We start from the raw sequence: 56428 nt of genomic DNA on the forward strand, positions 1-56428 counted from the left end.
CGTAGCGCGCCCGGTACTCGGCCGGGTCCCCGCGGTGGTCGCCCGCGTCCCGCAGCCACAGCTCGGCGTACTGGGTGATGTCCTGCACCTCGCGCTGCACGATCCACGCGTCGCACCCGCGGGGCACCCACGACCGGAGTCTGTCCTGCCAGTCCTCCCCTTCGACGTGCTGCCAGTTGGCGAGGAACTGCGCGAACCCGCCCTCGTTCAGCCGTTCCCCCGTTTCCTGAACGAGCACCCGGCACAGATCGTCCCCGCCCATCCCGCCGTCGCGGTAGGTGAGCCGCGCCCCCGGCGAGATCACGAACGGCGGGTTGGACACGATCAGGTCGTACGTCTCGTCGTCCCGGACCGGCGTGAAGAGCGACCCCTCGCGCAGGTCGGCGGCCGGAACTCCGGAGAGCGCCAGGGTCAGCGCGGTGATGTGCAGCGCGCGCGGGTTGACGTCGGTGGCCGTCACGCGGGTGGCGTGCCGGGCGGCGTGCAGCGCCTGGATGCCGGAACCGGTGCCGAGGTCGAGCGCGGAGGCCACGGGCGTACGGACGGTGATGCCGGCCAGGGTGGTGGACGCCCCGCCGACGCCGAGCACGACGCCCTCGGCCCGGCTGCCGATGCCCCCGGCGCCTCCGACCGCGCACCCGAGGTCGGACACGATGAACCAGTCCTCGCCGGCCGGCCCGCCGTACGGCCGTACGTCCACGGTCGCGGTGAGCTGGTCCGCGCCCGCGCGCGCCAGCCACCCGCTCTCCAGGCAGACGTCGACGGGCAGGACCTCCGCGGCGCGCGCGTGCGCGACGGGCTGCTGCAGCAGGAACAGCCGCACCAGCAGCTCCAGCGGCGTGTCCCCGCGGGTCACCCGCAGGGCGGGCACGGTCTCGCTGCGGGCCAGGGCCGCGTACGCGGGAGCGCCGAGCAGTTCGAGCAGTCCGTCGGCGGTGAAGGAGGCTCCGAGCAGCGCGTCCCGTAGCCGGGCGGCGGCTTCGGGACGGTCGGACGAGGGCAGGGGCGGCAGGCTGGCGTCACTCACGCCCTCCATTGTGGCCGCCGCCCCCGGCCTGCGCGTCCCGCGGCCGCTGTCGCGGCGTCAGCTCTTGGTGGCCTGCGCCGTCGCGGTGGCCGTCTGGCAGCTGGACTGCCGGGACATCGCCTCGCCGACCTCACCCTCCTCCAGCGCGCTGAGGGCGTCGTTGCCGCTCTTGCTCAGCTTGTCCAGCTCGGAGGCGATGTCCTTGAGGCCGTCGGCGAACTTCGCCTGGTCGTCGGTGTCGAGGCCGTCGACCTGCTTCTTCAGCGAGGCGTAGGAGGCGGAGATGCCGTTGAGCTCCTTGACCGCGTCCGTCTGCTTCTTCTCGCCGTTCTCGACGTCCGGGGCCCCGGCCTTGGTCACGGCGGCACCGATCGCCCTGTAGGCGTCGGACATGTCCTGGAAGGCCTTCGAGTCGGCCTTCTGGACCTCTTCCGGCGTGCTGTTGTCCGAGGTCTCCTTCTGGATCGCGGCGTTGGCCGATCTGATCTTCGCGGCCTGCGGCTGCACCGCGTCGCAGACCTGCTTCGCCCAGGCGTCGAGCTTTTCGTTGGAGTCGTCGCCGCCGCATCCCGTCAGCGCCAGTACCAGTACCGCACCGCCGGACAGTGCGGCCGCGAGCTTCTTGTTCACCGGATTGGTCCCTTCCATGGCTCTCGGCCCCGGAACATACACGCCGGATGGACTACACCCACCCGTCGAACGTCCGTTAAGACACTTTTTAAAGCCATTTGCACCAAGGGAGACAAGGCTCACGGCCAGGGATTTCGCGGGCAGAGAAAGGGCGGGCGGCGCGTCAACACACGCCGCCCGCCCGCACCTTGATCCGGCGTCCGCTGCCCCTCCCTAGGAAACCACCGCCGGGTCGGCCGACTTGGGCTCCGGCTCGGCGTCGTCCTCGTCGCCCACGGCGATGCCGCGCCGCTTGGACACGTACACCGCGCCGACGATCACGACCAGCGCCAGGACCGCGATGAGCACCCGCATCCCGACGCTCTCGTCCGCGCCGTAGGAGAACTTGATGACCGCGGGCGCGATGAGCAGCGCCACCAGGTTCATCACCTTCAGCAGGGGGTTGATCGCGGGTCCGGCGGTGTCCTTGAAGGGGTCGCCGACGGTGTCGCCGATGACGGTCGCCGCATGGGCCTCGCTGCCCTTCCCGCCGTGATGACCGTCCTCGACGAGCTTCTTCGCGTTGTCCCACGCTCCGCCGGAGTTGGCGAGGAAGACCGCCATCAGCGTGCCCGCGCCGATCGCGCCCGCCAGGAAGGCGCCCAGGGCGCCGACGCCGAGCGTGAACCCGATGAAGATGGGCGCCATCACGGCGAGCAGTCCCGGTGTGGCGAGCTCCCGCAGGGCGTCCTTGGTGCAGATGTCGACGACCTTGCCGTACTCCGGTTTCTCGCTGTAGTCCATGATCCCGGGCTTCTCGCGGAACTGCCGCCGCACCTCGAACACCACGGAACCCGCCGACCGCGACACCGCGTTGATCGCCAGCCCCGAGAAGAGGAAGACGACCGCCGCGCCCGCGACCAGACCGACGAGGTTGTTCGGCTGGGAGATGTCCATCATCAGGCTCATCGGCGCGCCCTCACCGCTGAGCTTCTCGCCCACGTCCCGCGCGCCGGTGGTGATGGCGTCCCGGTACGAGCCGAACAGCGCCGCCGCCGCCAGGACGGCCGTGGCGATGGCGATGCCCTTGGTGATGGCCTTGGTGGTGTTGCCGACCGCGTCCAGGTTGGTGAGCACCTGGGCGCCCGCGCCCTGGACGTCACCGGACATCTCGGCGATGCCCTGGGCGTTGTCGGAGACCGGGCCGAAGGTGTCCATGGCGACGATCACGCCGACCGTGGTGAGCAGTCCGGTGCCCGCCAGCGCCACCGCGAACAGCGCCAGCATGATCGACGTACCGCCGAGCAGGAACGCACCGTACACGCCGAGCCCGATCAACAGGGCGGTGTAGACCGCGGATTCGAGCCCGATCGAGATGCCGGCGAGGACGACGGTGGCCGGACCCGTCAGCGAGGTCTTGCCGATGTCCCGCACGGGGCGCCGGGTGGTCTCGGTGAAGTAGCCGGTGAGCTGCTGGATCAGGGCGGCCAGCACGATGCCGATGGCCACGGCGACGAGCGCGAGGATCCGCGGGTCGCCGTCCCTGCCCTGGATCGCCGCGTCGGTGACGCCGTCGAGGTCGGCGTAGGACGACGGCAGGTAGACGAACACCGCGATCGCCACCAGCACGAGCGAGATCACTGCGGAGACGAAGAACCCCCGGTTGATCGCGCTCATGCCGCTGCGGTCGGCCCGCCTCGGGGCCACCGCGAAGATGCCGATCATCGCGGTGAGGACACCGATCGCGGGCACCAGCAGCGGGAACGCCAGCCCCGCGTCGCCGAACGCCGCCGAGCCGAGGATCAGCGCGGCCACCAGGGTCACGGCGTACGACTCGAAGAGGTCGGCCGCCATGCCCGCGCAGTCGCCGACGTTGTCGCCCACGTTGTCGGCGATGGTCGCGGCATTGCGCGGATCGTCCTCCGGAATGCCGTGCTCGACCTTGCCGACCAGGTCGGCGCCGACGTCGGCGGCCTTGGTGAAGATGCCGCCGCCGACCCGCATGAACATCGCGATCAGCGCGGCCCCGAGACCGAACCCCTCGAGCACCTTCGGCGCGTCCGCCGCGTACACCAGCACCACGCAGGAGGCGCCGAGCAGACCGAGGCCCACGGTGAACATGCCGACCACACCGCCCGTACGGAAAGCGATCTTCATCGCTTTGTGCGAGACCGCGGTGAGATCCTTTTCCGGTTCGCCCGCGGCCGGGGTGGCTTCGCGCGCCGCCGCCGCGACCCGCACATTGCTGCGCACGGCGAGCCACATGCCGATATAGCCGGTGGCCGCCGAGAACGCCGCTCCGATCAAGAAGAACACCGACCGTCCGGCACGCTGATTCCAGTCGTCCGCGGGCAGCAGCATGAGCAGGAAGAACACGATCACGGCGAATACGCCGAGGGTGCGCAGCTGGCGGGCCAGATAGGCGTTCGCGCCCTCCTGGACCGCCGCGGCGATCTTCTTCATGCTGTCAGTGCCCTCGCCGGCCGCGAGGACCTGGCGCACCAGGACTCCCGCGACCACCAGCGCCGCCAGCGCCACGACGCCGATGACCACCACGAGCAGGCGGTTGTCGTCGGTCAGCACGGCGGCTGCGAGGGATGTGGGTTGGCCCGACTCATGTGAGATGGAAAGCCCCGCCATTCGTCCTCCTTGACGCTTGGGCTGAGCTCAAGATGTGGACGGGATTGTAGGTACCGGAACCTGATCAAAACAGAGCGCGTGAATTATGAATGGCTGGCAACCACTCTTCTCGAATGATCGCCGGGCAACCGACGACTCGAAATCGGTAATGCTTTTGGAGCATTCACGTGATCGCATTTTCAGGGCCGATCGATCGTGAAGGAATTCACGCGATCAACCGCACGAGACCACTGTAAGCGCGGTGACCGATACCCGCACATGACGAAGGGCCCCACGAGGGGGCCCTTCGGGAAGAACAGTCGCCGTCCGGGTGAACCGGGTCAGCGATTCAGGCGAGCCGGCCGATCCCGGCGAGTCAGCGAGCCGGCCGAGTCAGCGAGCCGGCCGAGTCAGCCGAGCCAGCGAGTCGGCCGAGTGAGGCAAGTCAGGCGATGAGCGTGGCCGGCGGCGCGGTCGGCCACCTCATGCGGATCGACCCGCCGTGCTCCCCCGCGCTGACCTCGACGTCGTCGACGAGGCCGCTGATGACCGCGAGGCCCATCTCGTCCTCCTCGGTCTCCCCGTCGGCGTCGCCGGGCCCGTCTCCGGGCGCCCGCTCACCAGGGGCCGCATGGGGCGCCTCGTCGCCGACCTCGATGGAGAACTGCTTCTCCTCCTCGATCAGCAGCACCTTCACGGGTGCCGAGATGCCGCCGTTCTGATGCAGTCCCACGGCTCGGGAGCACGCCTCGCCGACGGCGAGCCTGACCTCGTCGAGGACGGCCTCGTCCACTCCGGCCCTGCGCGCAACCGCCGCCGCCACGAGACGGGCGGTCCTGACATGCTCGGGCAGCGCGCTGAAGCGGAGTTCAACGGTGGCCATGCATCCCCCTCGCAACTACGGGCGTGCTGTGGAGAGGCCGGGCCGCCGAACGCCCGGCCCGCCTCCTGGTTTCACTTCTGCCGCCCGGGCGCGACCGCCCGGGACCGGGGTGGTCAGTCGGTGGCCGCCACCGCTTCCTCGACCGAGGTGTGGATCGGGAACACCTTGGTGAGGCCGGTAATGCGGAAAATCTTGAGAATGCGCTCCTGGTTGCAGACCAGGCGCAGCGAGCCCTCATGGGCCCGGACGCGCTTCAGGCCGCCGACCAGCACGCCGAGTCCGGTGGAGTCGAGGAAGTCCACACCCTCCATGTCGACGACAAGGTGGAAACTGCCGTCGTTCACCAGCTCGACCAGCTGCTCGCGCAGCTTGGGCGCGGTATATACGTCGATTTCGCCACCGACCCTGACGATCGTGCGATCGCCCATGGTCTCGGTCGACAGGGACAGGTCCACGGATCCTCCAGCACCTAGCTATCGAGCGGTCGCCCTTGGGGCATCTCGGCCAAGCCCCCTGGACGGTTCGCCAGCCGCGATGGCATTCAATCACTTACCGGCAGGCGTGCACGACGCCTTGGCCCCATTGTCCGTCACGCCAGTGACACACTCGGTGCCGATGGCCAAGAATCACCGATCCGATCGACCCTCGACGGACACCCCGTCCAGGCCCTCGCCGGGCACGGTCCTGGACCGGCTCGCGTCCGGGCCGAGCCGGGCTGCGCGCGTCACTCATACGGAGCACTTGCCCCCGCGTGCGGGTCGCCATGCCGTCTGGCCGGACCGGATCCGCACGGAGGTCGTCGCCGCCGTGCGGGCCGCGGGCATCGACCACCCCTGGGTCCACCAGGCACGCGCCGCCGAGCACGCCCTGGACGGCGAGTCCGTCGTGATCGCCACCGGCACCGCGTCCGGGAAGTCCCTGGCGTACCTCGCACCGGTCCTGTCCACGCTCCTGGACGGCGCGGAGGCCCCGAACGGCCGCGGCGCGACCGCCCTCTACCTCGCCCCCACCAAGGCCCTCGCAGCCGACCAGTGCCGGTCGGTGAAGGAACTTTCACAAACACTGGGCCATTCGGTGCGCGCGGCGGCCTACGACGGCGACACTCCGTTCGAGGAACGCGAGTGGATCCGCCAGTACGGCAACTACGTCCTGACCAACCCGGACATGCTGCACCGCGGCATCCTGCCCTCCCACGCCCGGTGGTCCTCCTTCCTGAAGTCGCTGAAGTACGTCGTCATCGACGAGTGCCACACCTACCGGGGCGTGTTCGGCTCGCACGTGGCCCAGGTGCTGCGCCGGCTGCGGCGCCTGTGCGCCCGCTACGGCTCCTCGCCCGTGTTCCTGCTGGCGTCCGCGACCGCCGCCGAACCCGCCGTCGCCGCCGGCCGCCTCACCGGACTGCCGGTGGTGGAGGTGGCCGACGACGCCTCACCACGCGGTGAACTGGTGTTCGCCCTGTGGGAGCCGCCGCTGACCGAGCTGCACGGCGAAAAGGGCGCACCCGTCCGCCGTACGGCCACCGCCGAGGCGGCCGACCTGCTGACCGACCTCACCGTCCAGGGCATGCGCTCGATCACCTTCGTGCGCTCCCGGCGCGGCGCCGAACTGATCTCCGTGATCGCTCAGGAGCGCCTCGCCGAGGTGGACCGCTCGCTCGCCCGGCGGGTCGCGGCCTACCGGGGCGGTTATCTCCCCGAGGAACGCCGCGCCCTCGAACGCGCCCTGCACTCCGGTGAACTCCTCGGCCTCGCCGCGACGAACGCCCTCGAACTCGGCGTGGACATCTCCGGCCTGGACGCGGTGGTCATCGCCGGGTATCCCGGCACCCGGGCCTCCCTGTGGCAGCAGGCCGGCCGCGCGGGACGGTCCGGGCAGGGCGCCCTCGCCGTCCTGGTCGCCCGCGACGACCCCTTGGACACCTTCCTCGTCCACCATCCCGAGGCCCTCTTCGACCGGCCCGTGGAGTCCACCGTCCTCGACCCCGACAACCCCTACGTGCTCGCCCCGCACCTGTGCGCGGCGGCCGAGGAACTGCCCCTGACCGAGGAGGACCTGGACCTCTTCGGCCCGGCCACCGAGGAACTGCTCCCGCAGCTGGAGTCGGCGAAACTGCTGCGGCGGCGGACGAAGGCCTGGCACTGGACCCGCCGGGAACGGGCCGCGGACCTGACCGGCATCCGCGGTGGGGGCGGCCGGCCCGTGCAGGTCGTCGAGACCGGCACGGGCCGGCTGCTGGGCACGGTCGACGCGGGCGCGGCACACGCGAGCGTCCACGAGGGCGCGGTCCACCTGCACCAGGGCCTCACCTATCTCGTCCGCTCCCTCGACCTGGAGGACTCCGTCGCCCTGGTCGAACGGGCGAACCCGACCTACACCACGGTCGCCCGCGACACGACGGCCATCACCGTGCTGGAGACGGACACCGAGATCCCGTGGGGCGACGGCCGCCTGTGCTACGGCTCCGTCGAGGTCACCAACCAAGTGGTCTCCTTCCTGCGCCGGCGGCTCATCACCGGCGAAGTGCTCGGCGAGACGAAACTCGACCTCCCTCCTCGTACGCTGCGCACCCGCGCGGTGTGGTGGACGGTCACCGAGGACCAGCTCGACCGGGCCAGGATCAACCCGGAGATCCTCGGTGGCGCCCTGCACGCCGCCGAGCACGCGTCGATCGGCATGCTGCCGCTCTTCGCGACCTGCGACCGCTGGGACATCGGCGGCGTCTCGATCCCCCTGCACCCCGACACCCTGCTGCCCACGGTCTTCGTCTACGACGGCCATCCCGGCGGCGCGGGCTTCGCGGAACGCGCCTTCCACACCGCCCACGCCTGGCTCACCGCCACCCGTCAGGCCATCGCCTCCTGCGAGTGCGAGGCCGGGTGCCCCTCCTGCATCCAGTCCCCCAAGTGCGGCAACGGCAACGACCCTCTGCACAAGCGGGGCGCGGTCCGGCTGCTCACCGTGCTGCTGGCGGGGGCGCCGGGGGAGGCGCTGGAGGGGTCGGCGGAGGCTGAGCCGTCTGCGGGAGGGGGCGGGGCGGCGCCCGGGCCTGCTCCGGGGGCCTAGCCTGCGCTTGAGGCTGGGCCGGGACCCGAACCCATGGCCGGCGCCGCATCCGGGGCCGTGGGTTCCGCCGGGCCGGCAGGCGCCGCCCGTGCCCTGACCTCCACCGTGAACGGCCCCCGGCCCGACGCCACCGACACGTCCGACACCTCGCCGGTGATCACGCACCGCACGAGCCTCGTCCCCTGCGCGCGAGCCACCCGGTCCGCCCGCGCGCAGGCCTCCGTGCCGCCCCGCGTCCAGTGGTCCGCCGCCGCGAGCGCCGCCAGGTCCGCGCCCCCGGCCGCCCGGTGCCGGACCGCCACGGCGTGCCCCAGGGCCGCGACCACGCCGAAGACGACACACAGCACGGCGATCGCCCCGACACTCCAGACGGTCGCGGACCCACGGTCCGGACAGCCACCGGTCCCACGGCCGCCCAGCGCCACCGGCACCGACCCGAACCGCCGCCTGTGCGACGCGCCTCTCACGCCCCCTCCCCCACGAACTCCTCCGCCGCCGCGACGGCCTCCTCCCTCAGTTCGAAGGGCAGCCCGTGCAGAACCGGCGGCCTGGCCACGACGACCACCCGGACCTGCTCGGCCTCCCGGCTCACCGTGACCGTCGCGCCGGGCGGCGCCACCTCACGGGTCACCTCGACGACCACGTCCGGCGGATCCTGCCGGGCCGCCGCGCGAGCGCCCGTGCGCGCCGCGTCCACGCACTGGATCTGCGCCGCCACCACCAGCAGGCCCCAGACCAGCGCCGTGGCGAACATCACCAGGACGGGCAGCACCATGGCCGACTCCGCCGTCACGAACCCCCGGTCAGCGCGCCGCTCACATCCGGCCATCGAGTGCCTGCTGCACGATGTTCCGCAGCGCCGTGCTGACCGGCCCGCTGGTGACCACCTTGTAGAGCACCACGGAGAACGCCACCGCCGCGACGATTCCCATCGCGTACTCCGAGGTCACCATTCCCGTGTCCCGCCGTACCGCACGCGCCGCACATGCCGTGCGCACCGTGCGCATCAGGGCACGCACTCGCGCCCGCACCACCTGATACATGTCAACCCCCGTGAGAAGACGTCCTGTTGCTTCTGTCGCTCGTTCTGTCATGGGCTCTGTGATTCGTTCCGTGTCGTGTTCCGCGTGTCGTCCTGAGTTGCGTCCGGCGTTCGCTCCGTGATTCGCCGCGCTTCCGCCAGCCGGTCACCGTGTCGCTGCTGCCGCCGGCGACCCGTCACACACCACCCCCTCCCAGCACCCCACCCGCGAGCCCGATCACCACGGGCAGCACGCCGACCGAGATGAAGGCGGGCAGGAAGCACAGGCCCACCGGCGCGCTGATCAGGACCGCCGCCCGCCGGGCCCGTGCCGTCGCCGCGCGGGTCCACCGCGCGCGGGCCTCGGCGGCGAGCCGGGCCACCGGGGCGGCCAGCGGCAGCCCGGCCACATCGGCCCGCTCCAGCAGCCGGGCCAGGGACGCGGCCCCCGGGAGCGAGGCCAGGTCGCGCCAGGCCGCCCCCGGTTCACCGCCCAGCCGCACCTCCGCCGCGCCGCGGGCCAGCGCGTCACCGACCGGTCCGCCCAAGGCCTCTCCGACGGCCTGTGCGGCCAGTACCGGCCCCGCGCCCGCCGCGATGCAGGCGGACAGCAGATCCGCGGCCAGGGGCAGCTGACGTGCCGCCCGGGCGGTGTCCGCTTCCCGTGCCCCCGCGGCGGCCGGCGGCCGCCGCAGGCGCCACCGCCACAGCCCGGCCGCGGCGACCAGCCCCACGGCCACTCCGGCGAGACCGCCCACCAGCACCCACCCGGCACCCGCCACGCCCGCGTACGGCAGCCAACCCCGCAGGGCACTCAGTCGTGTGAGGCGTGAGGCGGTCGCCGTGCGCTCCAGGGCCAGCACCTCGGCCAGTCGTCGCCGCACCCGCCGCTCACGGCGCGTCCGGCTCCACCATCGCGCCAGCCAGGCGAGCACCGAAACGGTCCCCACCACCGCCCCCAGCCTGTGGATGACGTCCCCGCTCATGCCGTCACCTCCTCGGCGCCCCGCATGATCCGCAGGGCCCACCACAGCCCGAGGCCCTCCAGCACCGCGCCGGCCGCCAGGCAGACCAGTCCCGACGGTGTGTGCAGCAGGACGTGCAGCGGGTCCGCGCCGAGCGCCGCACCGAGCGCCAGGCCCACGACCGGCAGCCCGGCGAGCACCACCGCCGTGGCACGGGCACCGGCCAACTGGGCGCGCAGGTCGTCGCGCTGGTCCCGTTCGGCACGCAGCGCCGCCTCCAGCCGGTCGAGGCCGGCCGCCAGTCCTGCACCCTGGTCCACCGCCACCCGCCAGCACGCGGCGAGTCCCCGCAGCCCTTCGCCGCCCGGCTGTCGCGCCGCCGCGGCGAGCGCGTCCGGTACGTCCCCGCCGAACCGCGCTGCGGCCAGCACCGCCGCCTGCATGTCACCGAGCCCGCCGGAGTCCCGCGCGGCCGGCAGCAGCGCCTCCCCCGGCTGCCTCCCGGCGCGCACCTCACCGGCCAGCGCACCGCACAACGCGATCACCGCGTCCCCCCGCTCCTCCCGCACCCGGCGCTCCCCGGCGGCCCTGCGCATCCGCCGCAGCAAGGGCACCCCTGCCGCCCCCGCGACGGCCGGGAGCACCGACGCGCCCAGCACCGCCAGCACCCCGCCGACCGCCAACGACCACCACTCGGCACGCAGCCGCCCGCGGATCCGCTCGACGGCGCGGGCCGACCGGGGCCGGCCCGGTGGCCCGCCTCCCGCCGAACCGCCGCCGGCCAGCAGCAGCCGCGCCCGCCTGGCCCCGGCCTGCCCGCCGCCCAGCAGCCAGGCAGCGGTCCCCAGGCACGCCACGGCCGCGCCCGTCGACACCTCGGTCGTCCCGTTCATCACCCGATCCCCTCTCCCTGCCGTTCGCCGCCCGCGCTCCTGAGCAGCTCCCGCAGCCGCTGCCATCCGCGCTCGCGGGCGAAGGCCGTCGGCCCCCACCGCAGCGCCGGTACCGTCCGCACCAGCCCGGACGGGTCCCGTTCCAGCACGTGCACCTCCGCGATCCGCCGCCTTCCGGTCCGGTCGCGCACCAGGTGCAGCACCACCGAGACGGCGGCCGCCAACTGGCTGTGCAGGGCGAACCGGTCGAGTCCGGCGGCCGTACCGAGCGCCTCCAGCCGGGCCGGTACATCGGCGGCGGCGTTGGCATGGACGGTTCCGGAGCCTTCGTGCCCCGTGTTGAGGGCGGCCAGCAGGTGGACCACCTCCGCGCCGCGCACCTCACCCACGACCAGCCGGTCGGGCCGCATCCGCAGCGCCTGCCGCACCAGGTCCTCCAGGGTGACGAGGCCCGCGCCCTCCTGGTTGGCGGGTCTGGTCTCCAGGCGCACGATGTGCGGGTGATCGGGCCGCAGTTCCGCCGAGTCCTCGGCCAGGACGATGCGTTCGTCCGGCCCCGCGAGTCCCAGCAGCGCACTCAGCAACGTCGTCTTGCCACTGCCGGTCCCGCCGCTGACCAGGAACGACAACCGGGCGTCCAGCAGGGCGCGCAGCACGCGGTCGCCATCCGGTGGCACCGTCCCGGCCGCGATCAGCTCCTCGAGGGTGAAGGCACGGGGCCGGACGACACGCAGGGACAGGCAGGTGCAGCCGACGGCCACCGGGGGCAGCACCGCGTGCAGCCGGGTCCCGTCGGGCAGCCGCGCGTCGACCCAGGGCCGGGCATCGTCCAGGCGCCGGCCGGCCACGGCGGCCAGCCGCTGCGCCAGGCGCCGGACGGCCGTCGCGTCCGGGAAGGAGATGTCGGTGAGCTCCAGTCCCCCGCCGCGGTCCACCCAGACCCGGTCCGGCGCCGACACCAGCACGTCGCTCACCGAGGGATCGGCCAGGAGCCCTTCCAGCGGCCCGCTGCCGACCAGCTCCGACCGCAGCTGGTCGGCCGCCACCAGCACCTCGGAGTCCCCGAGCACCCGCCCCTGGTCCCGCAGTGCCTGCGCCACCCGCGCGGGGGTCGGCTCGGCCCCGCTCTCGGCCAGCCACCGCCGCACCCCGTCGAGCAGGCCGGGAGGCAATCCGGCGCCGGTCACCGTCGCCCTCCTCATGCCGTCCTCGCCTCCACCAGCGCCCGCTCCCAGAACTCCTTGCAGAAGCGGGCCAGCGGGCCCCGGCCGGATGCCCCGGGTGGCCGCCCGGTCTCGTACGGGCGGTGCAGGACGGGCTCGTCGGGGACGGCCCCCGCGAGGGGCAGCCCGAGCAGCCGGGCGACCTCGCGGTCGTCCAGGCCCGGCGCGTACGGTCCGCGCACCACCACGCGCAGGTCGCGCAGGACCATGCCCACGGCGGAGGCGACGCGCCCCGCCGCGGCGACGGCGCGCAGTTCCGCGGGGACCACAAGGAGCCCGAGGTCGAGCTGGGCGAGGGCTTCGGCGACCCCGTCGTCGACACGGCGCGGCAGGTCGACCACGACGGTGCCACCACCACGCCGTGCCGCGGCGAGCACCGCGCGGACCGCCCGGGGCGGCACGGCGAGGCAGTCGCCGCGGTCCCAGCTGAGCACCCGCAGCGAGTGCAGTTCCGGCAGTGACTCCTCCAGGGCGCCGCCGCCGACCCGGCCGCGTGACGCGGCGAACGCGGGCCATCGCAGTCCCTTGGCCGACTCGCCGCCGAGCGCCACGTCGAGTCCGCCGCCCAACGGGTCCGCGTCGACCAGGAGGGTGCGCAGTCCCTCACGGGCGGAGGTGACGGCGAGCGCGCACGCGAGCGTGGACGCTCCGGCGCCGCCCCGGCCGCCGATGACGCCGACGGTCAGGGCGGGCCGTCCGACGCCCTCGGCCACGTCGGCGATGCGGTCGACGAGCCACTGCTCGCCGTCGGGCAGCATCAGCACATGGTCGGCGCCGATCTCGACGGCCCGCCGCCACACCCCGGGATCGTCCTGGTCACGGCCGACCAGCACGACTCCCGGCCTGCGCGCCGCGCCGCGCACCCGTCGGGCGGCGTCGTCGCCGACCAGGACGAGTGGCGCTGCCTCCCAGCTGCCCCTCGGCTCCGGCACTCCGTGCTGGACCTCCGGTGTGGCGCCGGCCGCCGCGCACAGGCGCAGCAGATCGTCGAGGAGTGCGGGATCCTCGGTGACGATCAGCGGTGCCCCGGGCCGGCCTCCTCCGGCGGCGGGTGGCGGATCGTGCGTGATGGTTCCGGCCATGTTCGTCCCCCTTTGCTGTATCTCTCGCGAGCCTCCGCGGCCCCGCGATTCCCAGATGCGGAAGAACCGGCAAGCGGCCTTCCAATGAGCGGCCGCAGGAAACCGGCCGTACGCGACCCGGCAAACGGAAGTGGGCGTGAACTCACGGCGAGCGGGGCGCGCTGGAAACACGGTGCAGCGATCCGGGAAAACTTGTGGATCTTGGTGGATAACTGTGGACGGATCGACGGCTGTGAATATCGCGGTCACTCATACAGGTGAGCCCCGCTCATGTCCTGTACGGGACCCACAGAGCAGCCCATTGGCTACCCAGGGTAACTAGTCATGAGCACGACAATCGCGCATCGCTCGGCACCGGCCGACCGATCAGACCGCGAAAGGAAGCGAGAAAACCCACCCGGACATGCGACGACCCCCGCCGGGGGGGAGAGCGGGGGTCGTCCCCACGGCCGACTCGGGGGGGGAGGAGTCGGACCGGGTTAGCACGGTCGCGAACGATCCGTGACTTCCATGGTGTACCCGAGAGCCATCTCAGGCAAACCCACGCGCCCCACCTTACGCCGAATGGGCTGCGCCTATGCTCAAGGACGTGGAAAACCACTCGTTGCCGCGCACAGCCGCCTTCTTTGACCTGGACAAGACGGTCATTGCGAAGTCGAGCACGCTCACGTTCAGCAAGTCGTTCTACCAAGGCGGCCTGATCAACCGCAGGGCGGTCCTGCGTACCGCATATGCCCAGTTCGTGTTCCTGGCCGGTGGCGCCGACCACGACCAAATGGAGCGGATGCGCAAGTACCTGTCCGCACTGTGCCGCGGCTGGAACGTCCAGCAGGTCAAGGAGATCGTCGCCGAGACGCTGCACGACCTGATCGACCCGATCATCTACGACGAGGCCGCCACCCTCATCGAGCAGCACCACACCGCGGGACGCGACGTCGTGATCGTGTCCACCTCGGGCGCCGAGGTGGTCGAGCCGATCGGCGAACTGCTCGGCGCGGACCGGGTCGTGGCGACCCGCATGGTGGTCGGCGACGACGGGTGCTTCACCGGCGAGGTGGAGTACTACGCGTACGGACCGACCAAGGCCGAGGCGATCAGGGAGCTGGCCGAGTCCGAGGGCTACGACCTGGCCCGTTGCTACGCCTACAGCGACTCGGTGACCGACGTGCCGATGCTGGAGTCCGTGGGCCACCCGCACGCCGTGAACCCGGATCGCGCGCTGCGCCGTGAGGCCCTGGCGCGGGGCTGGCAGATCCTCGACTTCCACCGGCCGGTCCGGCTCAAGCAGCGCTTCCCCACGTTCTCCGTACCGCCGCGTCCCGCATTGGTCGCGGCGGCCGCTATAGGAGCCGCGGCGGCCACCGCGGGCCTGGTCTGGTACGCCAGCCGGCGCCGCACGACAGTGGCCTGACCGCCCCTTCCGCGCGACGCGGCGGCGAACGCCGACCGGACCCACCCCACCGACGCCCGTTCAGCACCTCTTTGAACCCAAAAGTAAAGAAGCAGGGCCAGGACTTCCGCTTACTTCGAACCCGGAGTACAAAGGACTTGACGGCCCGCGAGACCAAGGACATCCGCGAGGATCACCTTCACAACGCATTTGGCCCCACGGACCGAGCATGAACACCGGGAACCCACGCGACGTCGACCCGTCGATTACGGGCCAGCCGCACCAGGGGACGGGCAAAGAACCCGACCTGATGGGCGTACATCGAGGACGCTTGGTAACGCGGTGGACATGCCAGCGGCGGTACGAGCGATCGTACCGCCGCATTTCTGCGCGGCCCCTTGTCCGGGCCCCTGTCCAGCCCTTTTACGCGGCCCCGCGCTGGAGCGCCTCGCACACCGCCGTCGACTCGCGCGCCCCCAGCTCGATCGCGCGGCCGCAGTGGGCGATCCAGGCGGCCACACCCTCAGGAGTGCCGGAGACATAGCCCTCCAGCGCCGCCAGATAGGCCTCCCGCCCCAGCTCGGCATGCCCGACCTCGGCGGGGCAGACCGACTTGGGGTCGAGCCCGCTGCCGATCAGCACGATGCGCTCGGCCGTACGCGCGACCAGGCCGTTGTGGGAGACGAACGGGCGCAGCGCGAGAAGCTCGCCGTGCACGACCGCGGCCGTCACCAGCGCCGGGGCGGAACCGCCCGCGATGACCAGGTCGGCCAGTCCCTCCAGCCGGCCGTGCGTTTCCGCCGCACTCGGCAGCGACAGCCCGACCGGGGGCTCGTCGACCGGCTCGCCCTCCTGCCGCGGCCGCCCGACCTGCTCACCCTTGTCCGCAGCGGCGACCAGGTGCAGCCGGGCCAGCACCCGCAGGGGCGACTGCCGCCAGATGGACAACAACTGACCCGCCTCGGCGGTAAGACGCAGCGCGGCGCCCATCGCGCGGGCCTCGTCGTCACCGCTGAAGTCGCTGCGTCGGCGCACCTCTTCCAGGGCCCAGTCCGCGCCGGCCAGCGCGGCCGAACCACGGGCGCCGCGCAGCGCCGCCTCGGAGGTGATCTCGTTGCTGCGCCGCCGCATGACCCGGTGCCCGTAGACCCGGTCCACGGCCTTGCGCACGGACTCCACGGACTCGGCCACGCCGGGCAGGGAGCCCAGGGCCGCAAGGGGGTCCGCGCCGGCCGAGCTCTTCCGAGGGCCCTGGGGCGAATCGGCGGTCGCGCCTGTCGTACTCATGAGTACGACCCTACGCACCCGCGGCGCCCACCCCACGATGGAGTGGTCTTCTTCACGCCCACCGGACACACACGGCAATCACTCCATTACTCTTGGTGAACATGAAAATTGCTTTCGTGGGGAAGGGCGGCAGCGGAAAGACGACCCTGTCCTCTCTGTTCGTCCGTCATCTCGCCGCATGCGGCGCCCCGGTCGTCGCGGTGGACGCCGACATCAACCAGCACCTCGGGGCCGCGTTGGGTCTGAACGAGGAGGAGGCGGCCGCCCTGCCCGCGATGGGCGCGCACCTTCCGCTGATCAAGGAGTACCTGCGCGGCACCAATCCGCGCATCACGTCCGCCGACACGATGATCAAGACGACTCCGCCCGGCGAGGGCTCCCGGCTGCTGCGCGTGCGGGAGGACAACCCGGTCTACGACGCCTGCGCCCGATCCGTGGAACTCGACGGCGGGGCCGTCCGTTTGATGGTCACCGGCCCCTTCACCGACGCCGACCTGGGGGTCGCCTGCTACCACTCCAAGACCGGAGCGGTGGAGCTGTTCCTGAACCACCTGGTGGACGGCCCCGGCGAGTACGTCGTGGTCGACATGACCGCCGGCTCGGACTCCTTCGCCTCCGGCATGTTCACCCGCTTCGACATCACGTTCCTCGTGGCCGAGCCGACCCGGAAGGGGGTCTCCGTCTATCGCCAGTACAAGGAGTACGCCCGCGACTTCGACGTCACCCTGAAGGTCGTCGGCAACAAGGTGCGGGACCAGGACGACCTCGACTTCCTCCGCGCGGAGGCCGGGGACGACCTGCTGGTGGCCGTGGGGCACTCGGACTGGGTGCGGTCCATGGAGAAGGGCCGGCCGCCCCGGTTCGGCCTTCTGGAGGAGTCCGGCCGGCACGCCCTGAGCCTGCTGCACTCGGCCGCCGACGCGACCTACGAGCGGCGCGACCGGGAGCGGTACACCCGCCAGATGGTGCACTTCCACCTGAAGAACGCCCGGTCGTGGGGGAACGAGCGCACCGGGGCCGACCTGGCGGCTCAGGTCGACCCCGGGTTCGTGCTCGGGGAGAGAGTCACGGCGTCCGCCTGACGCTCACCGCCGGGCCGCCGGGGCTCCGGGCACCCCCTTGGGGGCCGGGGCCGGGTGGTCCGCCGAGAAGGACTTCCAGCCCCGCTTCGGGGCCTCGCCGACGTCCAGCGAGCGCAGTTTCGCCAGGGTCGCCGGGTCCTGGGCGTCCAGCCAGTCCACGAGTTGCCGGAAGGAGACACAGCGCACGTCGGGGGTGTTGCAGACCTTCTCGACGACCTCCTCGACGGCCCGCATGTAGGTGCCGCCGTTCCAGGACTCGAAGTGGTTGCCGATGATCAGGGGCGCGCGGTTGCCCTCGTAGGCCCTCTCGAAGCCCCGGAGGAGACCGTCCCGCATCTGGTCGCCCCACAGCTCGTGCTTGGCGGGGTCGCCCTGGGTGGTGGTGCCGGACTGGTTGACCATGAAGTTGTAGTCCATGGTGAGCTGTTCGAAGGGGTGCCCGGGGAAGGGCACGAGCTGCAGCGGCAGGTCCCACAGTCCTTGCTTCTTCTTCGGCCAGACCTGGTTGCCGATCCCGCTGGTGTCGTAGCGGAAGCCGAGGTCCCGGGCGGCCCTCATGAAGTTCTTCTGCCCTTCCAGGCAGGGCGTGCGGGCTCCGATGAGCTCCTTGTCGTAGTCGAAGGGCAGCGGGGCCGCGTTCTTCATCCCGGCGTTGGTCCTCCAGCTCTTCACGAAGCGTTTGGCCTGGGAGATCTCGTCCTTCCAGTCCGCCACCGACCATTCGCCGACCCCGCCATCGCTGCCGCAGAAGTGGCCGTTGAAGTGGGTGCCGATCTCGTTGCCCTCGAGCCAGGCAAGGCGGAGTTGCTTCACGGTGTCGGCGATGCCCTGCCGGTCGTTGAAGCCGATGTCGGAGCGGCCCGGGGAGTGCTGCGGCGGGCGGTACAGGTCGCGCTTCTCCTCCGGCAGCAGGTACACGCCGCTCAGGAAGTAGGTCATGGTCGCGTTGTTCTCCCTGGCGACCTTGCGGAAGTGGGAGAACAGCTTCTGGCCGTCCTCGCCCGCACCGTCCCAGGAGAAGACGACGAACTGCGGGGGCTTCTCGCCGGGCTTCATCCGCTCGGCACGGGGCAGATGGGGCTGGGCCCCGGTGTACGCGGTGGAGCCGTCGCCGATCAGCCGGACGACGTTCTTCGGCGCGGGCGCCGGTTCGGCCTTGCGCTGGCCCCCTGCCTGCTCGCCGGTGCCGTCGGCGCCGGTCCCGCAGCCGGCGAGCGAGGCGAAGCAGACCGCGACGATCACGGTGCCCGTGACGATCCTGTGGGTGGCGGCCATCCGCCCACCTTCTTCCTTCTCTCGGGCCGAGCTCGATGAGGGCGTTCCGGGTGCTGTGCCGCTCGGGGCCGACAGCGCCGCCAACGTCGCACGGAACGAAGAAGGAATTAGTACGACAAGCCGATGAAATATCCAGATCACTCGCCAGAGTGATTGATTCCTCCATTTGCCCGGAAAGTCTATGCCAGTCCTTTACTCTGAATTACGATCTGTTTACAGATAGTTACCGCATCCCGCCGTTTTGGGGCCGTGCCCCACGGCCGCGACCGCCCCCGCCGCCGAGCGGGGCCCACCCGTTACGCGACCGCGCAGACCCGGAGGAGACGGGAGACCATGTCAGCCTGCGTTCCCGCCCGCGCCGCCGACTCGGACCGCACCGAGCGCACCCACCCACCCCACAGCCCGCCGCCGACCGGACCCCGGCGCTTCCGCATCGCGAGCGCCGATGTGTCGGCTTCGATCGCGGTCTTTCTGATCGCCCTTCCCCTGTCCCTCGGCATCGCACTCGCCACCGGCGCGCCCCTCCAGGCCGGCCTGGTCGCGGCGGCCGTGGGCGGACTGGTCGCCGGACGGATCGGCGGCTCACCCCTCCAGGTCAGCGGCCCGGCCGCCGGACTCACCGTCGTGACCGCCGACCTCATCCAGCACTACGGCTGGCGGACGACCTGCGCCATCACCGTCCTCGCCGGTCTCGCCCAGCTCGGGCTGGGCTGTCTGCGGGTGGCGCGCGGCGCGCTCGCCGTCAGTCCCGCGATCGTGCACGGCATGCTCGCCGGCATCGGCGTCACCATCGCCGTCGCCCAGTTGCACATCGTCCTCGGCGGCACCCCGCAGAGCTCCGTCCCCGACAACGTCCGCGCGCTGCCGGCCCAGTTGGCGAACCTGCACCCCGCGGCCCTGGCGGTGAGCCTGCTGACCCTGTCCCTGCTGCTGCTCTGGCCACGGGTGCCCGGCCGGGCCGGGCGCGTGTGCCGGGCCGTCCCCGCCGCCCTCGTCGCCGTGGCCGGTGCCACCGCCGTCGCCGCCGCGGCCGGCCTCGTCCTGCCCAAGGTGGACCTGCCGTCCTGGCGCAACCACGCCCTGGCCGGGCTGCCCGAGGGCCCCGTGCTCGGCCTCGCCGCCGCCGTGCTCACCACGACCCTGGTGTGCAGCGTGCAGTCGCTGCTCGGCGCGGTGGCCGTGGACAAGCTGGTGTCCAAACGCCCCGGTTCCGGCCACGTCGGACGATCCGACCTGGACCGCGAACTGCTCGGGCAGGGCGCGGCCAACATCGTCTCCGGCTCGCTCGGCGGACTGCCCGTGGCCGGAGTCGCGGTCCGCAGTTCCGCGAACGTCCACGCGGGTGCCGTGAGCCGGAACTCCACGATGCTGCACGGCGTTCTCGTAGTAGCCGCCGCACTCCTGCTGGTCCCGCTCCTGGAGTGCATCCCGCTCGCCTCGCTCGCCGCCCTGGTGATGGCCGTCGGCATCCAGATGGTGTCCCTCAACCACATCCGCACGGTGACCCGCCACCGGGAAGTCCTGGTCTACGCCGTCACCACCCTCGGCGTCGTGTCCCTCGGCGTCCTGGAGGGCGTTGCGCTGGGCATCGCGGTGGCCGTCGGCGTGGCCCTGCACCGGCTCACCCGCACCCGTATCACGCACGACGAGAAGGAAGGAGTCCATCACGTACACGTCCGGGGCCAGTTGACGTTCCTCGCCGTGCCCCGTCTCAGCCGGGCGCTGCACCTCGTGCCTCAGGGCGCGGACGTGGTGGTGGCGCTGGACGGGTCCTTCATGGACCACGCGGCGTACGAGACGCTGCACGACTGGCAGAACACGCACACCGCGCGGGGCGGCACCGTCCACATCACCGGCCGCCGCGCCGGGGTCCGGATCGCCGAACCCGCCGCCCTCACCTCCGCGGACCCCACCGACGGGCCCGAGGAGGCCGGCGCATCCGACGCCGACTGCCGTTGTCGGCCCTGGACGGCCTGGCGCAACCACCAGTGCGACCGCCCGCACTCCCGGCCGGGCGGCCACCGACGGCCCCGGACGGCCGAGGAAGGGAGGGGAACACAAGGAACGGACACAGCAGACGCGGCCACAGCAGACACGGACCGGGACGGCGAGTTGCTGCCGGCCGGCATCGGTGGCCACGAACTGATGCGGGGCATCAGCACGTTCCAGCGCACCACCGCTCCTCTGGTGCGCGGCGAGCTGGCCCGGCTGGCGCGCGAGGGACAGCGCCCCACGCAGCTGTTCCTGACCTGCGCCGATTCACGCGTGGTCACGTCCATGATCACGTCCAGTGGTCCCGGAGACCTGTTCGTGGTGCGCAATGTCGGCAACCTCGTGCCGCCGCCCGGCGCGGAGAGCGGCGACGACTCGGTGGCGGCCGCCATCGAGTACGCCGTGGAGGTGCTGGCGGTGCGGTCGATCACGGTGTGCGGACACTCGGGGTGCAGTGCGATGCAGGCGCTGCTCGACTCCGATCCGGGCGGCGCCCGTACGCCGCTGAGACGGTGGCTGCGGCACGGGCGGCCGAGCCTGGAGCGCCTGCGCACGGACGCGGACGGCGGACGCCGGCCACGGCTGGCCGAGCGGACGCCCGCCGACACCGTCGAGCAGCTCTGCCTGACGAACGTGGTGCAGCAGCTGGAGCATCTGCGCGCCCACGAGGCGGTGGCCCGGGCCCTGGAGAACGGGACCCTGGAGCTGCACGGGCTCTACTTCCACGTGGGTGAGGCCCAGGGCTATCTGCTCGCGGAGCGGGACGAGGAGTGGGTGTTCGACCGGGTGCGGGCCGTGGACCTGGCGATGTGAGGTGACGCGTCCGGGTGTGAGAGGCGTGACACACCTTGAACCGGCTCGCTCCGGAGCCCGTGGGAAGAGGTGACCGACGGGCCATCGGGCCGACGACCCGAAACGGGGCGGCGAACCGGACGGGCCGACGGGCGGAGGACGGACCCGTGACCGTGGACAGCACCACTCAACAGGTCTAAACCAATTTCCCGTCGGCCCTTGTCATCGCACCCCCGGGTCTGATGAGCTGTGGCCTGGGACACAACGGACACCCTGGGAAAGGCAGATGCCGTGAGCAATGAAAGCCTGGCCAACCTTCTGAAGGAGGAGCGTCGCTTCTCGCCCCCCGCCGACCTGGCCGCGAACGCCAACGTCACGGCGGAGGCGTATGAACAGGCCAAGGCTGACAGGCTCGGCTTCTGGGCCGAGCAGGCCCGCCGGCTGACCTGGGCCACGGAGCCCACCGAGACCCTCGACTGGTCGAACCCGCCGTTCGCCAAGTGGTTCAAGGACGGCGAGCTCAACGTCGCCTACAACTGCGTGGACCGGCACGTCGAGGCCGGGCACGGCGACCGCGTCGCCATCCACTTCGAGGGCGAGCCGGGCGACAGCCGCGCCATCACCTACGCCCAGCTCAAGGACGAGGTCTCCAAGGCGGCCAACGCCCTGCTCGAACTGGGCGTCCAGAAGGGCGACCGGGTCGCCGTCTACATGCCGATGATCCCCGAGACGGCGATCGCGATGCTGGCCTGCGCCCGCATCGGTGCCGCGCACTCCGTCGTCTTCGGCGGCTTCTCCGCGGACGCGCTCGCGACCCGCATCCAGGACGCCGACGCCAAGGTCGTCATCACCGCCGACGGCGGCTACCGGCGCGGCAAGCCCTCCGCGCTCAAGCCGGCCGTGGACGACGCGGTCGGACGCGTGGAGAGCGTGCGGCACGTGCTCGTCGTCCGCCGCACCGGCCAGGACGTCGCCTGGGCCGAGGGCCGCGACGTGTGGTGGCACGACGTGGTCGACCGGCAGAGCACCGAGCACACCCCGGAGGCGTTCGAGGCCGAGCAGCCGCTGTTCATCCTCTACACCTCGGGCACCACGGGTAAGCCCAAGGGCATCCTGCACACCTCCGGCGGCTACCTGACCCAGACGGCGTACACCCACCACGCCGTCTTCGACCTCAAGCCCGAGACCGACGTGTACTGGTGCACGGCGGACGTCGGCTGGGTCACCGGACACTCGTACATCGTCTACGGCCCGCTCGCCAACGGCGCCACCCAGGTCATGTACGAGGGCACCCCGGACACCCCGCACCAGGGCCGCTTCTGGGAGATCGTGCAGAAGTACGGCGTCACGATCCTCTACACGGCGCCCACCGCGATCCGGACGTTCATGAAGTGGGGCGACGACATCCCCGCGAAGTTCGACCTGTCCTCGCTGCGGGTGCTGGGTTCCGTCGGAGAGCCGATCAACCCCGAGGCGTGGATCTGGTACCGCAAGAACATCGGCGCGGACCGCACCCCGGTGGTGGACACGTGGTGGCAGACCGAGACCGGCGGCATGATGATCTCGCCGCTGCCTGGCGTGACCGACGCCAAGCCGGGTTCCGCCCAGACCCCGCTGCCCGGCATCTCCGCGACCGTCGTCGACGACGAGGCGAACGAGGTGCCCAACGGCGGCGGTGGCTACCTGGTGCTCACCGAGCCGTGGCCGTCGATGCTGCGCACCATCTGGGGCGACGACCAGCGGTTCATCGACACCTACTGGTCGCGTTTCGAGGGCAAGTACTTCGCCGGTGACGGTGCCAAGAAGGACGACGACGGCGACATCTGGCTGCTCGGCCGGGTCGACGACGTCATGCTCGTCTCCGGGCACAACATCTCCACCACCGAGGTCGAGTCCGCGCTGGTCTCCCACCCGTCGGTCGCCGAGGCGGCCGTGGTGGGCGCGGCGGACGAGACCACCGGCCAGGCGATCGTCGCGTTCGTGATCCTGCGGGGCACGGCGGCCGAGAGCGAGGACCTCGTCGGCGAGCTGCGCAACCACGTGGGCGCCACGCTCGGCCCGATCGCCAAGCCCCAGAGGATCCTGCCGGTGGCGGAGCTGCCGAAGACCCGCTCCGGCAAGATCATGCGGCGTCTGCTGCGCGACGTCGCGGAGAACCGCCAGCTCGGTGACGTCACCACGCTGACGGACAGCACGGTCATGGATCTCATCCAGGCCAAGCTGCCCCAGGCCCCCAGCGAGGACTGAGCGGCCACCGGGCCATCGAGCCACCGGCTGACCACGGACGAGGCCGACGGGGCCTCGGCGCACCCGAGCGCCGGGGCCCCGCCCCGCCGGCCCCCACGCGCCCCATCAGCCCCCCAGGGCGCCCGCCAACCCCCAAGGGCCCCGTCAGCCTCCAGGACGCCCGCCCACCCCCACGGGGCCCCGTCAGCCCCCAGGGCGCCCGTCAGCCCTGGCGGCCCCGGCGGCCCCGGCGGCTCCTGGTGCACTTCCGAGCACGTTAGATAAGCTAAAGACACAAGCTGTCTCATGGAGCGCCGGGAAGTCTGGTCGGCACACGATTCGTGCTGCCCGTCGACCAGAGGAACCTCCCGTGACCGCGTCCCGCACCCCCTCTCCCCGCAAGGCCTTCGGACGGCTCTCCCTGCCCGAGCGGACCTACGTCGCGGACGCGCTGCGCACCGAGACCGTCGGCGGTGTCCTGCTGCTCATCGCCGCCGTCACCGCGCTGGTCTGGGCGAACGTACCCGCCCTGCACGACAGCTACGAGAGCGTCAGCCACTTCCACTTCGGTCCCGAGGCCCTCGGGCTGAACCTCTCCGTGGCGCACTGGGCCGCCGACGGACTGCTCGCGATCTTCTTCTTCGTCGCCGGTATCGAGCTCAAGCGCGAACTCGTCGCCGGTGACCTGCGCGATCCCAGAGCCGCCGCGCTCCCCGTCGTCGCCGCCCTGTGCGGCATGGCCGTACCGGCGCTGGTCTACACGCTGACCAGTGGCGCGGGCGGCGGCTCCCTGGCCGGCTGGGCCGTGCCCACCGCCACGGACATCGCCTTCGCGCTCGCCGTGCTCGCCGTCATCGGCACCTCCCTGCCGAGCGCGCTGCGCGCCTTCCTGCTCACCCTGGCCGTCGTCGACGACCTCTTCGCGATCATGATCATCGCGGTCTTCTTCACCGACGGCCTGAACTTCGCGGCGCTCGGCGGCGCGGTCGCGGGCCTGGTCGTCTTCTGGCTGCTGCTGCGCAAGGGAGTGCGCGGCTGGTACGTGTACGTCCCGCTCGGCCTGGTCGTGTGGGCGCTGATGTACAACAGCGGCATCCACGCCACCATCGCCGGTGTCGCCATGGGCCTGATGCTGCGCTGCCACCACCGCAGCGGCGAGGACCACTCCCCCGGTGAACGCGTCGAGCACCTGGTCCGGCCCCTCTCGGCGGGCCTCGCGGTGCCGCTGTTCGCCCTGTTCAGCGCCGGTGTGACGGTCTCCGGCAGCGCGCTGACGGACGTGTTCACCCAGCCCGAGACGCTGGGCGTGGTGCTCGGCCTCGTCGTCGGCAAGACGCTCGGCATCTTCGGCGGAACGTGGCTGACCGCCCGCTTCACCCGGGCCTCGCTCAGCGACGACCTGGCCTGGGCGGACGTGTTCGCCGTGGCGACCCTCGCCGGGATCGGCTTCACCGTCTCCCTGCTCATCGGGGAGCTCGCCTTCGAGGACGACGCGTCGATGACGGACAGCGTCAAGGCAGCCGTCCTGGCGGGCTCGCTGATCGCCACCGCCCTCGCGACGGTGCTGCTGAAGATCCGGAACGCCAAGTACCGCAGGCTGACCGAGGAGGAGGAGCGCGACGAGGACCTCAACCGCGTCCCCGACGTGTACGAGCAGGACGACCCGGCGTACCACCTGCGCATGGCGGAGATACACGAGCGGAAGGCCGCCGAGCACCGGCGCGTCGCCCGGGAGAAGACCGCGGAGCGGGACGCGCTTGCCGACATGGCGGGCGGGGCAGGCGAGGACCACGACGGTCCGGCATGATCTGACGGGACGGTACAAAAGAGGGGACACCGGCGGTCGGACGCGACCCGTCGGACCCAAACACCCGGACCCGGACCGTCAGACGGCAGACTGAACCGTACGCGCAGGCACGAAGGGCGTACACAGAACGTACGCAGAAGAGGGAGACCGCGATGAGCGCACCCGACGGCAGCCCGGTCGGCGCCGAACGCAGCATCGGCCAGCTGTTCGCCTCGGCGACGGCTGACATGTCGGCGCTGGTGCACGACGAGATCGCGCTGGCGAAGGCGCAGCTCAAGCAGGACGTCAAGCGGGGCGCGACCAGCGGCGGCGCGTTCATGGCGGCCGGCGTGCTGCTCCTGTTCTCCCTGCCGATGCTGAACTTCGCGCTCGCCTACGGCATCCGCACCTGGAGCGACTGGAACCTCGCGGTCTGCTTCCTGCTCTCCTTCGCGGCGAACGTGCTGATCGCGCTGTTCCTCGCCCTCATCGGCGTCGTCTTCGCGAAGAAGGCGAAGAAGGGCCGGGGCCCGCAGAAGGTGGCCGCGTCCATGAAGGAGACCGCGGGCGTACTGCAGAAGGCCAAGCCCCACCCGCGTCCCGAGCTGCCGGAGGACCGGGTCCCCCCGGCCATCGAGGCTGTGGCACGCTCGTCCTCATGACGGAACCCGCCACACCTGCGGCGCAGCCCGCTTCGGCCGTACGCCTCGACATCCCCGGCGGCGCCGGGCTGACGCACCGGGACGTCGCCGCCAACGGCGCCCGCTTCCACATCGCGGAGCTGGGCGACGGACCGCTGGTACTGCTGCTGCACGGCTTCCCCCAGTTCTGGTGGACCTGGCGGCACCAGCTGACGGCGCTCGCCGACGCCGGGTTCCGGGCCGTCGCCATGGACCTGCGGGGCGTCGGCGGCAGCGACCGCACACCGCGCGGTTACGACCCGGCCAACCTCGCGCTCGACATCACCGGGGTCGTCCGTTCCCTCGGCGAACCGGACGCCGCGCTCGTCGGACACGACCTGGGCGGATACCTGGCGTGGACGGCGGCGGCGATGCGCCCCAAGCTCGTACGGCGGCTGGCGGTCGCGTCCATGCCGCATCCGCGGCGCTGGCGGTCGGCGATGCTCGCGGACGCCAGACAGTCCGCCGCCATGTCCCACATCTGGGGGTTCCAGCGGCCGTGGATCCCTGAGCGCCGGCTGACCGCGGACGACGGAGCGCTGGTGGGCAAGCTCATCCAGGACTGGTCCGGGCCCCGCCTGCCGGACGAGGAGGCGCTGGAGAACTACCGGCGGGCCATGTGCATCCCGTCCACGGCGCACTGTTCGATCGAGCCGTACCGCTGGATGGTCCGCTCCCTGGCCCGCCCGGACGGCATCCAGTTCAACCGCAGAATGAAGCGGCCCGTGCGGGTGCCGACGCTGCATCTGCACGGCTCGCTGGACCCCGTGGTGCGCACACGCAGTGCCGCGGGATCCGGGGAGTACGTCGAAGCGCCCTACCGCTGGCGGCTGTTCGACGGTCTCGGGCACTTCCCGCACGAGGAAGACCCGGTCGCCTTCTCGACGGAACTGATCAACTGGCTGAAGGATCCGGAACCGGATCGGTAACCGTCCGGACGCCGCTGGTACCCCTTCTCGTACCCCCCACGTGAACGCTTGTCCGACGAACGCCAATTGCCTGGCGCATAGGCCAATTGGACGCCCCGGAGGCGGTTATCGACCATGGGGTGGGGGCACACGTCGGGGTATGGGCTGGACGCACGACTACAGTGACGCAAGCCGCAATCGCCGCTCGGCGAGCGGTGTGGGTTCCCACCAGCGAGGCGGTGCACCACAAATGGCAGGTACGGATCCCCGGGTGGGTATCCCGCGCATCCTCCGCCGCCGGGCCCGCTGGGTATCCGTCCGGCTGCGTCACCCGCGCGGCTGACGATCCGTACGGCTGCTCCTCCCCCGGCTGGGCGTACGCCCCGACGACCGGCTCGTCCGGCTTCGACGGCCGACTTGGGCGGCTTTGGCGGCCGGCTCGTGCGCCGACGGTCGGCTCACGCGGCTTTGGCGGCCCGGGGCCGCCCGAGTACCCGGGTCTCGTCTAGAGCGCGCAGCTGTCGCTGTCGACCTGCTGGTTCGCGCTGCGGCCCTTGGCGATGTCGTCCTGGATCTCGTCCGCGGTGAGCGCGTATCCCGTCTCGGCGTCGTCCAGCGACTTCGCGAAGATGACGCCGTAGACCTTGCCGTCGGGCGTCAGCAGCGGGCCGCCGGAGTTGCCCTGACGGACCGTCGCGTACAGGGAGTACACGTCGCGGCGGACCGTGCCGCGGTGGTAGATGTCGGGCCCGTTGGCCGTGATGCGTCCGCGCAGGCGGGCGGCCCGGACGTCGTACGCCCCGTTCTCCGGGAAGCCGGCGACGATCGCGCTGTCGCCGCTGCTCGCGTCCTCGGTCGTGAACCGCAGCGCCGGCGCCTTCAGGTCGGGTACGTCGAGGACGGCGATGTCGCGCCTCCAGTCGTAGAGGACGACCGTCGCGTCGTACTTCTTGCCCTCGCCGCCTATCTGCACGGTCGGCTCGTCGACGCCGCCCACGACATGGGCGTTGGTCATGACGCGGCGTTCGCCGAAGACGAAGCCGGTGCCTTCCAGAACCTTTCCGCAGCTCGGAGCGGTGCCCATCACCTTGACGATGGAGCGCTGCGCGCGGACGGCGACGGGGCTGCCCGCCAGGGCCGGGTCCGGGGGCTGGACGTCCGTGATCGGCTCGTTGGCGAACGGGCTGAAGACCTGGGGGAATCCGTTCTGCGCGAGGACGGAGGAGAAGTCGGCGAACCAGGTGTCGGCCTGGTCGGGCAGGGCCCGGGACACCCCGAGCAGCACCTTGGAGCTGCGGACCTCCTTGCCCAGTGTCGGCAGCGTCGTACCGGCGAGGGCCGAGCCGATCAGCCAGGCCACCAGGAGCATCGCCACGACGTTGACCAGGGCTCCGCCGGTGGCGTCCAGCGCGCGGGCCGGGGACCAGGTGATGTAGCGGCGCAGCTTGTTGCCCAGATGGGTGGTCAGGGCCTGGCCGATGGAGGCGCAGACTATGACGACGACGACCGCGACGACGGCGGCCGTCGTACTCACCTCGGAGTCGTCGGTCAGCGCGTCCCAGAGGACGGGCAGGGCGTAGACGGCGGCGAGACCACCGCCCAGGAAGCCGATCACCGACAGGATGCCGACGACGAAGCCCTGGCGATAGCCGACGATCGCGAACCACACGGCGGCGACCAGCAACAGGATGTCCAGCACGTTCACCGCTTCACGCCTCGCCTCGTCCTACCCAGCACGGCGCCCACCCTGTCATGACCGCCAGTCCAGCGGGACCTGCTTGTCCCGATCCCAGGGGCGCTCCCACCCCGCGAAGTGCAGCAATCGGTCGATGACCCCGGCGGTGAAGCCCCACACGAGGGCCGATTCGACCAGGAATGCCGGACCCTGGTGGCCACGGGGGTGGACCGCGGTCGCACGGTTGTCCGGGTGGGTGAGATCCGCCACGGGGACGGTGAAGACCCTCGCGGTCTCGTTCGGGTCCACGACGCCGACGGGGCTGGGGACGCGCCACCAGCCCAGCACGGGCGTGACGACGAAGCCGCTGACCGGGATGTAGAGCTTGGGCAGGACGCCGAAGAGCTGGACGCCGGACGGGTCGAGTCCGGTCTCCTCCTCCGCCTCGCGCAGAGCGGCCCGCAGTGGTCCGTCGCCGTGCGGGTCGCCGTCCTCGGGGTCGAGGGCGCCTCCGGGGAAGGACGGCTGTCCGGCGTGCGAACGCAGCGAGGTCGCCCGCTCCATGAGCAGCAGCTCCGGACCGCGCTCGCCCTCGCCGAAGAGGATGAGGACGGCGGACTGGCGCCCCGCGCCGTCCTCCGGGGGCAGGAAGCGGCTCAGCTGCCTCGGCGCGACCGTCTCCGCGGCGCGCACCACCGGGTCCAGCCAGCCGGGCAGTCCCTCCTTGCTGAGCGTCACCGGGCCGCCCTGGGTACCGCTCGTACGCGTCATCGCCACCCCCGTCGTCCGGCCCCGTTCCACGGGTCCAACGCCCGGCGGCCGCGCGATCGTTCCACGGTCCGCCCCGTACGCCGCTCCGTCATCCGGCCCCCAGCGGCGGGGCGGGCCTGCCGCCGGCGTCCAGATAGGCCTGCGGGGGCTTCAGACGCTGGCCCGGCAGGCCGCCCTTCTCGTACTTCAGCAGCTTCTTCGCCTTCTCCGGGTCCGTCTCGCCCTCGCCGTACGCCGGGCAGAGCGGCGCGATGGGGCAGGCGCCGCAGGCGGGCTTGCGGGCGTGGCAGATGCGGCGGCCGTGCCAGATCACGTGGTGCGAGAGGTCGGTCCAGTCGCTCTTGGGGAAGAGGGCGCCGACGGCCGCCTCGATCTTGTCGGGGTCGGTCTCCTCGGTCCAGCGCCAGCGGCGCACCAGGCGCTGGAAGTGCGTGTCGACGGTGATGCCGGGGCGGCCGAAGGCGTTGCCCAGCACGACGAAGGCGGTCTTGCGGCCCACGCCGGGCAGCTTGACGAGGTCCTCGAGGCGGCCCGGCACCTCGCCGCCGAAGTCCTCCACGAGGGCCTTCGACAGCCCCATCACCGACTTGGTCTTGGCCCGGAAGAAACCGGTGGGGCGCAGGATCTCCTCCACCTCCTCGGGGTTGGCGGCGGCCAGGTCCTCGGGGGTGGGGTACTTCGCGAAGAGCGCGGGGGTGGTCTGGTTGACGCGCAGGTCGGTGGTCTGGGCCGACAGCACGGTGGCGACCACAAGTTGGAAGGGGTTCTCGAAGTCCAGCTCCGGGTGGGCGTACGGGAACACCTCGGCGAGCTCGCGGTTGATCCGGCGGGCCCGCCGGACCAGCGCGGTGCGCGACTCCTCCTCGGACGGCTTCACGACGGTCTTCACCGGGGCTGCCTTCACGGCCGCGGTGGCCTTCTTGGGGGCGATGAGCGGCTTCTTGCGGAGGGGCGCCGTGTTGACGACGGCTGCGGCGGCCTTCCCGGCCCGGGGGGTCTTCTGGGCGGCGCTCGTCTTCTTGGCCGCGCTCGCCTTCTTGGCGGCACCGGTCGTCTTGGCCGGACCGGTCGTCTTGGCCTGGGCGGCCTTCGTGGCCGGGGCAGCCCGCTCGGCGGAGGCAGTCTTCTTGGCGGGGGCAGCCTTCGTGGCCTCGGCGCCCTTCGTGGCCTCGGCGGCCTTCGTGGCCGGGGCAGCCCGTTTCTCGGCCGGTGCGGCCCCGCTCGTGGTCTCGTTCCTCGGTTCCTTCTTCACCGGCGCCCTCTTCGTCGCTTTCGCCGTTTCCCTACCGCCATCGGAGCCCTGTTCGCCCACAGCGGAATCGCGACGTACTGCCACCGCGCAGCCCCCTCGGCCTGTGCTCTCACCGGCGATTTGGACACCCGGCCAGCCTACGACCCGGCACCGACATCCGCCCCGGACCCTGAAGATCGGCGTCCAATTGGACCCCTGCCGCTTACCCCGACAGGCCCGTACGGCATCCTTGTGACAGATCACACTGTTTGGACCGTCCGGCAAAATGGGCACCAAGGTCCCCTGGTACGTGGGGGAACAAGATCCCCTGAGCAGGTCGACAAGGAGAGAACTCGTGGACGACGTTCTGCGGCGGAACCCGCTCTTCGCGGCGCTCGATGACGAGCAGGCCGCGGAGCTTCGCGCCTCCATGAGTGAGGTGACCCTGGCACGGGGCGACTCCCTGTTCCACGAGGGCGACCCCGGTGACCGCCTCTACGTGGTCACCGAGGGCAAGGTGAAGCTGCACCGCACGTCCCCCGACGGCCGCGAGAACATGCTCGCCGTGGTCGGTCCGGGCGAGCTGATCGGTGAGCTGTCGCTCTTCGACCCGGGCCCGCGCACCGCGACCGCCACCGCGCTCACCGAGGTCAAGCTGCTCGGCCTGGGCCACGGCGACCTCCAGCCCTGGCTGAGCGCCCGCCCCGAGGTGGCCACGGCGCTGCTGCGGGCCGTCGCACGCCGGCTGCGCAAGACCAACGACGCGATGTCGGACCTGGTCTTCTCGGACGTCCCGGGCCGTGTCGCCCGCGCCCTGCTGGACCTGTCCCGCCGCTTCGGCGTGCAGTCCGAGGAGGGCATCCACGTCGTCCACGACCTCACGCAGGAGGAGCTGGCCCAGCTGGTCGGCGCGTCCCGCGAGACGGTCAACAAGGCCCTGGCGGACTTCGCCCAGCGCGGCTGGCTCCGGCTCGAGGCCCGCGCGGTGATCCTCCTGGACGTCGAGCGCCTGGCGAAGCGCTCCCGCTGACCCCACCGCACGGCTCCTAGGTCAGCCGGCCGGTCCGGCGGCCCGGCGGTCACCCGACCGGCCGGTCAGATGATGCCGTGCTCCTGCAAGTACTCCAGCTGGGCCCGCACCGACAGTTCGGCGGCGGGCCACAGGGAGCGGTCGACGTCGGCGTAGACGTGGGCGACGACCTGGGACGGGGTGCGGTAGCCGTCCTCCACGGCCGTCTCGACCTGGGCGAGTCGGTGGGCGCGGTGGGCGAGGTAGTACTCGACGGCACCCTGGGCGTCCTCCAGCACGGGCCCGTGACCGGGCAGGACCGTGTGGACGCCGTCGTCGACCGTGAGCGACCTGAGCCGGCGCAGCGTGTCCAGGTAGTCGCCCAGGCGGCCGTCGGGGTGGGCCACGACGGTCGTACCGCGGCCCAGGATGGTGTCGCCGGTGAGGACCGCCCGGTCGGCCGGGAGGTGGAAGCACAGGGAGTCGGCCGTGTGGCCCGGGGTCGGTACGACCCTCAGCTCCAGGCCGCCGACCCTGATGACGTTCCCGGCGGCCAGCCCCTCGTCCCCGAGCCGCAGCGCCGGGTCCAGGGCCCGCACCTTCGTGCCGGTGAGCTCGGCGAAACGGGCGGCGCCCTCGGCGTGGTCGGGGTGACCGTGCGTCAGCAGGGTGAGCGCGATCCGCTTTCCGGCCTGCTCGGCCGTGCCGATGACGTGCCTCAGGTGCCCGTCGTCCAGCGGGCCGGGATCGACCACGACCGCGAGGTCGGAATCCGGTTCCGACAGGATCCAGGTGTTGGTGCCGTCCAGGGTCATCGCCGAGGGGTTGGGGGCCAGCACGTTGACGGCGCGCGCGGTGGCCGGGCCGGAGAGGACTCCGCCCCGCGGCCGGCCGGGAAGGGTGCTTGCGTCCGTCATGCGGGGCCTCCACCGGTCGGGACGTGCTTGGTGAACTCGTCGTGCCCCGGCCAGGAGAGCACGATCTCGCCCTCCACCAGGCGCGCGGTGGCCAGCACCGGCGTGAGGTCGCGCGCGGGCGCCGCGTCGAGCGCCTCCGCTGCCGTGCCGTACGCCGTGAGCTGGCGCAGGGTTGCGATCGTCGGGGGCATCATCAGCAGCTCGCCCCGGTCGTACGCGCCGGCGGCCTCGCGCGGGGTGATCCACACCGTGCGGTCGGCCTCCGTGGAGGCGTTGCGCGTGCGCTGGCCGTCGGGGAGCGCGGCGACGAAGAACCACGTGTCGTAGCGGCGGGGCTCGAACTCGGGGGTGATCCAGCGCGTCCAGGCGCCGAGCAGGTCCGAGCGCAGGACCAGTCCACGGCGGTCGAGGAACTCCGCGAAGGACGTCTCCCGCGCGACGAGGGCGGCACGGTCCGCCTCCCAGTCCTCGCCCCTGGTGTCGCCGACCACGGTGTCCGGGGTCGGCCCGGCCAGCAGCACGCCGGCCTCCTCGTACGTCTCCCGCACGGCCGCGCAGACGATCGCCTGGGCGTCCGTCTCGCCGACGCCGAGCCGGTCCGCCCACCACGCGCGCGGGGGACCCGCCCACCGCACGTGCCGGTCGTCGTCCCGCGGGTCGACACCGCCGCCGGGATAGGCGTACGCGCCGCCGGCGAACGCCATGGACGTACGCCGGCGCAGCATGTGCACGGCGGGACCGTCGCCGGTGTCCTTGAGCAGCATGACGGTGGCCGCGCGCTTCGGCGTGACCGGCGTGAGGCCGCCACCCGCGAGCGCCCGGATCCGCTCCGGCCACTCCGGCGGGTACCACTGCCCATCAGCCTGCGCATTCGCCATGGCCGGAGGCTATCCCGTGACGGCCGGATGTTCGAGTGCCCGAGGGGCGGGACGGGGGCACTGGGGCGGGGCACAGGGGCGGGGCACAGGGGCCGGGGGGTGGGCACGACGGGGCTGTGCGCCGCCTGGGCCCCGGAGCAGCCCTCGGGGGCGGCCGGGGGCCCGTCCAGGACGCCGACGGCCGGACCGAACCGGACCTAACCGGACGGGACCGGACGGGACCGGACGCGGCCACCCGACGGGTCGAGAACGTACCCGCGCGGCCGCCGGAGGACGCCGACGGCCCCCGACGGCCGCCGGAGGACTACGCCTCCGTGAGCTCCACCTGGATCTCCACCTCCACCGGTGCGTCCAGCGGCAGCACCGCGACACCCACCGCGCTGCGCGCGTGCACGCCCTTGTCGCCGAGGACCTCGCCCAGCAGCTCGCTCGCGCCGTTGAGGACGGCGGGCTGGCCCGTGAAGTCGGACGCGGAGGCCACGAAGCCGACGACCTTCACCACGCGCGCCACCCGGTCCAGGTCCCCGGCGACGGACTTCACCGCGGCGAGGGCGTTCAGCGCGCAGGTGCGCGCCAGCTCCTGCGCCTCCTCCGGGGTGACCTCCGCACCGACCTTGCCGGTCAGCGCCAGCTTGCCGTCCACCATGGGCAGCTGGCCGGCGGTGTAGACGTACCGCCCCGACCGCACGGCCGGCTGGTACGCCGCCAGCGGCGGGACGACCTCCGGCAGGCTCAGGCCCAGCTCGGCCAGCTTCGCCTCGACGGCGCTCATCCCTGCCTCTCCCGCTTCAGGTAGGCCACCAGCTGCTCGGGGTTGTTCGGCCCGGGCACGACCTGGACGAGCTCCCAGCCGTCCTCGCCCCAGGTGTCCAGAATCTGCTTCGTTGCGTGGACGAGCAGCGGCACAGTCGCGTATTCCCACTTGGTCATGCGGCCGACTCTAGCCCCCCGGCCGGCCGGGACGCGGACCCGTCCCGCCCCCTCGCGCGGGGCGCGACGTCCGGGAACCACCACCCGGAGCCGCCGGGTCGCGACGCGAGCATTTAGTCTCGAATACGTGAGCAGGCTCCAGGTCGTGAGTGGCAAGGGCGGAACCGGCAAGACCACGGTGGCCGCGGCGCTCGCGCTGGCCCTGGCCACGGAGGGGAAGCGGACGCTTCTCGTCGAGGTCGAGGGCCGGCAGGGCATCGCGCAGCTCTTCGAGACGGAGGCGCTGCCGTACGAGGAGCGGAAGATCGCCGTCGCACCGGGGGGCGGCGAGGTGTACGCCCTCGCCATCGACCCCGAACTGGCGCTTCTCGACTACCTCCAGATGTTCTACAAGCTCGGCAGCGCCGGCCGGGCCCTGCGCAAGCTCGGCGCGATCGACTTCGCCACCACCATCGCCCCCGGCGTGCGGGACGTCCTGCTGACCGGCAAGGCGTGCGAGGCGGTGCGCCGCAAGGAAAGGAACGGCCGGTTCGTCTACGACTACGTCGTGATGGACGCCCCGCCGACCGGCCGCATCACCCGCTTCCTCAACGTCAACGACGAGGTCGCGGGACTCGCCAGGATCGGCCCGATACACAATCAGGCGCAGGCCGTGATGCGGGTGCTGAAGTCGCCGGAGACGGCCGTGCACCTGGTGACACTGCTGGAGGAGATGCCGGTCCAGGAGACCGCGGACGGCATCGCGGAGCTGCGCGCGGCGCGGCTGCCGGTGGGGCGGGTCATCGTGAACATGGTGCGGCCGCAGGTGCTGGACGCGGACGGCCTGGAACTCGTGACGTCGGTCCCTCGTTCCTCTGTCGCGCGGGCACTGTCCTCGGCCGGCCTGGGCGGGGCCCGGCGCGGTGGGCACGCCGAGCGGCTGGTGGACCCGCTGCTCGCGCAGGCGCGGGAGTACGCCGAGCGGTACGCGCTGGAGACGGAGCAGCGCGCCGCGCTGACGGACCTCGACGCGCCGCTGCACGAACTGCCGCTGTTCGCGGAGGGCATGGACCTGGCGGGCTTGTACGAACTGGCGAGAGAACTGCGCGGACAGGGCGTCTCATGACCGGCCGCGCGCGTCCCGCCGTCACCGCCGTCACCGCCGTCCTAAACCACCACCGCCACCGTCGTACCGGCCCCGTCACGAGTCGGACGTACCGGAAGCACCGGAAGCAGGGGATGTCATGAGCCGTCGTCCGGAACCGGCGCAGACCCACGACCCGGCCCGTCACCACCTCTCCCCCACCCGCACGCTCGACATCGACCCGCTGATCGAGGACCCGGCCACCCGGATCGTGGTGTGCTGCGGCTCGGGCGGGGTCGGCAAGACGACCACCGCCGCGGCCCTGGGCCTCCGCGCGGCCGAGCGGGGCCGCAAGGTGGTGGTGCTCACCATCGACCCGGCCCGTCGGCTCGCCCAGTCCATGGGGATCGACTCGCTCGACAACACCCCGCGCCGGGTGAAGGGCATCGACGACTCCGCGGGCGGCGAACTGCACGCGATGATGCTCGACATGAAGCGCACCTTCGACGAGATCGTCGAGGGGCACGCGGACCCCGACCGGGCCGCCGCGATCCTGGGCAACCCCTTCTACCAGTCGCTTTCGGCGGGCTTCGCGGGCACGCAGGAGTACATGGCGATGGAGAAGCTGGGCCAGCTGCGGTCCCGGGACGAGTGGGACCTCATCGTGGTGGACACCCCGCCGTCCCGTTCCGCGCTGGACTTCCTGGACGCGCCGAAGCGGCTGGGGTCGTTCCTCGACGGCAAACTCATCCGCGTCCTGCTGGCGCCGGCGAAGGTCGGCGGCCGCGCGGGCATGAAGTTCCTGAACGTCGGCATGTCGATGATGACCGGCGCGCTGGGCAAGGTGCTGGGCGGTCAGCTGCTGAAGGACGTGCAGACGTTCGTGGCCGCGATGGACTCGATGTTCGGCGGGTTCCGCACGCGGGCGGACGCCACGTACAAGCTGCTCCAGGCGCCCGGGACGGCGTTCCTCGTGGTGGCGGCCCCGGAGCGGGACGCGCTGCGCGAGGCCGCGTACTTCGTGGAGCGGCTGGCGGCGGAGGACATGCCGCTGGCCGGTCTGGTCCTCAACCGGGTCCACGGCAGCGGCGCGGACCGGCTGTCGGCCGAGCGGGCGCTCGCCGCCGCGGAAAATCTTGAGGACGCCCGCATTGTGGATCAGGAGGACGGGAAAGCTGGACTTCGTAACTCTCCCGACACATACGGCAGTTCAGAACTTCCTGCTTCCGGGACACCGGTGGACGACGTTCCCGACGGAGGCTCCCCCGCCACCACGGACGACACCGGCACAGACGCAGGCACACACACCACAGCCGCAGCTACGGACACAGGCGTAGGCACAGACACAGACGCAGACACAGACGCGACTACCGACACGGAGACGGGCACAGGCACAGGCACAGGCACCCACGGCAAGGAGGCGGCACCGGACCCGCATCCCTCCGCGGGCCCGTCCCCGGACCCGGACGCCGATGCGGAACGGTCCGTCGACCGGCTCACCGCGAGCCTGCTGAGGCTGCACGCCGAGCGGATGCAGCTGCTCTCGCGCGAGCAGCGCACGCGTGACCGTTTCACCGCGCTGCACCCGGAGGTGGCGGTGACCGAGGTCGCCGCGCTGCCCGGTGACGTGCACGACCTCATGGGGCTGCGGGACATCGGCGACCGGCTCGCGGCCCACCGGCACGAGCTGCCCGAAACATCCTGACAGTCCCGGTACGTACGGCTGCCCCACAGGCACGTGACCGCACCCGCCGGCCACACACGACGGGACTCATACCAGGCACACCAGGCATACCGGGCACGCCCGGTTGACCCACGACGCGAACGCGATGACGCACGGCGGACGACCGGGCACGACGCACCCACCGCGGGGCGGCGCACAGGAGAACCGAACCGGACGGGACCGGATCCCCCGAAGTCCCTCAGCTCACCAGGGCGAAAGTCCCTCAGCCGACCGCGGCGAAGTTCTCGTACACCTCGTCGTCGTTGAGGGGCAAGACCCCCGACCCCCGCTCGTACTCCGAGCGCGCGGTCTCCAGCAGCCGGCGCCAGGAGGTCACGGTCGGCCGCCGGCGCAGCAGTGCGCGGCGCTCCCGCTCCGTCATGCCTCCCCACACACCGAACTCGACGCGGTTGTCGAGCGCGTCGGCCAGGCACTCGGTGCGTACCGGGCACCCGGTGCACACTGCCTTGGCCCTGTTCTGCGCTGCTCCTTGAACGAACAGTTCATCCGGATCGGTAGTGCGGCAGGCAGCCTGCGCACTCCAGTCGGTAACCCAGCCCATACCGGCGCCGTCCTCTCCCGAATCGAGGCTCCCCCACGGCGGCAGCGGCATATTCACCGCCGCCAGTTGAGGACGTTACGGAAGGTGGGCACAGCGCAACACCCCCAGCGGGCCCAATCTTGAATGGTCCGAACGGACTATGGGTAAGCGGCAGATCACCCGGGGGAGTGAGGGGACGACATGCGCGACAATCCCGGCATTCCTGGTCAGTTCCCTTGCGTCACCGCACGCATCGCGGGACACACGAGGCGGATCCGGACACGTACTCAACACCTCTCGGCACGACTCGAACGAGAACGAACGAAAAAAGTCGAGAAGGGTCGAGAAGATCCGGAACGATTCGGGGTCGCCGGACGTATTGATACGTGGCCTCACTGCTGTGACAGTTGTGAGCAGCTTAGGCCAAGGCATATACGCTTGTCCGGCGAATGAGAACGTAGGCTGCTCCCATGCCAAAGAAGCGCTCGGGCGGTGGTCTGTCGTCAACGCAGCAGGCCGCCAAGTTCCTCGGTGTCAGTGTCCTCGCGGGGGCCGTCATGGCCGGTATCGCGCTGCCCGCCGTGGGCGCGCTGGGGCTGGCGGCCAAGGGGTCGGTCGAGAGCTTCGACGAGCTCCCGGCCAACCTGAAGACGCCGCCGCTGAGCCAGCGCACCACCATCCTCGACGCAGACGGCGGCCAGATCGCCACCGTCTACTCGCGCGACCGCACGGTGGTCGACCTCAAGGACATCTCGCCGTACATGCAGAAGGCGATCGTCGCGATCGAGGACTCCCGCTTCTACGAGCACGGCGCGGTCGACCTGAAGGGCGTCCTGCGCGCCCTCAACAAGAACGCGCGCAGCGGCGGGGTCTCCGAGGGCGCCTCCACCCTCACGCAGCAGTACGTGAAGAACGTCTTCGTCGAGGAGGCCGGCGACGACCCGACGAAGGTCGCGCAGGCCACCCAGCAGACCATCGGCCGCAAGATCCGCGAACTGAAGTACGCGATCCAGGTCGAGGAGGAGCTGGGCAAGAAGAAGATCCTCGAGAACTACCTGAACATCACCTTCTTCGGCCAGCAGGCCTACGGCATCGAGGCGGCGGCCCAGCGGTACTTCTCCAAGCCGGCCAAGGACCTCAACCTCCAGGAGTCCGCCCTCCTCGCCGGCCTCGTCCAGTCACCGAGCCGCTACGACCCGGTCAACGACGAGGCGGAGGCGACGAAGCGGCGCAACACCGTCATCCACCGGATGGCCGAGGTCGGCGACATCTCCCAGGAGCAGGCCGACGAGGCGGCGAGGACACCGCTGGGCCTGAACGTCAGCAGGCCGGAGAACGGCTGCATCACGGCGGTCGCCGACGCGAGCTTCTTCTGCGACTACGTCCGTGAGGTGTTCCTCAGCGACCCGGTCTTCGGCAAGACCAAGGAGGACCGGGCCAAGATCTGGAACCAGGGCGGCCTGACCATCCGTACGACGCTCGACCCGCAGGCGCAGAAGTCGGTGCAGGAGTCGCTGACGAGCCACGTCGACCAGTCGGACTCGGTCGCCGCGGCGAGCACCCTGGTCGAGCCCGGCACCGGCAAGATCGTCGCGATGGGCCAGTCGAAGCCGTACGGCTACGGCAAGGACGAGACGGAGATCAACTACTCGGTCGACTCCGCCCTGGGCGGCTCCAACTTCGGCTTCCCGACCGGTTCGACGTTCAAGCCGTTCGTGGCCGCCGCCGCGCTGGAGGAGGGCAGGCCGCCCACGCAGTCCTACTCCGCCCCGTACGAGATGCCCTACCCGCAGACCGTGCGCGGTTGTGAGCGCCCCTGGGTGAACGACGCGAACTACAAGCTCACGAATGAGAACGAGACCGAGGTCGGGCCGTACGCGCTCAAGGAGGCGATGGCCAAGTCGGTCAACACCTACTTCGTGCAGATGATCGAGGACATCGGCATGTGCCCCGTGGTGAACATGACCGACAAGCTCGGCGTGGTCCAGGGCAACGGGAAGAAGATCCCCCAGGTCCCCTCCTCGATGACCCTCGGTTCCACCGGTCTGTCGCCCCTCACCATGGCGAGCGCGTACGCCGCCTTCGCCTCCCGGGGCATGTACTGCACGCCGGTCGCCATCGAGTCGATCACCCAGAAGATCGGCAACCGGGAGAAGTCGCTCGAGGTGCCGAAGTCGACCTGCTCGCGCGCGATGAGCGAGAAGACCGCCGACACGGTGAACACCCTCCTCCAGGGAGTGGTCGACTCCGGTACGGGCCAGGAGGCGGGCCTCAGCGACCGTGACAACGCCGGCAAGACGGGTACGACGGACGAGCGCAGGAACGCCTGGTTCGTCGGCTACACGCCGAACATGTCGGGCGCCGTCTGGGTGGGCAGCGCCACGCAGAAGGTCGAGATGAAGAACATCACGATCGGCGGCACCTACCACGAGCTCGTCTTCGGCGGCGCGGTCCCGGGCCCCATCTGGCGCGACGCCATGACCGGTGCCCTGTCGGGCAAGGACTCCCCGTCCTTCAACCTCGTCAACATCCCCGACGCCGACCGCGATCAGGACCGCGGCGACGACGGGGGCGGCCGTGGCAACGACGGGGACAACGGCGACGGCGGTCTCATCGGCGGCCTGATCGGCGGAGGCAACGGCAACGGCGGAGGCAACGGCGGGGGCGGCGGGACCGAACCCGACCCGAGCTTCTCCATCCCGGAGGGCTTCATCCAGGGCCAGGGCAACGGCCCCGGCGGACGGCGCTGACGGTCCGTCCGTCCCCGACCCGCCCGTCCGCCCCGGACCGCACGGATACGCCGAACGGCCCCTTCCGCCCCGTACGAACCGTACGGCGGGGGAAGGGGCCGTTCGCCGTCGCGATGCCGCGCCCTCGTGCGCCGCCCGCGAGCGGGCGACGTCCCGCGGCCGACCGGGAGCGGGCGGACGTGAGGGGGCGCGAGCGGAAGTGCGCGGAGCGGGCGGAGATCGGGGAGCGGGCGGAGGCGGGCGGGAATCAGCCCGCGAGCAGCTTCTTCACCGCCGCGGCGACCCGGCCGCCCTCGGCCTGCCCGGCCACCTTCGGGTTCACGATCTTCATCACGGCACCCATGGCGCGCGGGCCCTCGGCACCGGCCGCCCTGGCCTCCTCCACCGCCTGGGCCACGATCGCGTCCAGCTCCTCGTCGGACAGCTGCTTGGGCAGGTACGCGGCAAGCACCTCGCCCTCCGCCTTCTCCCGCTCCGACTGCTCGGGGCGGCCGCCCTGCGCGAAGGCATCCGCCGCCTCGCGGCGCTTCTTCGCCTCGCGGGTGATCACCTTCTGCACCTCGTCGTCGGAGAGCGCGCGCTTCTCCTTGCCCGCGACCTCCTCCTTGGTGATCGCGGCGAGCGTCAGCCGGAGCGTCGAGGAGCGGAGCTCGTCGCGCTCCTTGATCGCGGCGTTGAGGTCGTCCTGCAGCTTCGACTTGAGCGTGGTCATGACTTGATTGTCGCAGGTACCGGAGCAAGGACGCCTGCCGATTTAAGGCCCGGCGCGGCAAGGGACGTTGGAGTGCTGCACCGCCCGGCCTCAGGGCACGACGGGCCCCTCGCGTCTGACACGATGGACGCATGCGCGCGCGATACGGAATCCCCCTGGGAATCACGGCGGCCGGAGCCGCCGGGCTGCTGTACGCGGCGGGCTTCGAGGCCCGCTCCTTCCGCCTGCGGCGGGTGACCATCCCCGTCCTGCCCTCCGGAATGCGCCCCCTGCGCGTGCTGCAGGTCTCCGACATCCACCTGGTGAGCGGCCAGCGCAAGAAGCAGCGCTGGCTGCGCTCCCTGGCGGGCCTGCGCCCCGACTTCGTGATCAACACGGGCGACAACCTGTCCGACCCCGAGGGCGTGCCCGAGGTCCTGGACGCCCTCGGCCCCCTGATGGAGTTCCCGGGCGCGTACGTCTTCGGCTCCAACGACTACTACGGCCCCAAGCTGCGCAACCCCGCCCGCTACCTGATCGAGAAGGCGCAGGGCAGGCACGGCCTCAACGGCAACGCCCCGGCGGCCGGCGCGATCCACAACCCGTGGGAGGACCTGCGGGACGGTTTCGACGCGGCGGGCTGGCTGAACCTGACGAACACCAGGGGCACCCTGAAGATCGAGGGCACGTCCATCGAGCTGACCGGCCTGGACGACCCGCACATCAAGCGTGACCGGTACGACGAGGTGTCGGGCGGCCCGTCGGACACGGCGGACTTCTCGCTGGGCGTCGTCCACGCCCCCTACCTGCGCGTACTCGACTCCTTCACGGCCGACGGCTACCCCCTGATCCTGGCCGGCCACACCCACGGCGGACAGCTCTGCATCCCCTTCTACGGCGCCCTGGTCACCAACTGCGACCTGGACACCGACCGCGTGAAGGGCCTGTCCACGCACACGTCGGGGGGCCACACCTCCTACCTCCACGTCTCGGCCGGCTGCGGCACCAACCGCTACACCCCGGTCCGCTTCGCCTGCCCCCCGGAGGCGACACTGATGACCCTGGTGGGACGGGACTGATCACCCACCGGGGCGACGGCACCGGGACCGCTGGGAGCACGGGAGCACGAGGGGCACGGGAGCACCGGACGGTGCTCCCCCGTTCAGCCCACCCGCGTCGCCCCTCCGGGTCCGTCGCCGCACGCTGGGGTGCATGACCGCCCCGATACCCAGGGACATCCCGGACCTCCCCGCCCTTCCGGGTACGACGCCCACGCTGCTGCCCTCCTCCGCCCCGGCCCGGGCCGTCGTACCGCCGGTGCGCCGCCCGCTGACCGCGGTGTACCGCCTGGCCCTGGCGCTGGTGGCGACGTGCGCGGTGCTGGTCGAAGTCCTCCTCGGCAGCCCGGCCCGCGTGCTGAGCCACTTCGCCGTCCAGAGCACGGTCCTGCTGGCCCTGGTCATGCTCGCGTCGGCCCGCCGCGCCTGGAGCGCCCGCCACCCCCTCCCGGGCACCGTCACAGGGGCGACCCTGCTGTACGTCGTCATGGCGGCCCTGGTCCACCACGCGCTCCCCCACTTCTCGACGACGGGCGCCGGCGACCCCTCATGGCCGGTGACCCTCGCCGACCACACCCTGCACACCGTGCTCCCCATCGCCGCGGTACTGGACTGGCTCGTCCTCTCCCCGCCGGCCCGCACCCACCTCCGTCAGGCGGCCACCTGGCTGCTGTACCCCCTGGCCTACCTGGCCTTCACCCTGACCCGGGGCGAACTGCTCCCCGACTCCCCGGCCCGCTACCTCTACCCCTTCCTCGACGTCGCCCAGCACGGCTACCGGCACGTCCTCGCCAACGCCCTCCTCCTGGGCCTCGCCTTCTACGCCCTGGCCACCCTCGTCGTGGCGCTGGACCACACCCGCCCGAACCCGGTCCGCCGCCCCTCCAAAACCGGATTTCGTGTCTAGCCCCCAGTGGGCTAAAGTAAACGTCGTCGCCGCGACAGCAGCGACGATCGGGGTGTAGCGCAGCTTGGCAGCGCGCTTCGTTCGGGACGAAGAGGTCGTGGGTTCAAATCCCGCCACCCCGACAGAGAAACACCAGGTGAGGCACCTACCAGTTGTGGTAGGTGCCTCACCTGTTTCGTCTGCGTGGCTATCTGCGTGACTACCGGCTCTCGCGTGTCTACGGCCGCTGTGGATCAGCGCCGAAGATCCCGTCCATGACCACGGCGCCGGTCTGGATCACGGGCCGGATCTGCTTCCGGTAGACCCCTCGGTCACAGCCGTCCCCGAGTGCCCAACGAGCCGGGAGACGTTCCTCCGCATCGCAGGAGACTCCCGATGTCTCGGGACCCGCACCCGCACTCCCTCGTATCCGCCCGACCCGAACCGCCCAGGACGGGGCTGCCGTCCGAGGCCCCGCTGCTGTCGGTGCACGCCGCCGTGGTGTTCCTGGCGGCCGTCGTCAGCGTTTTCGTGCTGCGCAAGCTGATCGGCTGACCGACGGTGGCCGGGGATGCAGTGAGTGCATCCCGTCCCACGGCCCCATTCACAACGTCTGCTCAGGAAGGGTGCCCGGTGGGTGGGAGGGGCGGGATCGTGATGACGGGCGTGTAGCCGCCTGCGTGGTCGGGCTCGTCCACGGCCTCGGAACCGACAGCGACCCAGGCATGGGCGCGGAAGGGATCGGTACGCACACCGGTGCACCAGGTGGGCCAAACCCCCCAGGCTCGGCACAGCAGGACGGTGGCCAGTGAGCGTTGCAGGCAGCTCCAGTCGCTGGCGCAGCGTGGGCTGACAGTGACCACGGCCTGTCTGGCCGCGGCGGCCTGGTGCCGGGTGGCGGGGGCGGCTTTGCGGCGTAGCAGGTGGAGGACTGCGCGGATGTGGTGCGGGCGGGCGCTGGCCAGCGGGCGGGCCAGGGTCACGGCCAGCCGGGCGAGGAGGCGTCGGCGGAGCGGGATGGTGACCGGCTGTGGTCCGGTGCGGTCGGTCATGGTGAGGCTTCCTGGTGGGGTGGTGCCTGGGTTAACGGTGCCGGAGGGGTCAGTCCCGCAGTAGTCCGGTCTGTCGGAGGGCTTTGATGAAGCGTGCGACGTCCGCGTCGACGTCGGCATGTGCCTGCGGGTAGCGCTGGGCCAGGGCAGCCGCGGCGGTCTGGGCAGGGGCGCCCTGCAGCAACAGGCGCAGGATGAGTGCCCCGCTCGGGTTCAACTGGCGGTATTTTCCGGTGCGCTCGTCCAGCAGGACCATCGCGCCGTCGTCGGTGTCGACTGCGGTCACGTGCGCGGGCAGGGACAGCGGCATCACGGTGCTCCTTGTGACAGCACGTGCGGCACCGAGGCCGGGCTGCCGCCTTCCAACGAGCGCAGCCAGACTTCGCAGCCCACTGTGTAGATCAGCGGGGCGGTGTCGGCGTGGTTGGCATGGAAGTGGACAGCGCCGCGCAGCCGTTGGGCGTCGATCAGGCCGGCCCGAGCCAGCAGCGAGTCCTCGGCCAGGGCGAGGAGCTGTCCACGGTGGCGGCGCAGCGCCTGGTAGAAGTCGGCGTCGTAGGTGCCCTTGGTCTGACGTGCCAGGATGTGGGCGGGCACGATGCCGGTCAGGGCGGTGCCGAGCAGGGGTTTGACCGTGCCGGGTTGTACGGCCTCCGGTGGGCGGACCGACAAGGCGGCGGTGACGACTGCGTCGTCGGTGTACGGCAGAGCGATATCAGGGCCCTGCATCGTCTGGTTCATCACGCGCACTGTGTTGCCGCCCTCACGGACTTGTTGCAGTACGGCGTGCACGGACCGATGCGGTGAAAGTGGTTGCGGGTTGTTGGCAGCCACAGTTCGCAGGGCTCTTTTCATCGTCGCCACCGCCTCGGGGGTGGTCCAGCCCGGAGCGCGCGGTTCGGGTTGCCAGCCGAGCATGCCGGCGAATCCTGACTGTGGTGCGAGCGCCAGGTGCCCGGCGGCGTCCAGCAACCACCGCCGGTACGAGGTCCGCTCCAGGACGCTGCGCGCCTGCGAGAGGCGGCTGACACGCCACTGATGGTGGTGGTGGCGCAGCTGGCCCCACACCCGCCACGGCTTGGCGGCGGCCAAATCCTGCAGGTAGGCGAGGTAAGGGGTGAACAACTCGTCGCCGCCGCCACCGCCCAGATGTAGCCGGGAGCCATGGGCGGCGACCCGCTGCAGCAGGTCGGACTGTTTGGCGAAGTCCCGTACCCAGGGGCAGGGTTCCTCGCTGGGCAGCCGCAACCCACCCACGCCGGTGAACCAGTCGGGTGACTGCCCGGCGGGCACGACCAGGTGGGCGGCCGAGGGCAGCGCTTCGCGCACACGGGTGGCCCAGACGCCGTCGTCGTTCTGCGGGTCGCGTCCCTCCCAGTGGATGGTGACCAGATGCCCGGCCTCCCGTGCTGCCAGAAAGCACAGGCTCGTCGAATCCAGCCCCCCAGACGCATCTGCGCTGATCGTGCCGCCGGCAGCCGTACAGGTGCCAACTGCTTCCACCAGCGCGGTGCGGACCTCTGCGGCGGCCTCCTTCAACGACAGGTGGGGCTCGGGGGGACGCCACCAGCACGCCGCCAACGCCCGCCGCCCGTCACGCTCCCACGCCACTACCTCCTGCGCAGGGACCGCGTGCACGTTCTGCCAGACGGTCCGGTCGGCAAGGACGGTTGATGTCACCGGAGGGGACATGAGCCGTAAAGCCAGCATCTCCCAGTCAGGGCTCGCCCCCGACAAGGCGGCCAGCACATCGGCGCGGCCGGCCGCCACCGGTAGCTCACCGATGCGGGTGGTGAACACGCGGCAGGCGGCCGACGCCGTACCGCGTGCCCACACCCGCCCGCCCACCGACGCCAGCACGTGAAAACTGCCCGCCACACCCCCTACCGCCTGCTCCACCTCCGAAGGCCGACGCACCCGCTCAAGCCGCCGCCCCAGCACCTCCGCCCGCACGGAACTCCGGCCCAGAACCACGACCCGTACCTCACCCGCCCGCGCCGACACCTCCTGCCGGGCATCCCAGCAGCCGATCAGCCAGGGCCGTCCCGACGCATGCGACACGCTGCGCACCCCCTCCTGGCACAGCCGCCTCGCCACAACAGCAGCCGACGCGGTGTCCGGCAGCATCACCCACCAGCCACCCACCACACTCCTCCCTCCTCAACGGAACGTCCTCCGGTCATCACCCAACCCCGCACCCGGTGGGGACACGCACGCGTGTCCCCACCGGGCTCACCACCCTGCGCTCAGGGGCGGAGCTGGAACGGCGGGGGACCGCCCTCGATGTGCTGGCCAAGCCACGAGCCGCGGGTGATCTCATTGAAGTCGCCCGCCTCACTCAGCATGGGCGCCTCGTAGACCTCTTCCTGGTTTTCCATGTCCGTCACCTCCCTCCGGAAAGAGTGATCAGAGCTGAACCTGTCCACGAGCAACGGGACCGCTCATCCACCTTGATGACCGAAGGGACCAGGGATAACCGCCTCACCCGCATAAACGCACCGTATGAGTGGCGGTGCAGTACAACCCCCGGCAACCAGTGCCCCCACTCCATGCACAGTGCGCCGGTGCGACCGGGCCACGACGCGACGTGCGGGAGTAACGGTGACGGACTCGTTCGGGCACCCCCGGCGAGCTGGTTCAGGGCGGTCTGCTCGTCAGGGTCGATGGCCGGCTTCCAGCCGGGCCTCGGCGGCGACCCGGTCAGTGAGGCCGGCAGCGGTAACTGTGGGCAGGAGCCTGCCAGGTGGCGGGGTCAGTTTCCCGGCATCCGCCAGGCCGCCGACAGGCCGAGGAACCAGCTGACCGGGACGGCAGCATCCGCAGGATGCGAAAGGCCGCGCCACCGGCAGCTCCCACCAGGCAAACCAGCTGGCACAACCGCCCCGCCACAACAGCAGCCCGCTCGGTATCCGGGTTCGTAGGCCGGAAGTGCTTCCATCCCGAAGCGCCGCTTCGTGAGCATCACCGCCGGCGTCTGAGTGGGGCGAATGCCGGAACGCGCGATGCTCGCCGGCACGTCCTCTTCGCGAGCGCGGGCCTGCCCGCAGAAGCCATCTGAGGCAGGCAGCAGGCTCCCCAGTCGAACCCGCGTAGCACCTTGCGGGTGGTCCGCGTCCCGAGTGCGTGTCCAACTGCGTGACAACGCAGACGAACAGCGGTGGACAACCGTGGACGCCTGTGGACCGTTGCACCAGGTGAGAGCCAGGACAGCCCAAGGCAGCGCCCCCACACAAGTTGCTTCGGGACGAAGAGGTCGCCGGTTCGTATCCCGCAACCCCGACAGAGAAGTGCCAGGTCAGCCACCTGCCTCCTGTGGTGCGCGGAAGCCGCCGATGCGGGGTTCGAGTAGTTCGGCCAGTCGTAGGGGGGTGCGGTCCTCGTGCATGGGGCCGATGAGTTGCACTCCCACCGGGAGGCCCTCGGGTGACCGGCTCGCGGGTACGGCGGTGGCGGGTAGGCCGGGCATCGTGGCCAGGCCGGCCCAGACGAGCTGGTCGAAGTACGGATGGTCGGCGCCGTCGATGTCGATCCGGCGCTTCATCAGGTCGGGCGTGTGGTCGTGCGGGAAGGCGGGAGTGGGCGTGATGGGGCACACCACGGCGTCGAACTCGGTGAAGAACTGCCGCCAGCCGTGGCGGTGGAGCTCGCGGGAGTTGTTCAGCCCGATGAAGTCGCGGTGGCTGAGCACCATGCCGCGCAGCCGCGCCGCGTCGAGGCTTTCGTCGTCCGGGCTCAGTCCGGCGGCGCGGGCCTGCAGCTGCTCGTACGTCTCGATGGGGAAGCGGGCGACGGAGCCCGAGAAGAGGAACTTCGTGTAGAGCACGGCGGCCTCGGCCAAGTCGGGCAGCAGCGGGCTGTACCGCTCGACGCGGGCGCCGCCGTCGGCCAGCGCGTCGGCCACCCGGTGCACGCCCGCCCGTACGGCGGATCCGGTCGGGACGAGCGGGTGCTCGTCGAGGACCAGGACGCGGAAGTCGCGGAGCCGTTCGTGGCGCGCGGGCGGCAGTGTCAGGTGGTACGCCCTACCGTGCGTCAGCGGGTCGGGGCCGGCCATGACGTCGAGCAGGAGCGTGAGGTCGCGCGCGGTGCGAGCCATCGGGCCGACGACGGCGAAGTCCTGTTCCACCGGCAGGGCCGGCCCGGGCGGCACGACCATGCCGCGGCTCGCCGCAAGGCCGAGGGTCGGCTTGTGCGCGTAGATGCCGCAGAAGTGCGCGGGGGTGCGCAGGGAACCGGCGAGGTCGGAGCCGATGGAGAGGGCGCCGAAACCGGACGCCAGGGCCGCCGCCGAGCCGCCGGAGGATCCGCCCGACGTACGGCGGTGGTCCCACGGGTTGTTGGTGGTGCCGTAGATGTCGTTGAAGGTCTGCACGTCCTGCAGTCCCAGGGGGACGTTGGTCTTGCCGAGCACCACCGCGCCCGCGGCCCTGAGCCGCGACACCTGCACCGCGTCCTCGGCCGGCACGAAGTCCCGGTACGGCGGCATTCCCCAGGTCGTGGGGAGGCCCGCGATGTCGTACGACTCCTTGACGGTCACCGGGATGCCCAGCAGCGGCCGTTCCTCACCGCGGGCACGCGCCCGGTCGGCGCCGCGTGCGGCGGCCCGTGCGCGGTCGAAGTCCGGCACGCAGATCGCGTTGATCGCATCGTCGTGCCGTTCGATACGGGCGATCGCCTCGTCGGTCAGCTCCTCCGAGGTCACTTCACCGGCACGCAGAGCAGCCGCTTGTTGTCCGGCCGTCGGGAGATTCCAGTCCATGAATGCGACCGTATGGGCCGGTGGAGGAGGGCACGAAATGCCGGTGCGCACAATGGGGTTGGTGTCTCCGCCCCTGGTCAGTGGCGGGTTGGCGCTGGAGAGCAACCTTCGCGAGCCTGGGTGCGGGCGGTGGGTGGGAGTGCGCGGGGACACCGTGGGCTCCTTGCCCCCGCTCGGGGGAGTGGGGGCAAGGAGCGTGCTCGGGGCTAGGTCTGCGTCGGCGTCGACGTCGGTCGCGGGTGGGCCGGTGGGGTGCCGGGCTCCTGGGGGTGCAGGAGTCGGGCCAGCAGGTCGTCCAGTGTGACCATGCCGGTGAGCCGTCCGTTGTCGTCGCGTACGACGGCCAGGGTGGACCGGCGCTGGCGCAGTTGCTCGATGGCGTGGCTCACGGTGTCCCGTGCGGCCAGCTCCGGGACCGGGCGGGCGAGGTCCCGCGCGGTGGCGGTGCGGCCGCGGCCGCGGGCGATCAGGACGTCGCGTGCGTGCAGGGAGCCGACGACCCGCGCTCCGTCGCGTACCAGCAGCCGGCTCCGGTCGTGCTCGGCCGCGGTGGCGAGGACGGTGTCGAGGCCGGCCCCGGCCGGCACGGAGGTGATGTCGGCTTCCGGGATCTGGAGGTCGCCCACCGGGGTCTGGGGTTCGGTGAGCGAGTTGGTGATCAGTTCGGAGTCGTCCTTGCTGATCAGGCCGAGCCGCTCGGACTCCTCCACGAGGTGGGTGAGCTGTTCGCGGTTGTGGACCGAGGCCAGCTCGTCGCGCGGGGTGACGCGGCACAGCCGTACCAGGCCGTTGCTCACCTTGTTGAGTACGAGGATCAGCGGACGGACCAGCTTGACCAGGCCGCGGAAGGGCGGGGAGAGCAGCATGGCGGAGCGTTCGGGGTGAGCGATGGCCCATGACTTGGGGGCCATCTCGCCGACCACCATGTGCAGGAACACCACCACGATCATGGCCACGGCGAACGCGATGCCGTAGCTGACGGCGCTGGGCAGGCCGAGCCGGTGCAGCAGCGGGTCGAGTTCGTGCGAGATCGCGGGCTTGGACACCGAGCCCAGGCCCAGGGTGCACACGGTGATGCCGAGTTGGGCGCCGGCCAGCATCAGTGACAGTTCGCGCATGCCGGCCAGCGCGGCGCCCGCTCCGCGCCGGCCTTCGGCCGCGGCCTTCTCCATGCGGTGCCGTTTGGCGGCGACCAACGCGAACTCGGCGGCGACGAAGAACCCGCTGCCGATCAGCAGCAGCACGGTGACGAAGAGTGCCAGCGGGAAGCTCATGCCAGGTCCTCCTCACCGGCCGTGACGGCGGTGGTGCCGGGCGCGGGCACCCGTTCCAGGCGGACGCGCTCGGGTACGTGCCGGTCGAGGGTCCGTACGTCGATCGCGACGCCGCCCCCGTCGGACAGCGTGACCGTGAGCCGGTCCCCGACGGTCGGGAAGCGGCCGAGCCGGTCGACGATCAGGCCGGCCACGGTGTCGTAGTCCTCCTCCTCGGGCAGCTCGATGCCGGTGGCCTCGGCCACCTCGTCCAGCCGGCGGCCGGCGTCCACCAGCCAGCCCCGCCCGTCCGGGAGCGCCACCTCGGTGACGGTGTCCGACTCGTCGGCGATGTCGCCGACCAGTTCCTCGGCGATGTCCTCGTAGGTGACGAGGCCGGCCACGCCGCCGTGCTCGTCGAGGACCACGGCGAACTCGTCGCCGCAGGTCCGCATCTGCTCGACCGCGTCGGGCAGGGGCAGGGTGTCGGGCAGCAGCAGCGGGCGCCGGGCCAGCGCGCCCGCGGTCGTCATGGTCATGCGGTCGGCGGGCAGCCGCATCAGCTCCCGTACGCCGAGGACACCGGTGATGTCGTCGGGGTGGTCGCCGAGGACCGGGTAGTTGGAGTGGCCGTGCTCGCCGATGAGGTCGATCGCCTCGGCGGCGGTGGCGTCCTTGCGGACGAAGACGGAGTCCGCGCGGGGGACCATCACCTCGTCCAGCGTGCGGTCGGAGAACTCCAGGGCGTGGTCGAGCAGCTCCGCGGTGCCCTTGGGCAGCTGGCCCTGTTCGTGGGACTCGCCGATCAGGTGGCCCAGCTCCTCCAGCGTGGCGCCGTGGTGCAGCTCCTCGACCGGCTCGATGCCGGCCTTGTGCAGCAGCCTGTTCGCCGCCCCGTCGAAGACGCGCACGACGGGGCCGACGATCTTCAGGTACGCCAGCGTGGACCCGGACAGCGACTTCGCCAGCCGCTCGGGGACGGCCAGGGCGAGGTTCTTCGGGGCCAGCTCGCCCAGCACCATCTGCACGAGCGTGGCGCCCACGAAGGCGAGCACGACGGAGATGCCGCTGACGGCGGCGTCGGGGACACCGAGGCCGGACAGTACGGGCTTCAGCAGCGCGGACACCGACGGCTCCGCGATGAAGCCGACGACCAGGCCGGTCACCGTGATGCCGAGCTGGGCGCCGGACAGCATGAAGGACAGCCGCTCCAGCACCTTCAGGGCTCGGGCGGCCCGCCTGTCCCCGGCCTCGGCCTCACGGGCGAGGGCGAGCCGGTCGGCGGAGACGTAGGCGAATTCCTGGGCGACGAAATAGCCGGTCCCGGCGGTCAGGACGAGCACGGCCAGCAGGCCGAGCCAGGCTTCCACGGCACTCATCGAACACCATCCCGCCGCGTGCCGTGCTCAGGGAAGAGCCGGCGGGATGGTCGGGGACTGTGCCCCGAGGGGTCCGTCGATCTGGCGGACAACGGGTGGCTCCTTTTCTGGACGTTTAGGGCGACAACGATTGTGGCCGAAACCGTGTTCCCGCTCGTGCTCGTCGGCGCGCCGTCGCGGCTTGCCGTTGTGGCTTTACCTCACGGGGCGGGCGCGAGGGAACGGGACAATCATCGTGCCTCTACATTCACTGTAGAGGAGTGGCGGGGGGTGTGTCCGGCACCCACCGTCCGGCGGACGCCCGGCGGACGCCCGGCGGACGCCCGGCGGGCCCTCCCTCGGGCGTGGGGTCCGCCGCCCGCGCGACGGTTCGCTTTCGGCCGTTCCCCCGCACACCCCCGCGGAGCGCGCCCTCCACCCCTGCGGCCGCCCTATGCTTCTACGTGCTTGTAGAAGCACGTATCGGAATCACCGCGCACGCTAAGGAGTGGACGCCACGATGGTGTTCAAACGACTGCTCGGATCGCTCGGTGTCGGCGGCCCCACGGTCGACACGGTCCTCGACCCGGGTGCCGCCCGCCCCGGTGGCACCCTGACCGGGCAGGTCCACCTCAAGGGCGGCAACGCCGACTTCGACATCGACCACATCGCCCTGGAGCTGGTGGCCCGGGTCGAGGTCGAGCACGAGGAGGGGGAGAGCGAGGGGGTCGCCGCGTTCGAGCGGTTCACCGTCGGCGGGGGCTTCCGGCTCGCCGAGGGCGAGGAGCGCTCCGTACCGTTCAGCGTGACCCTGCCCTGGGAGACGCCCGTCACCGAGCTGTACGGACAGGACCTGGGCATCGTCCTCGGCGTGCGGACCGAGCTTGCCGTGGCCGGGGCCAAGGACAAGGGCGACCTGGACCGGCTGGCCGTCGCCCCGCTGCCCGTCCAGGAGGCGGTCCTCGAGGCGCTCGGGCAGCTCGGCCACGGCTTCAAGTCCGCGGACCTGGAGTACGGGCGCATCGGCGGCACCGGCCAGCAGCTGCCGTTCTACCAGGAGATCGAGCTGGTCCCGGCCCCGCAGTACGCGCACCTGGTCAACGAGATCGAGCTGACCTTCCTCGCCCACCCCGGCGGCATGGACGTCGTCCTGGAAGCCGACCGGCGCGGTGGCCCGTTCTCCGCCGGCCACGACGCGCTCACCCTCTTCACCGTGGGCCACCACGACGTCCGCGACTGGAACACCGAGGTCGACGGCTGGATCCGCCGGCTGGTCGAGCACCGGGCGTCGTACGGCTCCCCCGCCCCGTACGGGCACGACGGTCACCCGGGGCACGGGCACGGGCACGGCGATCACCACCACGGAGATCACCACCACGGCGATCAGCATCACGACGGCCACCGCTCCGGCCCGGGCATGGGCACCGTCGTCGCCGCGGGCGCGGCCGGGCTCGCGGTCGGGGTCGTCGGCGGCATGGTCGCGGCCGAAGTGGTCGACGAGGTCGGGGACTTCTTCGAAGGGGAGGAAGAGGAGGGCTGACGGGGCGGCCGGCTCACGGGTCGGCCGGCTCACGGGGCAGCGAACGGGCGGGTCGGTGAGCGGGCGGATCGGTGAGCGGGCGGGTCGGCCCGGACGTCGGGGTCCGTTTTCCGTGCGTCATCGGGCTCTCCGGGCCACCCCCTCAACTTCTACATTAGTGTAGAAGTGACTGGGCTCCGGCTGCCGCACCGAGGCGGCCGGAGTCCGCAACCGACCGTATGGAGCTCTCATGGCCCTGTGGGACCGCATCAAGGACTCCGCCACGCAGATGCAGACGCAGCTCGTGGCGAAGCGGAACGACCTCAAGAGCGGCGCCTTCCGCGACGCCGGCATGGCGATGTGCGCGCTGGTCGCGGCAGCCGACGGCACCATCGACCCGCCCGAGCGGCGCCGCGTGGCGCAGCTGATCGCCACCAACGAGGTGTTGCAGAACTTCGACGCCATGGATCTGCAGCGCCGGTTCGAGGACAACCTCGACAAGCTCACGGCCGACTTCGATTTCGGCAAGGTGAGCGTGCTCCAGGAGATCGCCAAGGCGAAGAAGAAGCCCGCCGAGGCGCGGGCCGTCATCCAGATCGGCATCGTGATCGGCGGTGCGGACGGCGACTTCGACGCGACCGAGCAGGCCGTCGTCCGCGAGGCGTGCTTCGCGCTGGGCCTGCCGCCGCACGAGTTCGACCTCTGACGACCGCCCTTCCGGCGCGGAGCGCCCCGCCCCGCAAGGCCCCCGCGAGGCCCCCCGCGAGGCCGTGGGCGGGCGCTCCGGGCTCAGAGGGGGGTGGCCGCGCGCAGGATGAGGACCATCGTCACCGCCGAGTTCGCGGACGACATCGCCGATACGGCCGTCCCCGCGGCCGCGCCCCACGCCGCCAGCCCCACCGCGGTGAACACCGACGGCCAACTGCGCACCGCGGGCGCCGGGCCGAGCAGGGCCGCCACACGGCGCGGCACCGGTCCCGGGGCCGCGAAGCCCGCGAGCGTGGCGGCGGGCGTCCCCCGGGACACCAGGGCCGCCTTGCCGATGGCGCGGGCCACGGTCCGACGGCTGCCGACCGCCTGGGCCGCCTCCTCGTCCGCCCACCGTTCCGCCGTGTACGCCACCGCCGTGCGCAGCGGACGCAGGAACGGGTTGGCGCGCGCGGCCAGCTGGACGGCCAGCAGGAAACGGTGGTGCCGTGCCGCCAGGTGGGCCCGTTCGTGGGCGAACAGGGCGCGCCGCTCGGCGGGTTCGAGGCAGTCCAGCAGGGCGGTGGTCACCACCACGCGGTCCCGGCGTCCTCCGGGCAGCACGTACGCGTACGCGATGTCGTCCGGCAGGACGGCGACCTCGGTGTCCGGCAGCCCGGCCAGCGCCCGGTGGGCCCGGCGCCGCACGCGGCCGTGCCGCCACAGCAGCCGGCCGCACGCCACCACGACCGCGCACAGCGCGGGGATGGCCACCCTGCCGGCGATCTCGTCGTACGGCACCGCCTCGCGCACCTCGGGGTCCGACCAGCCGTCGGGCAGCGGGTTGCCGGGCAGCTGGGCGGTGCCCACCACCATCAGCAGGCCCAGGCACACCGAACTGCACACCGCCATCACCGCGGCGACCCCGGTCAGCAGCCTGGTCGCGGTACGCGGATGGAGCCGCTGCTCGGCCAGGCGCGCGATCGGCCAGGCGCTCAGCGGCAGGACCAGCGGCAGAAAGACGAAGACCCCCATGAGGCTTCAGTCTTCCCCTTCGCCGCGCGGCCGGCCCAGCAGGTCGCGGAGCAGCCGCTCGTCGTCCGGGCCGAGGCTGGTGACGAAGCTGGCCAGCACGGCCTCCCGGTCGTTCTCGGCGTCCAGTACCTTGCGCATCTTGTGCGCGGCCAGTCCCGCCTGGTCGGAGGCGGGCGTCCAGACGAAGGACCGGCCCGCCCGCTCCCGCGTCACCGCTCCCTTGGAGAGCAGCCGGGTCAGGATCGTGATGACGGTCGTGTAGGCGAGGTCGCCGCCGAGGCGCTCCTGCACCCAGCCGACCGTCGCCGGGCCGTCCGCCTCGCACAGCGCCGACAAGACGAGCGCCTCCAGCTCCCCCTGCCCCCGCCGCCGGGGACGCTGCCGGTGATCCGTCACGCCCTGCCTCCTTCCACTGCCCCGCGTTCGCGAACTGTTCATCGTAGGGGTACCTGACCGGCCGCCCGTCGCGCATCATCCGCCATCGCGGTGTCCACGAAATGGTAGGAGGCCCGCTTGCGGGGTCGCGCCGCCGGTCCGCGTCCGCGCGGTCACGTCGGCTTCTCCGGTGGCGCCGCGCATCGGCCCCCTCCGGCCGCCACCGCACGCTTTCGGCCATGCGCGCTCCCGGTCGCCGCCCCTTCGGCGAAAGCACCCCCTCCCCAGTCTCTACAGTCCTGTAGATTTCATCTCCGGGCCCGACATCCTCATCCGACGCGTGAAGCGTGAAGCATGAAAGAAGGAGCACCCCGTGGGAGTTTCCCTGTCCAAGGGCGGCAACGTCTCACTCAGCAAGGAGGCGCCGGGACTGACCGCCGTCCTGGTCGGACTGGGCTGGGACGTGCGCACGACCACCGGCACCGACTACGACCTCGACGCCTCGGCCCTCCTGCTGGACGCCACCGGCAGGGTGCCGTCGGACCGGCACTTCGTCTTCTACAACAACCTCACCAGCCCGGACGGTTCGGTGGAGCACACCGGCGACAACCTCACCGGTGAGGGCGAGGGCGACGACGAGGCGGTGAAGGTGAACCTCGTCGCCGTGCCCGCCGAGGTCGACCGGATCGTGTTCCCCGTGTCGATCCACGACGCCGAGAACCGCGGCCAGTCCTTCGGCCAGGTCCGCAACGCCTTCATCCGCGTCGTCAACCAGGCCGACGGCGTCGAGATCGCCCGCTACGACCTGTCCGAGGACGCCTCCACCGAGACGGCGATGGTCTTCGGCGAGCTGTACCGCAACGGTGCCGAGTGGAAGTTCCGCGCGGTGGGCCAGGGTTACGCGTCCGGTCTGGCCGGCATCGCCTCCGACTTCGGCGTCGGCGTCTGACACCGGACGACGGCGCAGGCCCCACCCCCTCATCAGGAGAACCAGTGTCCGACCCGCTCCGCCTCCGCCCCGAGGACCGGGGGGATTACGAGGCAGTGCTCGACCGGGCCCTGCGCACCCCGGACATCCGCAACGCCGTGGCCGCCGACCCGACCGGCCGGTCGTCCGCGCGCCTGCGCCTCCGGGCGCTCGCGGACGCCGACGAGGTCGCCGCCGCCGCACGGGACGCGTACCGCCAGTACCTCGCCGTGCGGGCGTCCGCCCGTGAGGACGCGCGGGGCGACACGGCCACGGCCGGCAGCGTGCTGCCGGCCGTGGCCGTGCTCACACCGCTCGTGGCGGGCTCGTCGGCCGTGGTCCTGCTGCCGCTCGGGCACGTCCTCCGGTGGACCGGCGTACGGGGGACGCTGCCCGGCTCGCTCATCACCGCCGGCTGGGTGCTGGCGCTCGTCGCCGCGGCGGGCGCCCTCGCCGCCCTCGGCGCCCTGCTGGTCACCGCGCTGCGCGGGAGCGGC

At 71.7% G+C, this 56428-nt stretch carries 53 protein-coding genes and 1 tRNA gene (2 of these 54 cut by a window edge); 21 read left to right on the top strand and 33 right to left on the bottom strand.

The window, feature by feature from the left end; genetic code table 11:
* From FHX78_RS15635 to bldG, 5 genes are all read right to left on the bottom strand, one after another.
* Positions 1-1036, bottom strand: the 5' portion of a protein-coding gene (locus FHX78_RS15635) for a DUF7059 domain-containing protein (protein ID WP_189908560.1). It extends 494 nt beyond the left edge of the window; only the first 1036 of its 1530 coding nucleotides appear in the window; the start codon lies at positions 1034-1036; the stop codon falls past the left edge of the window.
* A 48-nt stretch (positions 1037-1084) separates the two neighbouring features.
* On the bottom strand, positions 1085-1675 hold the full coding sequence (locus FHX78_RS15640) for a small secreted protein (protein ID WP_145868075.1): 591 nt from the start codon (positions 1673-1675) through the stop codon (positions 1085-1087).
* A gap of 195 nt (positions 1676-1870) precedes the next feature.
* Positions 1871-4276 carry a sodium-translocating pyrophosphatase gene (locus tag FHX78_RS15645; RefSeq protein WP_145868076.1) on the bottom strand — a complete coding sequence of 802 codons (2406 nt, stop codon included), beginning with the start codon at positions 4274-4276 and terminating at the stop codon, positions 1871-1873.
* Between the two features lie 424 nt (positions 4277-4700).
* Positions 4701-5138, bottom strand: coding sequence for an ATP-binding protein (locus FHX78_RS15650; protein ID WP_145868077.1), 438 nt, complete (start codon positions 5136-5138; stop codon positions 4701-4703).
* Positions 5139-5251: 113 nt separating this feature from the next.
* Complete coding sequence (gene bldG, locus FHX78_RS15655) at positions 5252-5593, bottom strand: anti-sigma factor antagonist BldG (protein ID WP_003991900.1); 342 nt, start codon at positions 5591-5593, stop codon at positions 5252-5254.
* Between the two features lie 79 nt (positions 5594-5672).
* Here bldG and FHX78_RS15660 point away from each other — a divergent pair, with 79 nt between their 5' ends.
* Entirely contained in the window at positions 5673-8201 is a 2529-nt protein-coding gene (locus tag FHX78_RS15660; protein WP_145868078.1) for a DEAD/DEAH box helicase, read from the top strand.
* On the opposite strand, the gene FHX78_RS15665 is transcribed toward FHX78_RS15660, so the two are convergent.
* From FHX78_RS15665 to ssd, 7 genes are all read right to left on the bottom strand, one after another.
* Positions 8198-8620: an Rv3654c family TadE-like protein gene (locus tag FHX78_RS15665; RefSeq protein ID WP_145872000.1), complete on the bottom strand. Its 423-nt coding sequence runs from the start codon at positions 8618-8620 to the stop codon at positions 8198-8200. The genes FHX78_RS15660 and FHX78_RS15665 overlap by 4 nt on opposite strands.
* Before the next feature lie 44 nt (positions 8621-8664).
* A complete protein-coding gene (locus FHX78_RS15670; RefSeq protein ID WP_145868079.1) occupies positions 8665-9030 on the bottom strand; it encodes a TadE family type IV pilus minor pilin in 366 nt (121 codons plus the stop codon).
* On the bottom strand, positions 9017-9244 hold the full coding sequence (locus FHX78_RS15675; protein ID WP_145868080.1) for a DUF4244 domain-containing protein: 228 nt from the start codon (positions 9242-9244) through the stop codon (positions 9017-9019). The genes FHX78_RS15670 and FHX78_RS15675 overlap by 14 nt, the downstream gene beginning before the upstream one ends.
* A 175-nt stretch (positions 9245-9419) precedes the next feature.
* Positions 9420-10208, bottom strand: coding sequence for a type II secretion system F family protein (locus tag FHX78_RS15680; RefSeq protein ID WP_145868081.1), 789 nt, complete (start codon positions 10206-10208; stop codon positions 9420-9422).
* Complete coding sequence (locus FHX78_RS15685) at positions 10205-11080, bottom strand: type II secretion system F family protein (protein ID WP_145868082.1); 876 nt, start codon at positions 11078-11080, stop codon at positions 10205-10207. Before FHX78_RS15685 ends, FHX78_RS15680 begins: the two co-directional genes overlap by 4 nt.
* Positions 11080-12282: a TadA family conjugal transfer-associated ATPase gene (locus FHX78_RS15690; RefSeq protein ID WP_145868083.1), complete on the bottom strand. Its 1203-nt coding sequence runs from the start codon at positions 12280-12282 to the stop codon at positions 11080-11082. Before FHX78_RS15690 ends, FHX78_RS15685 begins: the two co-directional genes overlap by 1 nt.
* The gene (gene ssd / locus FHX78_RS15695) at positions 12279-13385 is read right to left on the bottom strand and encodes a septum site-determining protein Ssd (protein WP_145868084.1); all 1107 of its coding nucleotides are present in this window, start codon (positions 13383-13385) and stop codon (positions 12279-12281) included. Before ssd ends, FHX78_RS15690 begins: the two co-directional genes overlap by 4 nt.
* Before the next feature lie 577 nt (positions 13386-13962).
* On the opposite strand from ssd, the gene FHX78_RS15700 reads away from it, so the two are divergent.
* Positions 13963-14796: an HAD family hydrolase gene (locus FHX78_RS15700; RefSeq protein ID WP_145868085.1), complete on the top strand. Its 834-nt coding sequence runs from the start codon at positions 13963-13965 to the stop codon at positions 14794-14796.
* A 402-nt stretch (positions 14797-15198) separates the two neighbouring features.
* Here the strand turns inward: FHX78_RS15700 and FHX78_RS15705 are convergent, their stop codons facing one another.
* Complete coding sequence (locus FHX78_RS15705; protein ID WP_145868086.1) at positions 15199-16062, bottom strand: Fic family protein; 864 nt, start codon at positions 16060-16062, stop codon at positions 15199-15201.
* Between the two features lie 101 nt (positions 16063-16163).
* On the opposite strand from FHX78_RS15705, the gene FHX78_RS15710 reads away from it, so the two are divergent.
* Positions 16164-17144 carry an ATP-binding protein gene (locus FHX78_RS15710; RefSeq protein WP_145868087.1) on the top strand — a complete coding sequence of 327 codons (981 nt, stop codon included), beginning with the start codon at positions 16164-16166 and terminating at the stop codon, positions 17142-17144.
* Positions 17145-17147: 3 nt separating this feature from the next.
* On the opposite strand, the gene FHX78_RS15715 is transcribed toward FHX78_RS15710, so the two are convergent.
* Complete coding sequence (locus FHX78_RS15715; RefSeq protein ID WP_145868088.1) at positions 17148-18419, bottom strand: polysaccharide deacetylase family protein; 1272 nt, start codon at positions 18417-18419, stop codon at positions 17148-17150.
* A gap of 333 nt (positions 18420-18752) precedes the next feature.
* Here FHX78_RS15715 and FHX78_RS15720 point away from each other — a divergent pair, with 333 nt between their 5' ends.
* The 6 genes from FHX78_RS15720 to FHX78_RS37460 all read left to right on the top strand — a co-directional run bounded on the left by FHX78_RS15720 (position 18753) and on the right by FHX78_RS37460 (position 27146).
* Positions 18753-21224 (top strand): bifunctional SulP family inorganic anion transporter/carbonic anhydrase, encoded by a 2472-nt coding sequence (locus FHX78_RS15720; RefSeq protein WP_145868089.1) that lies wholly within the window; start codon positions 18753-18755, stop codon positions 21222-21224.
* Positions 21225-21494: 270 nt separating this feature from the next.
* A complete protein-coding gene (gene acs, locus FHX78_RS15725) occupies positions 21495-23450 on the top strand; it encodes an acetate--CoA ligase (RefSeq protein ID WP_145868090.1) in 1956 nt (651 codons plus the stop codon).
* 349 nt (positions 23451-23799) lie between these two features.
* On the top strand, positions 23800-25236 hold the full coding sequence (gene nhaA, locus FHX78_RS15730) for a Na+/H+ antiporter NhaA (protein ID WP_145868091.1): 1437 nt from the start codon (positions 23800-23802) through the stop codon (positions 25234-25236).
* 152 nt (positions 25237-25388) lie between these two features.
* A complete protein-coding gene (locus FHX78_RS15735) occupies positions 25389-25877 on the top strand; it encodes a phage holin family protein (protein ID WP_145868092.1) in 489 nt (162 codons plus the stop codon).
* Entirely contained in the window at positions 25874-26824 is a 951-nt protein-coding gene (locus tag FHX78_RS15740; RefSeq protein WP_145868093.1) for an alpha/beta fold hydrolase, read from the top strand. Before FHX78_RS15735 ends, FHX78_RS15740 begins: the two co-directional genes overlap by 4 nt.
* A gap of 139 nt (positions 26825-26963) precedes the next feature.
* Positions 26964-27146: a hypothetical protein gene (locus FHX78_RS37460; protein WP_145868094.1), complete on the top strand. Its 183-nt coding sequence runs from the start codon at positions 26964-26966 to the stop codon at positions 27144-27146.
* 162 nt (positions 27147-27308) lie between these two features.
* On the opposite strand, the gene FHX78_RS15750 is transcribed toward FHX78_RS37460, so the two are convergent.
* The 3 genes from FHX78_RS15750 to nth form a co-directional block, all read right to left on the bottom strand.
* Complete coding sequence (locus FHX78_RS15750; protein WP_145868095.1) at positions 27309-28508, bottom strand: MarP family serine protease; 1200 nt, start codon at positions 28506-28508, stop codon at positions 27309-27311.
* A 45-nt stretch (positions 28509-28553) separates the two neighbouring features.
* Positions 28554-29249: an NUDIX hydrolase gene (locus FHX78_RS15755; protein ID WP_145868096.1), complete on the bottom strand. Its 696-nt coding sequence runs from the start codon at positions 29247-29249 to the stop codon at positions 28554-28556.
* Between the two features lie 88 nt (positions 29250-29337).
* Positions 29338-30501 carry an endonuclease III gene (gene nth / locus FHX78_RS15760; RefSeq protein WP_229923902.1) on the bottom strand — a complete coding sequence of 388 codons (1164 nt, stop codon included), beginning with the start codon at positions 30499-30501 and terminating at the stop codon, positions 29338-29340.
* Between the two features lie 334 nt (positions 30502-30835).
* Between nth and FHX78_RS15765 the strand changes: the two genes are divergently transcribed.
* Positions 30836-31510 carry a Crp/Fnr family transcriptional regulator gene (locus tag FHX78_RS15765; RefSeq protein ID WP_004985207.1) on the top strand — a complete coding sequence of 225 codons (675 nt, stop codon included), beginning with the start codon at positions 30836-30838 and terminating at the stop codon, positions 31508-31510.
* Positions 31511-31575: 65 nt separating this feature from the next.
* Here FHX78_RS15765 and FHX78_RS15770 read toward each other — a convergent pair whose 3' ends face one another.
* The 4 genes from FHX78_RS15770 to sp36 all read right to left on the bottom strand — a co-directional run bounded on the left by FHX78_RS15770 (position 31576) and on the right by sp36 (position 34214).
* Positions 31576-32406 (bottom strand): MBL fold metallo-hydrolase, encoded by an 831-nt coding sequence (locus FHX78_RS15770; RefSeq protein WP_145868097.1) that lies wholly within the window; start codon positions 32404-32406, stop codon positions 31576-31578.
* Positions 32403-33284 carry an NUDIX hydrolase gene (locus FHX78_RS15775; protein ID WP_145868098.1) on the bottom strand — a complete coding sequence of 294 codons (882 nt, stop codon included), beginning with the start codon at positions 33282-33284 and terminating at the stop codon, positions 32403-32405. Before FHX78_RS15775 ends, FHX78_RS15770 begins: the two co-directional genes overlap by 4 nt.
* 304 nt (positions 33285-33588) lie before the next feature.
* The gene (locus FHX78_RS15780) at positions 33589-34056 is read right to left on the bottom strand and encodes a RidA family protein (RefSeq protein WP_145868099.1); all 468 of its coding nucleotides are present in this window, start codon (positions 34054-34056) and stop codon (positions 33589-33591) included.
* Positions 34053-34214: a Sp36 family protein gene (gene sp36, locus FHX78_RS15785; RefSeq protein WP_106979478.1), complete on the bottom strand. Its 162-nt coding sequence runs from the start codon at positions 34212-34214 to the stop codon at positions 34053-34055. The genes FHX78_RS15780 and sp36 overlap by 4 nt, the downstream gene beginning before the upstream one ends.
* 127 nt (positions 34215-34341) lie before the next feature.
* Here sp36 and bagA point away from each other — a divergent pair, with 127 nt between their 5' ends.
* Both bagA and bagB read left to right on the top strand, forming a co-directional pair.
* Complete coding sequence (gene bagA, locus FHX78_RS15790; RefSeq protein WP_145868100.1) at positions 34342-35319, top strand: ATPase BagA; 978 nt, start codon at positions 34342-34344, stop codon at positions 35317-35319.
* 118 nt (positions 35320-35437) lie between these two features.
* Positions 35438-36982, top strand: a complete 1545-nt coding sequence (gene bagB, locus FHX78_RS15795) for an ATPase BagB (RefSeq protein ID WP_145868101.1) — start codon at positions 35438-35440, stop codon at positions 36980-36982.
* A gap of 241 nt (positions 36983-37223) precedes the next feature.
* Here bagB and wblA read toward each other — a convergent pair whose 3' ends face one another.
* Positions 37224-37562: a transcriptional regulator WblA gene (gene wblA, locus FHX78_RS36765; RefSeq protein WP_189908567.1), complete on the bottom strand. Its 339-nt coding sequence runs from the start codon at positions 37560-37562 to the stop codon at positions 37224-37226.
* A gap of 449 nt (positions 37563-38011) precedes the next feature.
* Between wblA and FHX78_RS15810 the strand changes: the two genes are divergently transcribed.
* Positions 38012-40291, top strand: a complete 2280-nt coding sequence (locus tag FHX78_RS15810) for a transglycosylase domain-containing protein (protein WP_145868102.1) — start codon at positions 38012-38014, stop codon at positions 40289-40291.
* A gap of 247 nt (positions 40292-40538) precedes the next feature.
* On the opposite strand, the gene FHX78_RS15815 is transcribed toward FHX78_RS15810, so the two are convergent.
* Positions 40539-41003: a GatB/YqeY domain-containing protein gene (locus FHX78_RS15815; RefSeq protein ID WP_145868103.1), complete on the bottom strand. Its 465-nt coding sequence runs from the start codon at positions 41001-41003 to the stop codon at positions 40539-40541.
* A 131-nt stretch (positions 41004-41134) separates the two neighbouring features.
* Here FHX78_RS15815 and FHX78_RS15820 point away from each other — a divergent pair, with 131 nt between their 5' ends.
* From FHX78_RS15820 to FHX78_RS36770, 4 genes are all read left to right on the top strand, one after another.
* Positions 41135-42061: a metallophosphoesterase gene (locus FHX78_RS15820; protein ID WP_145868104.1), complete on the top strand. Its 927-nt coding sequence runs from the start codon at positions 41135-41137 to the stop codon at positions 42059-42061.
* Between the two features lie 133 nt (positions 42062-42194).
* Entirely contained in the window at positions 42195-42947 is a 753-nt protein-coding gene (locus tag FHX78_RS15825; RefSeq protein ID WP_145868105.1) for a Pr6Pr family membrane protein, read from the top strand.
* Positions 42948-42995: 48 nt separating this feature from the next.
* A tRNA-Pro gene (locus tag FHX78_RS15830) sits at positions 42996-43069 on the top strand.
* Positions 43070-43322: 253 nt separating this feature from the next.
* The gene (locus FHX78_RS36770) at positions 43323-43481 is read left to right on the top strand and encodes a hypothetical protein (RefSeq protein WP_167531769.1); all 159 of its coding nucleotides are present in this window, start codon (positions 43323-43325) and stop codon (positions 43479-43481) included.
* Between the two features lie 62 nt (positions 43482-43543).
* On the opposite strand, the gene FHX78_RS15835 is transcribed toward FHX78_RS36770, so the two are convergent.
* The 8 genes from FHX78_RS15835 to FHX78_RS15870 form a co-directional block, all read right to left on the bottom strand.
* Positions 43544-43978, bottom strand: a complete 435-nt coding sequence (locus FHX78_RS15835; RefSeq protein ID WP_145868106.1) for a lasso peptide biosynthesis B2 protein — start codon at positions 43976-43978, stop codon at positions 43544-43546.
* Between the two features lie 49 nt (positions 43979-44027).
* On the bottom strand, positions 44028-44288 hold the full coding sequence (locus FHX78_RS15840) for a lasso peptide biosynthesis PqqD family chaperone (protein ID WP_145868107.1): 261 nt from the start codon (positions 44286-44288) through the stop codon (positions 44028-44030).
* Positions 44288-46123: an asparagine synthase-related protein gene (locus FHX78_RS15845; RefSeq protein WP_229923903.1), complete on the bottom strand. Its 1836-nt coding sequence runs from the start codon at positions 46121-46123 to the stop codon at positions 44288-44290. The genes FHX78_RS15840 and FHX78_RS15845 overlap by 1 nt, the downstream gene beginning before the upstream one ends.
* Positions 46124-46224: 101 nt before the next feature.
* Positions 46225-46356, bottom strand: a complete 132-nt coding sequence (locus tag FHX78_RS15850) for a lasso RiPP family leader peptide-containing protein (RefSeq protein ID WP_145868108.1) — start codon at positions 46354-46356, stop codon at positions 46225-46227.
* 374 nt (positions 46357-46730) lie between these two features.
* A complete protein-coding gene (locus tag FHX78_RS37945; RefSeq protein ID WP_145868109.1) occupies positions 46731-47207 on the bottom strand; it encodes a DUF5958 family protein in 477 nt (158 codons plus the stop codon).
* Positions 47208-47273: 66 nt separating this feature from the next.
* Positions 47274-48737 carry an amidase gene (locus FHX78_RS15860; protein ID WP_145868110.1) on the bottom strand — a complete coding sequence of 488 codons (1464 nt, stop codon included), beginning with the start codon at positions 48735-48737 and terminating at the stop codon, positions 47274-47276.
* Between the two features lie 206 nt (positions 48738-48943).
* Positions 48944-50011, bottom strand: a complete 1068-nt coding sequence (locus tag FHX78_RS15865) for a hemolysin family protein (protein WP_145868111.1) — start codon at positions 50009-50011, stop codon at positions 48944-48946.
* Positions 50008-51369, bottom strand: coding sequence for a hemolysin family protein (locus FHX78_RS15870; protein WP_145868112.1), 1362 nt, complete (start codon positions 51367-51369; stop codon positions 50008-50010). The genes FHX78_RS15865 and FHX78_RS15870 overlap by 4 nt, the downstream gene beginning before the upstream one ends.
* Positions 51370-51868: 499 nt before the next feature.
* Here FHX78_RS15870 and FHX78_RS15875 point away from each other — a divergent pair, with 499 nt between their 5' ends.
* Together FHX78_RS15875 and FHX78_RS15880 are read left to right on the top strand one after the other, a co-directional pair.
* A complete protein-coding gene (locus tag FHX78_RS15875; RefSeq protein WP_167531770.1) occupies positions 51869-52888 on the top strand; it encodes a sporulation protein in 1020 nt (339 codons plus the stop codon).
* A 229-nt stretch (positions 52889-53117) separates the two neighbouring features.
* Positions 53118-53573 carry a tellurite resistance TerB family protein gene (locus FHX78_RS15880; RefSeq protein WP_145868114.1) on the top strand — a complete coding sequence of 152 codons (456 nt, stop codon included), beginning with the start codon at positions 53118-53120 and terminating at the stop codon, positions 53571-53573.
* An 83-nt stretch (positions 53574-53656) separates the two neighbouring features.
* Here the strand turns inward: FHX78_RS15880 and FHX78_RS15885 are convergent, their stop codons facing one another.
* Together FHX78_RS15885 and FHX78_RS15890 are read right to left on the bottom strand one after the other, a co-directional pair.
* A complete protein-coding gene (locus tag FHX78_RS15885) occupies positions 53657-54589 on the bottom strand; it encodes a M56 family metallopeptidase (protein WP_145868115.1) in 933 nt (310 codons plus the stop codon).
* Between the two features lie 6 nt (positions 54590-54595).
* Entirely contained in the window at positions 54596-54985 is a 390-nt protein-coding gene (locus FHX78_RS15890) for a BlaI/MecI/CopY family transcriptional regulator (RefSeq protein ID WP_167531771.1), read from the bottom strand.
* Positions 54986-55337: 352 nt separating this feature from the next.
* On the opposite strand from FHX78_RS15890, the gene FHX78_RS15895 reads away from it, so the two are divergent.
* Both FHX78_RS15895 and FHX78_RS15900 read left to right on the top strand, forming a co-directional pair.
* Entirely contained in the window at positions 55338-55913 is a 576-nt protein-coding gene (locus FHX78_RS15895) for a TerD family protein (RefSeq protein ID WP_145868117.1), read from the top strand.
* A gap of 44 nt (positions 55914-55957) precedes the next feature.
* Positions 55958-56428: the 5' portion of a hypothetical protein gene (locus FHX78_RS15900; RefSeq protein WP_189908561.1), read on the top strand. It continues 246 nt past the right edge of the window; the window shows 471 of its 717 coding nt (coding positions 1-471); its start codon is at positions 55958-55960; its stop codon lies off the right edge, out of view.

Origin of the sequence: Streptomyces capillispiralis (genome assembly GCF_007829875.1) — a bacterium.
Lineage (GTDB): Bacteria > Actinomycetota > Actinomycetes > Streptomycetales > Streptomycetaceae > Streptomyces > Streptomyces capillispiralis.

Excerpts from the sequence above, each read along its gene's own strand:
- FHX78_RS15810 (WP_145868102.1), top strand. The coding sequence starts at position 38,012 with ATGCCAAAGAAGCGCTCGGGCGGTGGTCTGTCGTCAACGCAGCAGGCC.
- FHX78_RS15650 (WP_145868077.1), bottom strand. The coding sequence starts at position 5,138 with ATGGCCACCGTTGAACTCCGCTTCAGCGCGCTGCCCGAGCATGTCAGG.
- FHX78_RS15645 (WP_145868076.1), bottom strand. The coding sequence starts at position 4,276 with ATGGCGGGGCTTTCCATCTCACATGAGTCGGGCCAACCCACATCCCTC.
- FHX78_RS15835 (WP_145868106.1), bottom strand. The coding sequence starts at position 43,978 with ATGACCGACCGCACCGGACCACAGCCGGTCACCATCCCGCTCCGCCGA.
- FHX78_RS15700 (WP_145868085.1), top strand. The coding sequence starts at position 13,963 with ATGCTCAAGGACGTGGAAAACCACTCGTTGCCGCGCACAGCCGCCTTC.
- FHX78_RS15825 (WP_145868105.1), top strand. The coding sequence starts at position 42,195 with ATGACCGCCCCGATACCCAGGGACATCCCGGACCTCCCCGCCCTTCCG.
- FHX78_RS15850 (WP_145868108.1), bottom strand. The coding sequence starts at position 46,356 with ATGGAAAACCAGGAAGAGGTCTACGAGGCGCCCATGCTGAGTGAGGCG.
- FHX78_RS15780 (WP_145868099.1), bottom strand. The coding sequence starts at position 34,056 with ATGAGCGCCGTCGAGGCGAAGCTGGCCGAGCTGGGCCTGAGCCTGCCG.
- FHX78_RS15690 (WP_145868083.1), bottom strand. The coding sequence starts at position 12,282 with ATGAGGAGGGCGACGGTGACCGGCGCCGGATTGCCTCCCGGCCTGCTC.
- FHX78_RS15715 (WP_145868088.1), bottom strand. The coding sequence starts at position 18,419 with ATGGCCGCCACCCACAGGATCGTCACGGGCACCGTGATCGTCGCGGTC.
- FHX78_RS15640 (WP_145868075.1), bottom strand. The coding sequence starts at position 1,675 with ATGGAAGGGACCAATCCGGTGAACAAGAAGCTCGCGGCCGCACTGTCC.
- FHX78_RS15705 (WP_145868086.1), bottom strand. The coding sequence starts at position 16,062 with ATGAGTACGACAGGCGCGACCGCCGATTCGCCCCAGGGCCCTCGGAAG.
- FHX78_RS15685 (WP_145868082.1), bottom strand. The coding sequence starts at position 11,080 with ATGAACGGGACGACCGAGGTGTCGACGGGCGCGGCCGTGGCGTGCCTG.
- FHX78_RS37460 (WP_145868094.1), top strand. The coding sequence starts at position 26,964 with ATGGGCTGGACGCACGACTACAGTGACGCAAGCCGCAATCGCCGCTCG.
- FHX78_RS15815 (WP_145868103.1), bottom strand. The coding sequence starts at position 41,003 with ATGACCACGCTCAAGTCGAAGCTGCAGGACGACCTCAACGCCGCGATC.
- FHX78_RS15775 (WP_145868098.1), bottom strand. The coding sequence starts at position 33,284 with ATGGCGAATGCGCAGGCTGATGGGCAGTGGTACCCGCCGGAGTGGCCG.
- FHX78_RS15735 (WP_145868092.1), top strand. The coding sequence starts at position 25,389 with ATGAGCGCACCCGACGGCAGCCCGGTCGGCGCCGAACGCAGCATCGGC.
- FHX78_RS15885 (WP_145868115.1), bottom strand. The coding sequence starts at position 54,589 with ATGGGGGTCTTCGTCTTTCTGCCGCTGGTCCTGCCGCTGAGCGCCTGG.
- FHX78_RS15680 (WP_145868081.1), bottom strand. The coding sequence starts at position 10,208 with ATGAGCGGGGACGTCATCCACAGGCTGGGGGCGGTGGTGGGGACCGTT.
- FHX78_RS15720 (WP_145868089.1), top strand. The coding sequence starts at position 18,753 with ATGTCAGCCTGCGTTCCCGCCCGCGCCGCCGACTCGGACCGCACCGAG.
- wblA (WP_189908567.1), bottom strand. The coding sequence starts at position 37,562 with ATGGGCTGGGTTACCGACTGGAGTGCGCAGGCTGCCTGCCGCACTACC.
- FHX78_RS15880 (WP_145868114.1), top strand. The coding sequence starts at position 53,118 with ATGGCCCTGTGGGACCGCATCAAGGACTCCGCCACGCAGATGCAGACG.
- FHX78_RS36770 (WP_167531769.1), top strand. The coding sequence starts at position 43,323 with ATGTCTCGGGACCCGCACCCGCACTCCCTCGTATCCGCCCGACCCGAA.
- FHX78_RS15820 (WP_145868104.1), top strand. The coding sequence starts at position 41,135 with ATGCGCGCGCGATACGGAATCCCCCTGGGAATCACGGCGGCCGGAGCC.
- FHX78_RS15870 (WP_145868112.1), bottom strand. The coding sequence starts at position 51,369 with ATGAGTGCCGTGGAAGCCTGGCTCGGCCTGCTGGCCGTGCTCGTCCTG.
- ssd (WP_145868084.1), bottom strand. The coding sequence starts at position 13,385 with ATGGCCGGAACCATCACGCACGATCCGCCACCCGCCGCCGGAGGAGGC.
- FHX78_RS15865 (WP_145868111.1), bottom strand. The coding sequence starts at position 50,011 with ATGAGCTTCCCGCTGGCACTCTTCGTCACCGTGCTGCTGCTGATCGGC.
- FHX78_RS15840 (WP_145868107.1), bottom strand. The coding sequence starts at position 44,288 with ATGCCGCTGTCCCTGCCCGCGCACGTGACCGCAGTCGACACCGACGAC.
- FHX78_RS15670 (WP_145868079.1), bottom strand. The coding sequence starts at position 9,030 with ATGGCCGGATGTGAGCGGCGCGCTGACCGGGGGTTCGTGACGGCGGAG.
- FHX78_RS15675 (WP_145868080.1), bottom strand. The coding sequence starts at position 9,244 with ATGTATCAGGTGGTGCGGGCGCGAGTGCGTGCCCTGATGCGCACGGTG.
- FHX78_RS15740 (WP_145868093.1), top strand. The coding sequence starts at position 25,874 with ATGACGGAACCCGCCACACCTGCGGCGCAGCCCGCTTCGGCCGTACGC.
- FHX78_RS15860 (WP_145868110.1), bottom strand. The coding sequence starts at position 48,737 with ATGGACTGGAATCTCCCGACGGCCGGACAACAAGCGGCTGCTCTGCGT.
- FHX78_RS15770 (WP_145868097.1), bottom strand. The coding sequence starts at position 32,406 with ATGACGGACGCAAGCACCCTTCCCGGCCGGCCGCGGGGCGGAGTCCTC.
- FHX78_RS15755 (WP_145868096.1), bottom strand. The coding sequence starts at position 29,249 with ATGACGCGTACGAGCGGTACCCAGGGCGGCCCGGTGACGCTCAGCAAG.
- FHX78_RS15710 (WP_145868087.1), top strand. The coding sequence starts at position 16,164 with ATGAAAATTGCTTTCGTGGGGAAGGGCGGCAGCGGAAAGACGACCCTG.
- FHX78_RS15875 (WP_167531770.1), top strand. The coding sequence starts at position 51,869 with ATGGTGTTCAAACGACTGCTCGGATCGCTCGGTGTCGGCGGCCCCACG.
- bagB (WP_145868101.1), top strand. The coding sequence starts at position 35,438 with ATGAGCCGTCGTCCGGAACCGGCGCAGACCCACGACCCGGCCCGTCAC.
- FHX78_RS15660 (WP_145868078.1), top strand. The coding sequence starts at position 5,673 with ATGGCATTCAATCACTTACCGGCAGGCGTGCACGACGCCTTGGCCCCA.
- sp36 (WP_106979478.1), bottom strand. The coding sequence starts at position 34,214 with ATGACCAAGTGGGAATACGCGACTGTGCCGCTGCTCGTCCACGCAACG.